The following is a 57,671-nucleotide window of genomic DNA, read 5'->3' on the forward strand; positions in this document are numbered from 1 at the left end:
GTAGCGAGTTCCTGCATTATTCAGCCACCAGATCGCTCGCGGATCCGCTTTCCCCCTTGAGCAAACCATTTTGCCGCTGGGCTGACTTGCCAAGCCAACTCATAAAGTCATTAGTCCCCATCGGCCTGGCATAAAGAAATCCCTGAACGAATCCTACCCCGTGGCTTAAGATGTAACGCAATTGGTGCTGGGTACTGACCCCTTCGGCAACCACATTGAGTCCCAGTCGCTGACTCAGCGTAATGATAGTATCCAGGACAGGAACATCATCGCTGCTGGTATCAATGGTATCGATAAACGTTCTGTCTATTTTAAGAGAGTCTACAGGTAATTGCTGGAGATAGGAGAGGGAGCAATAGCCGGTCCCAAAATCATCAATCGCTATTAACACGCCTTTTTCACGGAGCGTTGAAAGTTTTTCTGCGACCTGTGAAGGTTCTACAATCAGGCTACGTTCGGTGAGCTCCAACATAAGCGTTATCGTTCCCAAACGAGTCCTGAGCGCCTCTATATCTTGTATAAAACCGTCATCCATAAGATGCGCAGGCGATATATTTACGCTGATATAGAAATCATCCGGTACAGTCCAGTTTATCACGTCATGAGCAATCAGTTCGAACAGATGACGAGAGAGTGGAATAATCATGCCTTCATTTTCTGCGGCGGTAATAAAAATATCGGGAGTTATAAAACGGCCATCCGGTTGCGGCCAGCGCATTAGCGCCTCCACGCCGCCGCAACTACCGTGTTTAACATTAAAAACAGGTTGATAATGTACCGTAAATTCATTGTGCGTTATTCCCCTGGAAATCTCCCGGGCCAGAGATAAGCGTTTTAAATACCAGCGCCTGTAGAACAATATCATCCCTACAGAAAGACATAATGACAGCGGAATAAAAATAAAAAGGTTTTGTAACCAGTATGCCGATAACGTTGAGAAAGGGGTTCGCACCATCAGCTGGATAGTGTGATCGGTTGAGATGAACCGCTGCGTTAAAAACGCCTTACCGCGCAACGTCGCAGCGCTGGTAATCGCCTCTCCTGCGCCGAATATCAGGCTAAAGGCTGATGCTCTTTCTGCAGCCAATATCTCCATGAGCTCCTGGACATACTGCGAATCCACAATGACGAAAGCCGCTTTATCCGCTGCTACTTTTTTCACATACACCACAACAAGGCGATCGGGTCCTTCGGCCATACTACCGATAGATCGCAACCACCGTTCCGGATAAGAAGCAGGTAAAGAAAGCCCTGCCAGCCGGGAAAAATGATAGCGTTCGGTTCCTGTGACAAAGGAGCAAGTGATATCACCATTTTCCAGAAACCCAATGTCACGGACATAAGGAGTGAAGGCCCGCGTTCTGGACAGTTCTTTCAGCGTGTCAGTACAGGAACTCTCAGCCAGTCTGGCGGCTTTTCCGGCGACTTGCCAGGAGGCGGCGGATATATCCGCGCTAAACCGCAGCAGCGTATTGGCGCTGACGGCGATATCTTGTTTTAGCTGGAAGATACCCGCGAGTAACCCCACCAATATCATTACGATCAGTGGAACGGCAATAAACAACATCAGAAATAGCTTTCTTACTTTCAAATCATTGCCCTCTTACCGGCCTTCCTTTTGCCACTGTACGCTTTTATAGGATAACTAAAGTAACATTAATAGAGAAAAGAAATATTGAGAGATAGGTTATACGTTCTTAATGATAGCAAGATGGCACTCCCTGTGCCGAAAACAGACAAGAGAATATCAATACCCAACAGGTGCAGGATACTATCGTTAAAATGAGCGATAACAGATATCTAAATAAAGACGCATTCAATATGTTAGCCTGATGCCAGGTTCACTGCCTGATGAGACATAACCATCACGGAACGAATTCCCATCAATACAGGGATTATTGGTTACAACTCAACGTTACTACTGGTGGTACACACATTATACAAATGCCGATTAAGCGAAAACATGTAGGTGTTTTTCCCAATTTTGACAATTTTTAGCTCATTAATCGTACCGGGTTGTAACAACCTCAACCAGGAAAATAAATCGCCAGCAGTATCAGACTCAAAGGTCTTAACTGAATTGACTTTAAAAGTAAATGTTTTCATACCCGTTCTGCGCAGTTTGCTGATGCAGATGTCACGAAAAAAAAAGCCGTTTCTCTTTCGTATCGGTAGTAACATCGTAGTGTAGGGTAATCCTGCCGGATTTAAGATCCAGCACAAGTCCACCATCCATGTACAATTTTCGTGGTTCAATATACGCTTCTGATTTTGTCGTGCATATAAGATTATTGGTTCTATAAGAGTCACGATTTACCCACTCAAGCGCTATTACCGATCCGATTGCGACAATGGCGATAAATATTACAAATATAATCAGTAACGTTCTTTTACTGTAATACATTTTGGCACCGCCATTTCAACAGGATTCAAGCATTGCAGAAAAATATTCATATTTGGCTCCCTGATATAATAAAGATGGCGTCCATTTTGCCGGTAAATTTTAATTTTTAGAGAGTTAAAAGCAAAAACTACTTCACTTAATGTGACCTTATCCTCTTTTGTTTTATAGATTGCATAATCGTTATATTCGCCAAGATATGTAAAAAAACTATCAGGGCTGTTACGAACAGGCGTTTTATAGATAGTAAATACACCATAGAACAATGCCAGAAGAATGGCTCCTGTTAATACTACAAATACGCTGTGACGTTTAATTTTGTAAAATATTTTCTCCCGAGTCGAGGGGCCTTTAACGTTTTCATCACTCACCTTTAGGGAGGTGATTTTTTTTATAGGTTCAATGGCAACAGACAGCGACACCCCCACCCGAGGGCGAGTTACGATGCCAGATAGCTGTAGACCGATGCTACTAAAATCATTTCTCATTTGATTAATGAGTTTATAGTAACTTGATTCTGAGACGCAGCCTCCACGATTTTCCCAAACAAAATGAATAATATCTTCTTTTTTGTAAAGACCATGCCAAAAAGCAAGAAGCAGATGGGTATCAGCTTCTGATATTCTGATTATCTCATTACCATGAGATAAGGTCATCTTCGTACTATCAAATACAACACGCTTATCAAGTAAAAATATGCTTTCATTCATGACAATCCTAAAGGTAACTGCATCCATCATTCAGACGACATATTATCATGCTCAAAAAAGAATTCAGCCCCCTAATTAACCTGAGTTTAACTTATAACTCTCACTTATAGTAAACAATAATTGACACAAGTATTACCTGCACATTACAAATCAAACAGTTATAGGTAAATCTGAACACTTTTCTTTACCTTAACGCAAACTCAGGAAACTTCTGAAAGGCCAAAAGTAAGAAAAAAGTAAGACTAATTATACTGTTTCAGAAGCACATTTCAGAAAATTTACCTTAATCTCACCATCGTATTATCCATCGGGAGGTTTAACTGATACGGATTTTACATAGCAAAAATGTGCAGGTTGTATTGCAACATAGTCTATCTATTCAGCCGCGGAGAGAATTGTTATCGGATTACACTCAATTAAATGATAACACTATCAGTTGTACTAATGAGATGTATGGACGAAAGCGCTTATCGCTCTATTTCATGATGAGAGAAATAAGTCTGTTTGTTTTATATCGCATTATCAATAGTCAGGAGGGTATAGCTCACATCCAAAAATAGAGTTAATGATCGTTATTTTTACCACTCCTCCATAAGCACGAAACATTCGGGCGAATTGCACTCGTCCTGAAAAAGTAAAGATTAATACAGGAACATTATTATATGTCTATGAAAAAATATTTAGCAATGATCACAGGCTCGCTTCTTGTCTCCAGCAGCGCGATGGCTGTTTCTGATAACACCATCACCTTTCAAGGGGAAGTCTCTGATGAAACGTGCTCTGTCGTGATTAATGGTAATCAGGCTAAACCCGTCGTGTTATTGCCAACAGTAAGTACTAAAGAGTTATCAGAACAAGGGAAAACCGCGGGGCCAATAACGTTTGATATTGGGCTGTCCGGGTGTACCGGTTCTAAGGACAAAACAACAAAAATTTCCACCGTCTTTGTCGGTAATCAGGTCACCAGTAACGGTAACCTGGGTAATACTGGCAGCGCGAAAAATGTTGAAGTCCAATTACTCGACACTTCAGGGGAGCCAATCAATCTGACCGGCGGCTTTACTGGCGACGGCGACCTACAGCTGGAACCAAATGCTTCTGAAGCGAGCGCGACTTATACCGCGCGGTATTACTCTACCGGGAAAGCAGAGGCTGGGACAGTCGCTGCCACCCTACAATACGCCGTTTCGTATAAATAATTGTCGCTACGGTCTGGCATTGAAACGCCAGACCATTTTCAATCGCCAGGGAGTTGTTGAGATGAAAATGGATACCCGACATTCCGCATTATATTACTTAATAGTTTTTCTATTGCTGGCCCTACCCGCCACAGCATCGTGGGCGAGCGTTACTATTTTGGGTAGCCGAATAATTTACCCATCAACAGCCTCCTCCGTAGATGTGCAGTTAAAAAATAATGATGCAATACCTTATATCGTACAAACCTGGTTTGATGATGGCGATATGAATACCAGCCCGGAAAATAGCAGCGCGATGCCGTTTATTGCCACGCCGCCAGTATTTCGTATTCAACCCAAAGCAGGCCAGGTGGTACGCGTAATTTATAACAACACAAAAAAATTGCCGCAGGATCGTGAATCAGTATTCTGGTTTAACGTATTACAGGTGCCACCAACGAATATTGGCAGCGACAGCGGGAAAAATAAAATGTTGGTGATGCTACGCTCAAGAATAAAGCTTTTCTATCGTCCTGACGGGCTAGGTAAACCTGATAATCTGGCGAAAAAACTACAGATTAAAACGGTAAATAAGGGTTCTGGAAAAAGCGGTATTGTTATCGTTAATCCGCAGCCCTGGTTTGCCTCTTTAAGTAACCTGAATGTAAAAGTGAACGGCGCTTCGTATAACCTGGATGCAGACATGATTGCCCCTTTTTCCAGTCAAACCTGGTGGCTGCCGGGCAAACGGTCACTCAAATCCTTCTCCGGTACAGTCACCGTTACTTTGGTTAACGACCTGGGCGCAAGGATAAGCGAGAGCTACGATGTCCCCCACCATTAATTTGAACCGCAAAAGCCTTGCGCTATTGATCGCCATAGTTTGCTCAGGCTCCGCGCAGGGTGAAGAGTATTATTTTGATCCTGCGCTACTTCAGGGGGCCACTTACGGACAAAATATTGCCCGTTTTAATGAACAGCAAACGCCTTCCGGAGACTATCTTGCCGACGTTTACGTTAATGGCACGCTGGTAGCCTCGAGCACTAATATTCGATTTAATGCTGTAAAAGAGGGTCAACAGGCTGAACCCTGCCTGCCCTTATCGGTGATGAAAGCGGCACAAATAAAATCACTCCCCGAGACCGACGCTGCGACCGAGTGTCGCCCGCTCAGGGAGTGGGTACCTCATGCCGGCTGGCAATTTGATAGCGCCACGCTTCGCCTGTTGCTGACGATTCCAATGACCGAACTTACGCACAAACCGCGCGGTTATATCTCCCCTTCAGAGTGGGATAGCGGCGCGCTGGCGCTGTTTTTACGCCATAACACAAACTGGACCCACACCGAAAATACCGATAGCCATTATCGCTACCAATACTTATGGAGCGGTTTAAACATGGGCGTTAACCTCGGACTTTGGCAGGTCCGTCATCAAAGTAATCTGCGCTATGCCAATAGCAACCAGAGCGGAAGCGCCTGGCGCTATAATAGCGTTCGAACCTGGGTGCAAAGACCTGTCGCATCTATTAACAGTATCCTGTCGCTGGGCGATAGCTATACGGACTCCAGCTTATTCGGCAGTCTGTCCTTTAACGGAGTTAAGCTTGTCACCGACGAGCGGATGCGCCCTCAGGGCAAACGCGGTTATGCGCCGGAAGTTCGGGGCGTAGCGGCCAGTAGCGCGCACGTGGTAGTAAAACAACTGGGGAAAGTGATTTATGAAACCAACGTTCCGCCGGGCCCATTTTATATTGACGATCTGTACAACACCCGTTATCAAGGCGATCTGGAGGTAGAGGTTATCGAGGCCAGCGGTAAAACCTCACGTTTCACCGTGCCTTATTCTTCCGTGCCGGATTCGGTACGTCCCGGTAACTGGCACTATTCGCTGGCCTTCGGCAGGGTTCGTCAGTACTACGATATTGAAAATCGTTTCTTTGAGGGAACGTTCCAGCACGGCGTTAATAACACCATTACCCTCAACCTCGGTTCACGAATTGCGCAGCGTTACCAGGCATGGCTGGCGGGCGGCGTCTGGGCCACCGGTATGGGCGCGTTCGGCCTTAACGCCACCTGGTCGAATGCGCGCGCAGAGCATAACGAGCGCCAACAAGGCTGGCGCGCGGAACTCAGTTACAGCAAAACGTTTACCACCGGCACTAACCTGGTACTGGCGGCTTATCGTTATTCAACCAACGGCTTTCGCGATCTTCAGGACGTGCTCGGCGTACGCCGGGAAGCAAAAACGGGGATTGATTACTACTCCGACACGCTGCATCAACGCAATCGCCTGTCCGCGACGGTAAGCCAGCCGTTAGGACGGCTTGGCACGCTTAACCTCAGCGCCAGCACCGCAGACTACTACAATAACCAATCGCGTATAACACAGCTACAAATGGGGTATAGCAACCAGTGGCGGAATATAAGCTACGGGGTGAATATCGCGCGACAGCGCACCACCTGGGATTACGATCGCTTTTATCACGGCGTTAACGAACCACTGGACGTGAGTAGCCGACAAAAATATACCGAAACCACAATGTCGTTTAATGTCTCTATACCGCTGGATTGGGGCGAAAACAGAACGTCTGTCGCTATGAATTATAACCAGTCCAGTCAAAGCCGTTCCTCAACCGTATCCATGACCGGCAGTAGCGGTGAAAACAGCGACCTGTCATGGTCGGTTTATGGCGGCTACGAGCGTTATCGCAATAGTAATAGCGATAGCAGCGCGCCAACGACGTTTGGCGGTAATCTACAACAAAACACCCAGTTTGGCGCACTTCGCGCCAACTATGACCAGGGTGATAACTATCGTCAGGAAGGACTGGGCGCGTCCGGCACCCTGGTACTCCACCCTGGCGGTCTGACGGCTGGCCCCTATACCAGCGATACCTTTGCGCTTATTCATGCCGATGGCGCGCAGGGCGCGATCGTACAAAATGGCCAGGGCGCTGTGGTTGATCGCTTTGGTTACGCCATTCTGCCTTCGTTATCTCCTTACCGCATCAATAACGTTACGCTCGACACCCGTAAGATGCGCAGCGATGCCGAACTGACGGGAGGAAGTCAGCAGATTGTGCCCTATGCCGGCGCCATCGCGCGTGTCAATTTCGCCACTATCAGCGGCAAAGCGGTGCTGATCTCCGTGAAGATGCCGGATGGCGGCATACCGCCAATGGGCGCTGATGTTTTCAACGGTGAAGGCACAAACATCGGCATGGTCGGCCAGAGTGGGCAGATTTATGCCCGAATCGCCCATCCGTCGGGTTCTCTACTGGTGCGCTGGGGAACAGGGGCAAACCAGCGTTGCCGGGTTGCCTACCAACTCGATCTTCACACCAAAGAACCGTTTCTCTATCTGAACAAAATCTGCGAGAAGGAATAGCACAATGCTTTTTAGTTTCCGAACGCTCTTGTTTATCACCAGTCTGTTCGTCAGCGCCGGAACATGGTCGTCATGTATAAAAGTCACCGATAAGAGCGCGCTCTCTGACGCGGCGATAAAAGCGGGCTACACGGCGCAAAACTGGATCGGCGCACTTGACACGAATACGGGTAATATCGGTTTGCCAACGGTGATTAGCATCAGTAATAGTGAAACATTTCAACCCTCCGGCACACTATTGGCCAGTGGGATCGGTAACTTCCTGACGGCCGCCACCGGAACGCCCTATTCCAGTAAACAGGTACTTTACCGCTGCGATTCCGCCGATGCCGGGAAGCTCTATGAGATGTATTCGACAAATGGCGATAGCGCTTTTGCGGGGGCATTTTTTACTCCCGAAGTAGAAGGCGCCTATTATGATGTGGAGCGTAATGTCGCTGTCCGTATGACAAACCTCAGTACCGGCGAATATTACAGCCGCTTCTGGAAAGAACGCCAACTTACCGCAGACAGTTGGTTTCAGGATGACAAATATATTTATATTCCTGCCAGCGCGTTTAGCAACGTGTTATATGAGATGTTTAAAATTGACTCAAGAAAATATTTTGCCTACCAGAATCCAATGGACCGAGATACCTGGACGCAGCCTCGGGGTTATATCGCGTTTAAAGGCCCAGGCTTGATTACCGAGCGGATCAAAGCGGGACTGGATCATGCCAGCGATTATTATGGCTGGCCCAGCTATTGGCCCGGGGCATGGAGTACATATAATAGCGTCACCTATGTTCGCGGCGCGTTATGTAAAATCACAGATTATCCTGCGATCGTGAAAATTCCCCCTGTCGCCGTCGGCATATTAGCCGCCGGAGGCAATAGTCAGGCGCCTTTCCACGTCAGCCTAGAATGTGAGTCCGGTGCCGTGTCCAGTGCCCTCCCGTCCACCAGCGCCGCTAATGTCGCAATGGGGTTTGTCGTTAATCAACCCACCGCCGTGGCGGCGGCGCGTCGCCTGGGGCTAACCACATCTGCAGGCGGTCTGTCGTGGCTACTGGACACCCATTATGGCGAACCTGGCGTAGCTTCCGGAGTGGGTATCCGCATCTATAACGATGCCGGTACGCCGATTAACCTGTTACCCGATCGGATCAAGACAGGCACTGGCAACGCCCGAGGCTGGTATGGCTATAAAGATTTAACCACACGGGTATCATCCGGTTCAGTAGAAACCTATAGCGGTGATTTTACTGCCTCGCTTGAGGCGCTCGGCGGACAAACAGTAACGGCAGGAAGCGTGAATGCGCAATTACAGGCAGTGGTTAGTTTTCAGTAAAGTCATATTAACGCTACTTGGGTTGACGGGATGGTATGGCCCGGCACAAGCTGCCGTTAATATTGACAGAACCCGAATTATTTTTGCTTCAGATGAGGTCGCTCAATCGTTGACATTATCCAACGATAATACAACGCCGATGCTGTTACAGGTATGGACCGACGCCGGAAACATTGACGCCTCTCCGGATAACAGCAAAACGCCGCTGGTGGCGCTGCCGCCGGTATTTAAAATGCAGCCAGGAGAACTGAGAACGCTTCGCCTGCTCCTGAGTTCCCGCCAGCAGCTGGCAACGGACCGGGAGAGTCTCTTCTGGCTAAACATTTATCAGATACCGCCAGTCACCCAGGACATTAAAAACCACCCGCGAAAACTGGTGTTACCGCTTCGTTTGAGGCTAAAAATTTTAATTCGCCCGACTGGGCTAAAAGCGCCCACGGAAGCGGAGGAGAAAAAATTACGCTTTATTGCTAAAGAGAATACTATACGGATAGTTAACCCCACCTCGTGGTATATGAGTTTAACGTTAACGATGGATAACAAGAAAAGTATCGGCGATATCATGGTTGCGCCGAAAACAGCACTTGATGTGCCGCTAACACGCTCGCCAACGCCGGGAGCATCGATAAATTATGCAGTAATCAATGATTCCGGGAACTGGCGACAATATACCGCCATACTGGAAAAATATATTAGTAAGAGTAATTTTATTCCTGAGTTTTGATGGGAAATATTCAGGGATACGATCGTATCCCTGAGACAGGCCAGAATTCAGCATGTACCATTGTCAAAAATAGCATTAAGCTGATATTTTACTTTTTGCACGGCATCTTTGTTCTGTTGAGTTCCCTTCTCCTCAACAGACATATCCCATACGTTTTTATTATCTGATTCAATTAATGAGTAGAACGTATTATTATTACGCATCATATAACCACGAAAATTATTTTCGATGCCCGTTGTCACAGGCTTGGCAGCCCCTGAAATAACAGACTCCGTCTCTTTATTGAAAAGCTGGTATTGAATATTTGCGCAGTTTAAATCACAGGGGGAACATTTAAGATTTAAAACAAGCAGTATCGTGTTATTTTCAAAAACAAGGGCATAATGATTGCTGGCAGATGAACATAACGGGAATAACGCGAGAAGAAGAATTATTATCAATTTCATATTATTATATAGACTCCGTCAAAGAAAACTTTCATTTCACTTGTTCTTCTGTTAACTCACCCTTTCATTTCACGCCCCTGAGAATAGCGAAAGGCATACCATGCAGAATGAATGCTTTCCGAACTGACGTCCTCACAGACATCCATACCATGCCAAACAAGTACGCGAGAAAGAAAATGAGAAGATTGTTATGAAAGAAAAGTTTGTAACCGCTTGATTGAGATGGTGCCGATAATAGGAGTCGAACCTACGACCTTCGCATTACGAATGCGCTGCTCTACCAACTGAGCTATATCGGCCCTGAGAAGGGTGTGTTCACGCGGGTGAATCACGGGGTAGAAGGTTAAAACTAACCGGGCGGTGCGTCAATAGCCTTGCTACTCAACCGGCTATTTTTGCACCGCTCGTCATTAATTACGCACGAATCGTACCATCGCCAAAGCCTATCCACTTATAGGTGGTAAGCGCTTCAAGCCCCATCGGACCGCGGGCATGTAATTTCTGCGTGCTGACCGCCACTTCTGCGCCAAGCCCAAACTGCCCGCCATCGGTAAAACGGGTAGAGGCGTTGACATAAACCGCAGCGGAATCTACTTCGTTCACGAAACGCGCAGCATTATGCATATCGCACGTTAAAATCGCATCGGAGTGCTGAGTGCCATGTTCGCGAATGTGGGCGATAGCGCCATCCATATTTTCGACCACCACAACGTTCAGATCCAGAGACAGAAACTCGTTATCCAGCTCTTCCGGTTTCAGCGCCACCAGTTTGGCAGGGCCATGCAGTGCCTGCATGACGGTTTCATCCCCATGCAACGTTACGCCACTCTCCGCCATCTGCTTGCTCAGCGCAGGCAAAAAGCGTTCTGCGATGTCCTGATGCACCAGCAAGGTTTCCACCGTGTTACAGGTGCTCGGGCGCTGGGTTTTAGCGTTGACGATAATCTTCAGCGCTGGGGCGATGTCTGCGCTGCTATCGACAAAAATATGGCACACGCCAATCCCGCCGGTAATCACCGGAATGGTGGATTGCTCGCGGCAGAGTTTATGCAAGCCTGCGCCGCCGCGCGGGATCAGCATATCGATGTACTTATCCATACGCAGCATTTCACTGACCAGCGAACGATCCGGATTATCAATCGCCTGAACCGCCGCTTCCGGTAAATCGCAAGCTTTCAGCGCCTTCTGAATGACAAGAACGGTTGCGGCATTCGTGCGATGCGTCTCTTTCCCACCGCGTAGAATCACCGCATTACCGGTTTTCAGACACAAAGAAGCCACATCAACGGTAACATTCGGACGCGCCTCATAGATAACGCCAACCACGCCCAACGGCACGCGGCGGCGCTCCAGACGCAGGCCGCTGTCCAGCAGACCGCCGTCGATCACCTGCCCGGCCGGGTCGGCGAGATTACAGACCTGGCGCACATCGTCAGCAATCGCTTTCAGACGCGCAGGGGTCAGCGCCAGGCGGTCCAGCATCGCTTCGCTCAGGCCATTGGCTCGCGCCTGCTCAACATCTTGTACGTTCGCGCTGAGGATACTTTCCATTTGCGCTTCCAGTTCATCGGCTATTTTTTCCAGCACGCGATTTTTTTCGCAGCTGGAGAGCAGCGCCAGCTTATACGACGCCGCTTTAGCAGCAATGCCCATTTGTTCCAGCATATGCCTGTTCCTTATCGAGTAATCATGTCATCACGATGAACAGCGACCGGGCCATATTCATAGCCCAGAATCGCATCGATTTGTTGAGAGTGGTGACCGGCTATCCGCCGCAGAGCATCACTGTTATAACGGCTGACGCCATGAGCGATATCACGCCCTTGCAGGTTACAAATTCTGATGACCTCCCCCCGCGAAAAATTGCCCGTCACGCTTTTGATGCCTTTTGGCAGAAGTGAACTGCCACGTTCCAGCATTGCCGCGGTCGCGCCTTCATCAACCGTAATTTCGCCTGCCGGCGGCGCGCCGAAGATCCAACGTTTGCGGTTCTCCAGCGGCGAGGCTTGCGCATGAAAACGGGTGCCGACGGAAATCCCCTCCATCACATCGCCGATCACGCCCGGTTTACTGCCTGAGGCAATAATCGTATCAATACCCGCGCGACAGGCCACGTCTGCCGCCTGAAGCTTAGTGCTCATACCACCGGTTCCCAGCCCGGAAACGCTGTCTCCCGCGATAGAGCGCAGCGCATCGTCAACGCCATACACATCTTTGATAAGCTCCGCCTGCGGATTGCTACGCGGATCGGCGGTAAATAATCCTTGCTGATCGGTCAGCAGCAGCAGTTTATCCGCGCCTGCCAGGATCGCCGCCAGCGCGGAGAGGTTATCGTTGTCGCCCACTTTAATTTCCGCTGTCGCAACGGCATCATTTTCATTGATAACCGGCACAATATGGTTATCCAGTAACGCACGCAGCGTATCGCGGGCGTTCAGAAAGCGCTCTCTGTCTTCCATATCCGCACGCGTCAACAGCATCTGCCCGATATGGATACCGTAAATTGAAAACAACTGCTCCCACAGTTGAATCAGACGGCTTTGCCCTACCGCCGCCAGAAGCTGTTTAGAGGCAATTGTTGCCGGCAGTTCCGGGTAGCCGAGATGTTCACGTCCGGCGGCAATCGCGCCAGAGGTAACGATAACAATACGATGTCCCGCGGCGTGTAGCTGCGCGCACTGGCGGACAAGTTCTACGATATGGGCACGGTTCAGGCGGCGCGATCCGCCTGTTAGCACGCTGGTGCCGAGTTTTACGACCAGCGTCTGGCTGTCACTCATGATTCTCTGCCGTTCAAAATAAGAAATAAAGACCAAATGAACGTTTTAGCAGGACTGGCTCCGGTTGCCAACAACCTGTACGCGTAGCGTGAAATTTTGTTGCGCAGGATCAGCAAGCGTAGCGGCGGAATTTGACCATTTTATTACCGCAACAATTAAATATATTTTTTTAAAAAAACTCTCACTTTGTCATAAATCTTTCATTACCGAACGTTAAAAACCTTCCTGTTTTTTACCGGGTCTCCCGACAAATCATAGCGCGTAATTAAAACAGGAATGGAAATGAATAAGAGCACTCTGGCAATAGTGGTGAGTATCATCGCATCAGCATCTGTTCACGCCGCCGAGGTTTACAATAAAAACGGTAATAAGCTTGATGTGTATGGAAAAGTTAAAGCCATGCACTATATGAGCGATTATGACAGCAAAGATGGCGATCAAAGCTACGTTCGTTTTGGTTTTAAAGGCGAAACGCAAATTAACGATCAATTGACCGGCTACGGGCGCTGGGAAGCTGAGTTTGCCGGTAATAAAGCCGAAAGTGATTCGTCCCAGCAAAAAACCCGCCTGGCCTTTGCTGGTCTGAAATTAAAAGATATCGGTTCTTTTGACTATGGACGTAACCTGGGCGCGCTGTACGATGTTGAGGCCTGGACGGATATGTTTCCCGAATTCGGCGGCGACTCTTCCGCCCAGACCGATAATTTTATGACTAAACGCGCCAGCGGGCTGGCGACTTACCGCAATACCGATTTCTTCGGCATCGTTGATGGACTGGATCTTACCTTACAGTATCAGGGGAAAAACGAAGATCGCGATGTGAAAAAGCAAAACGGCGACGGCTTCGGCACTTCCGTGAGCTATGATTTCGGCGGCAGTGATTTTGCCGTCAGCGGCGCTTATACTCTCTCCGATCGCACCAGGGAGCAAAATCTGCAGCGCCGCGGTACGGGCGATAAAGCCGAAGCCTGGGCTACGGGTGTTAAGTATGACGCGAATGATATTTATATTGCGACTTTCTATTCAGAAACCCGCAACATGACGCCAGTTTCCGGCGGATTTGCCAATAAAACTCAAAACTTCGAAGCGGTTATCCAGTATCAGTTTGACTTTGGTCTGCGTCCGTCATTAGGCTATGTGCTGTCAAAAGGCAAAGATATTGAGGGCGTCGGCAGTGAGGATTTGGTGAATTACATTGACGTTGGCGCAATCTATTATTTCAACAAAAATATGTCCGCGTTTGTAGATTACAAAATCAATCAGCTTGATAGCGATAACACGTTAGGCATTAATGACGATGATATTGTGGCAATAGGGTTGACCTACCAGTTCTGATAAGTCGCATTGTGCCTGATGGCGCTACGCCATCAGGCATGGCAGCAGGGTTATGCCGACAGTTTTACCGGCTCGTCGTTGAAATCGTCAGACGGCTCCAGCGCCAGCTCCATAGAAATCAGCAGGTCGCGTAGCTTTTCATGAAACTCGCGTAGCGTGTATTCCAGTCGCTCCACCACTTCGGTTTCGTTAATCGGCACTACGGTCCAGTTGCCCTCTTTATCAAACAAACCAAACTGATAACGATAAGTGAAGCGTTTCTCTTGTGCTTCCAGCTCCATCCACCAGCCCCAAAATTCACGCTTCTCTGGCGCGGGCTTCACGTTGACGCAAACTGCCAGGCAATCGAAAAAAAAACGATTGTCTTCGCACTGCCCTTCCCGGATATAGGGGCCAAGCGCGGTAAATTTCTTGATCAATCTACTTTTCGGGTGTCCACTCGGTAACGTCATTGCGATCTCCTTTAATGAAGCAACTGTTTTACCAAATCAATAGAATTTATCAATCTATTAACACAATCTATGATTAATCCAGTCGGTAATTTCTTGCAGCGCGTGGTCAAAATTGCGGTACACCGGGTTAAAAGGGATCTCTATCAGCTTACCGTCTGAAGATGATGTTGTAATTAAGCGAGACTCTTCTTCCGGGCTGAAAGGATCGTTTTTCCAGAAGCCGGAAAGCATTGGCGTAGGACAACGTCTGCCCAGTAGCCCCTGTACTTTCAACGAATAGCGGTTGAGCTCCACACGCAGCGCCTCATCCGAAGCATCATGCATACCCAGACGGCTGGCCAGCACATCCAGATACATCTCCGGCACTGTGCTCTGTCGTTGCGGATCGCTAAGTAGCGCATGGACCACCGGCCCCAGGCAAGCCACCGCTTTCAAACGCGGCGCTTCCAGATAGGCCAGACGCACCGCAACGTTGGCGCCAAAACGGAAACCAAACGCCGCAACACGGGTATGATCCACCCAGGGGACATTAGGAAGCGCTTTTAACACATGCTGGTGGAGCAAGCTGGAATCCTGGGTTAATTTCCACTTTGATGAAAATCCAACCGAAGGCATATCAAGCGTTAACATCGCGATACCGCGCGGCGCGAAATAGCGTTCATACAGGGTGTAATAGTCGATTTGCATGGCGTCCAGGCCGCCGCACATGAGCACCGTCGGAAACGGACCATCCCCTTTCGGCATATGTAAAAACGCGGTGACAGGCGAACCGCCAGGAACGGCAAATTCCATTTCACGTAACGAGCCTGGCAACCGCTGCGCGGCCTCTTCATAGGCGCGATTCGCCAGCGCCTGCGCCTGCTCCGCCAGCTCATCGCCCTTCAAATGCGGGTAGGCGGCAATGTTATAGAGCGTTGAGGCATGAAGCCAGTAGCGTCCGCTGCGCATGGCGTCCTGTTCCTGACAGGCTTTCTGCTGCCAGTCCATCGCCTGCTTTGCCCACTCATAAATCCAGTTGCCGCCGCGGTAACCGATGACCGTATCGTATAAATCATCATCCGTTCGCTCTGCGTCGCTCATCACAATGCGCGCCTGCACATCAAGGATTTCTCGTGGGTCAACGCCGCGCCAAATCCACATCAGGCGGTTTATCATGCGATACCAATGCGGGACGTTCTTACCGTCCAGCGCGGATTGCATGGGCGGCTGCGACCCACGATTGAACCGACGGACAAGGGTAGACGTTTCAGTATGTTTAAAGCGGGGTTTGAACAGGGTTTCGCTGAGGTTAGCCTGTGTCATTCGTGCAGCCTCCTTGGATACTCATAGAGGCTTATTGTAACCAATAAAACAGCGCCCGGCATTGCCGGGCGCTCTGAAAAGCTGCTGATTAACGACCTGAAATCGGCGGTACAAATACCACACCCATATCCCAGGGCTGCTCAATCCAGGTGTTCTGAGGAATATCAATAACATAATCATCAACCAGCGGACGGCCCGCCGGTTTAGCGAAAATCGTGACGAAATGCGCTTTAGGGTACATTTCGCGAATCGCGACGGCGGTGCCGCCGGTATCGACCAGATCGTCGATGACGATAAAGCCTTCGCCATCGCCTTCTGCACGTTTCAGCACTTTCAGTTCGCGCTGGTTATCGTGATCGTAGCTGGAGATGCATACGGTATCGACATGACGAATGCCCAATTCACGCGCCAGTAGTGCGCCCGGTACAAGGCCGCCACGACTTACGGCAATAATGCCTTTCCATTGTTCTGAAGGCATGAGGCGGCTCGCCAGTTTGCGTGCGTGAATCTGCAACATGTCCCAGGTGACGACGTATTTTTCGCTCATGTGAAGTGTCCCAGCCTGTTTATCTACGGCTTAAAAAGTGTTCGAGGGGGAAATAGTTGCGCGAGATTATAGAGACCTGACGCGCTAAAAACCAGTGTTTAGCGGAATCCACGCCTCTTTTTGTATGCTTTATACTACCCGCAGGCGGAGAAAGTGGTATTCTCAGTCGCATCTCGTAAGAGTTATTAATTCCGCTAACCCTGTGGCCTGTAAGAACGTTTTTCAGACCACCGCCAAGGAGACTTATCGTGTCTGAACTGTCTCAGTTATCACCACAACCTTTGTGGGATATTTTTGCCAAAATCTGTTCTATTCCTCACCCGTCCTATCACGAAGAGCAACTCGCGGAACATATTGTGAGTTGGGCCAAAGAGAAAGGCCTTTACGTGGATCGCGACCAGGTCGGTAATATTCTGATCCGTAAGCCCGCCACTGCAGGTATGGAAAATCGCAAGCCGGTCGTTTTACAGGCGCATCTGGATATGGTGCCGCAAAAAAATAGCGACACCGTTCACGACTTCACTACAGATCCCATCCGGCCTTATATTGATGGCGAATGGGTTAAAGCGCGCGGTACTACGCTCGGCGCCGACAATGGTATTGGAATGGCTTCTGCGTTAGCGGTACTGGCTGACGATAATGTCGTCCATGGCCCGCTGGAAGTGCTGCTGACCATGACCGAAGAAGCGGGCATGGATGGCGCGTTCGGCCTCCAGTCCGGCTGGTTGCAGGCTGACATCCTGATCAACACCGACTCTGAAGAAGAAGGTGAGATCTATATGGGCTGCGCAGGCGGCATCGATTTTACCTCTAATCTGCCGTTGACCCGTGAAGCTGTACCCGCAGGATTTGCATGCTTTAAGCTAACCCTGAAAGGTCTGAAAGGCGGCCACTCCGGTGGTGAAATTCACCTCGGCCTTGGCAATGCCAACAAATTGCTGGCGCGTTTTCTGGCCGGGCACGCAGAAGAACTGGATCTGCGTCTGATCGATTTCAACGGCGGCACGCTGCGTAACGCGATTCCGCGCGAAGCGTTCGCTACCCTCGCCGTTGCCACAGACAACGTAGGCGCTCTGAAAACATTAGTGAACGCTTACCAGGATATTCTGAAAAACGAACTGGCGGAAAAAGAGAAAAACCTGACGCTGCAACTCAATGAGGTTGCCAGTGATAAAGCCGCATTGACCGCGCCGTCACGCGATACCTTTGTGCGCCTGCTGAACGCAACGCCGAACGGCGTGATCCGCAATTCAGACGTGGCGAAAGGCGTAGTGGAAACATCGCTGAACGTTGGCGTGGTCACAATGTCTGATGCGAATGTCGAAATTCACTGCCTGATTCGCTCTCTTATCGACAGCGGTAAAGATTATGTGGTGAGTATGCTGGATTCGCTGGGCAAGCTGGCTGGCGCGAAAACCGAAGCAAAAGGCAGCTATCCGGGCTGGCAGCCCGATGCGAACTCGCCGGTCATGCACCTGGTGCGGGAAACCTATCAGCGTCTGTTCAACAAGACACCGAACATCCAGATTATCCACGCCGGCCTGGAATGCGGTCTGTTTAAGAAACCCTATCCGGATATGGACATGGTTTCTATTGGGCCTACCATTACCGGACCTCACTCTCCGGATGAGCAGGTACATATCGAAAGCGTGGGCCACTACTGGACTCTGCTGACCGAATTGCTGAAAGCGATTCCTGCGAAGTAAGAAAGCGCTAAAATGCCCGTCTCATTTCTGGACGGGCTATCAATATGGAATATCGGGTATCCATTGCCAGATAAGCTCTCCTGGATGCGCTGAATAGCGCTGCGGCTACACGCGAATAGCCAGACAGCCCTATAACAGCGCTGGTAGCACCGAATTATTGTGGCGTAAACGCCATTCCTTTAAATATCCGTAGCGGATTGCCGCGCTCAATCTGATGATGGAACAGACGCCTTTCAGACTTCAACGCCGCACACTCATTTTGCCGTTGCTGTTCCAGCCGCCAGGCAATCAGCAGCCGGGCCAGACGCTTATTCGCATGTTGACTGCGCTCCGACTGAACCTTCACGCTAATCCCGCTCGCCAGGTGCGTGGCCCGCACTGCCGAGTCGGTTTTATTAACGTGCTGCCCACCCGGGCCGGAAGAGCGCAGAGTCTCGAAACGAATCTCATCAGACTGTATGTGCTCGTCGGCGGAAAAGCGCCCAATGCCGACGTACCAGTTTTTTCGCCCATGGTGCGGGCGATACGGGCTGGTACAAATCCACAGTAACGTGCCGCACCAACGTTCACTGAAAGCCATGGCTTTTTCGCCGTCCAGCGAGACCAGCGCAGAACGCAGCGTGTCTGGTAATCGTCCCGGCTCTGTTTCAAGCCGTGTCAGCGATACCTTTTCTCTGGCGGCTTCTTTCGTCAGACAATCCAGCGCTTTTTTTACCGCCAGACAACACTCGTCCGGTCCCTGCGCAGAAGAAAGTTGCAGTAAGATCATGCGCTTTTCTCCCCTGAGGTTTTCAGCGTCAGCACCGGACGCAGGCAGGCAACTGGCGTAATCAGTCCGGCGTCTGCCAGACAATCCACAACGCTATCGATGGATTTATACGCCTGCGGCGCTTCTTCATAAATGAGCTGGCGATCGCGGCAAATCACCCGGCTACCCATCCCAGTACGGCAGAGCTGTCGCGGGGTAAATTTTGCCGATAACCGGTCTTTACACTCGGTACGCATCCATTTGCGCCCCGCGCCGTGCGCCAGGGAGAAGAGGCTCTCCTCGCTGACGACGGGTTTCACCAGCCAGCTATAATCGCCGCGCGAGCCGGGGATAATCACCAGTCCCTGCCCATCTGGCGTAGCGCCTTTACGGTGCAGCCACCCCGCCTCACCCGCGACAGTACAGGGTTCAACGAAGTTATGCGCCACATCCAGCCGCGGTTCGCCCTCAGCCCTGAGCTGTTGCAGTATCCGGCGGGCAATCAGCGCGCGATTACTGCGGGCAAATGCCAGCGCATCGTCATGTTCTGCAAGGTAGTGGCGCGCATCGTCGCTATCTTCCGGCAAACCGTTATGCGAAAACGCCTCCACATGACGACGCAGGATAGCTTGCCCCAGACCGCGTGAACCACTGTGTACCAGCAGTAATAACTGCGCTTTTTGCAACCCCGACAAAGCGAACGAATCAGCATCGACGATGCGATCGACCTGCTGCAGCTCGGCAAAATGATTGCCGCCGCCAATGGAACCCAGCGCAGAGCGCCACGAATGATGCTGCATTACGGCGGGGACATTCTCCTCCAGCCACTGCGCGTCCGCCACGTCAGGCAGCGACGCCAGCCGCTTCTCCAGTTTATCGGCGTTATATTTACGCCCTAAAATATCCGTTTGCCATAACGCCATGCCGCAGCCGATATCGTTGCCGACCAGCGCCGGATAAAAACGTCCACGCGAGAAAAAGGCTGCGCCAATAGGATAGCCGCGCCCCGGATGCAGATCTGGCATCCCGATAACGCGTTTCATACCGGTTAACTTAGCCGTCGTATATAATTGTTGGATCGCGGAATCTTCGATCCACAGGTTATCCGATGCGATAGAAAATACCACATCTGATAAAGGACGAATATAATTGCCCATATACCATTCCATATATGAATTAAAAAATCAGGAAATGGCAGACTAATCCAGGGCAATAAAAGAAAATTAATCCTGGAAAGGTCTGCAAAGTGCGTTCAGAGAATAAAGTGTCATGATGAACCTCCTTTGCAGTTATTGAGAATGAGAAAACGCGGGTATAGTAATACTGAAATTTAGATGGCGCAATCGTAATAGTGATAAAATCTTAATAGCCTGACTTATAACCCTAACACCAACTGTCGTTCCAACTGAGGGTCGAGCAGCGTTACGTGTAGCCCCACCAACCGTACGCCGCGCTCGCCGCGACGCTCGTCCCAGGTTTTACGGGCGGTGGTAATTAAGTCTTCTTTATTTAATTGCGGCCAGACATGTTCCTGAGTGGTTTGCTGAAAATCATTAAATTTTAATTTAACGCCCTGTCGGGCAATCAGTAAATCGGGCTTTACTATAGCCAGACGACGCTCCAGTTCCGGATATAAATGTTCAATAATGGCCTCGCAGTCCGACCATTCATGAATATCCTCCGCCAGAGTACGCTCAACGCCTACCGATTTACGCAGCCTTTCGCTGTTAACATCACGCTCGTCAATACCCTGACTACGCTCCCATAATACCCGGCCAAATTTACCAAAGCGTTTGAGAAGCATCGCCAGATCGCACTGTTGAATATCCCCGCAGGTTCTTAACCCCATATTTTCCAGTTTGGCGGCGGAAACTTTCCCCACGCCTGGAATTTTGGCTAACGGCAACGTTTTAAGAAAGTCGGGTACATCGGCTGGCGTAATAACATATTGTCCGTTCGGTTTATTGAGATCGGAGGCGATCTTCGCCAGAAATTTCACTGGCGCAACGCCGGCGGAGGCGGTGAGTTGCAGTTCATTGAAAATAGTCTGACGAATCTCCCTGGCGATCAGAGTTGCCGAACCATAACAGTGCGGGCTGTCAGTCACATCCAGCCAGGCTTCATCCAGCGAGAGCGGTTCAATCAGTGAAGTGTAGCGGGAAAAGATGTCACGTACATGCCGCGAAGCCTCTTTATAGGCGTCAAAGCGGCCAGGCAGTAAGGTGAGATGGGGGCACAGCTTTAGCGCCATGGCAGTCGGCATCGCGCTGCGTACGCCAAACTGGCGCGCAGGATAGTTGGCGGTACTGATAACGCCTCTTCGCTCACGACTCCCGCCAATGGCAATGGGGATATCGCGTAACGCCGGATTATCACGCATCTCTACCGCGGCAAAAAAACAGTCCATATCAACATGTATGATTTTGCGCATCGCTCGCCCCCACAATACTGTTTAAGTGTACAGTATGTTTTATTGCGCGCAAAGAGACATTCGCGTTAAAAATGCGACATATTCGAAGGTATGACGACGAAAGCGGCGGGAAAATTGTAAACGTACACACGGGGACTTGCGAAAAACTGCCGTGGTGCTAATGTGAGCGCTCCAAATCCAGATTACTCCGATTTGGGGACTCTTTTGCCGTTCTGGCGTGTGTAACCGTTTTATCAAGGAACAAGCAGTATGCGTAAAATCGCATTTTTTCTTGCGATGCTTCTGATGCCGTGCGTCTCATTTGCCGGTTTGCTGAGCAGCAGCAGCCCCGTCACGCCGGTCAGTAAAGAGTATAAGCAGCAGTTAATGGGCTCACCGGTCTATATTCAAATTTTTAAAGAAGAGCGCACCCTTGATCTCTACGTCAAAATGGGTGAGCAATACCAGTTGCTTGATAGCTACAAAATTTGCAACTATTCCGGCGGGTTAGGCCCGAAACGCCGTCAGGGCGATTTTAAAAGTCCGGAAGGGTTTTACAGCGTTCAGCGTAATCAACTCAAGCCAGACAGCCGTTTTTATAAGGCCATCAACATTGGTTTTCCCAATGCCTACGATCGCGCGCATGGCTATGATGGTAAATATCTGATGATTCACGGTGCCTGTGTTTCCGTCGGCTGCTATGCCATGACCGACAGCGGCATTGATGAGATTTTCCAGTTTGTCACCGCCGCGCTGGTCTTTGGTCAGCCAAGCGTACAGGTGAGTATTTATCCGTTCCGGATGACCGACGCCAATATGCAGCGTCATAAATATTCATATTACAAAGATTTCTGGGCGCAGCTAAAACCCGGCTACGATTATTTTGAACAGACGCATAAGCCGCCAACTGTTTCTATCGTTGATGGACGTTACGTCGTGAGCAAACCGTTGAGTCACGAAGTCGTTCAGCCACAGCTGGCCTCAAATTATACGCTCTCCGAGGCAAAATAACGCCCATTCGCCTGGCATAATCTTTTGCCAGGTTTCATTCCCCGTTAGCGGCTGGGTAGCAATCACGGTAACCACGTCATTTGGCGTGGTCTGTGAACTGAAATCAATTTCCATATCCTGATCCACCAGCGTGGCTACGCCAAACGGCGCCCGGCGAGTGATCCAGTGCAAATGGGTTGAGCAAAACGCCATCACATATCGCCCATCTGACAGCAGCATGTTAAAAACGCCTTTTTCACGTAATACCGTCGCCAGTGTCGCAATATATTTAAATACCGCTGTCATGTTGCCCGGCGTGCGGGGATAACGCTGCGTTAATTTATGCAATAGCCAGCAAAACGCTTTTTCGCTGTCGGTTTCCCCCACCGGACGAAAATTACCGGTTTCCAGCGACTTATAACCGTTGAGCTGACCGTTATGAGCATAAGTCCAGTTGCGTCCCCATAATTCCCGGGTAAAAGGGTGTGTATTTTCCAGCGCTACTTCACCGCGATTAGCCTGACGGATATGAGCGATAACCGAGCAGGACTTGATCGGGTAATTCTGTACCAGTTTCGCAATCGGCGAATGGTAGCTCGGTTGCGGATCTTTAAACGTGCGACAGCCCTTTCCTTCGTAAAAGGTAATTCCCCAGCCGTCTTTATGCGGCCCGGTTCCGCCGCCACGCTGCACCAGTCCGGTGAAGCTAAAGCAGATATCCATCGGCACATTGGCGCTCATCCCAAGCAGTTCGCACATACATCACCTACCTTAAAACGGTTAATTGCCTGATAAGACCAGCAAAGCACAGCTCGTAGGCCGGATAAGACGCTTGCGTCGCCATCCGGCACAATGCCCGATGGCGCTTCGCTTATCGGGCCTACTCGTTCCAGGCCCGATAAGACCGGCAAAAATTATCGGCTTATTTAACCATCTCTTTTTCGATCAACTGAATCAGGATATGAATCACTTTGATATGAATTTCCTGAATACGATCGGCATAACCGAAGTGCGGTACGCGAATTTCAATATCCGCCGTTCCCGCCATTTTGCCGCCGTCTTTGCCGGTCAACGTAATCACTTTCATGCCTTTTTCACGGGCCGCGGCAATCGCTTTAATCACGTTACCAGAGTTACCCGACGTCGAGATCCCTAACAGGACATCGCCTTCGCGCCCTACCGCCTCAACGTAACGAGAGAAAATATAGTCATAGCCAAAATCATTACTGACGCAGGATATATGGCTAACATCAGAAATCGCAATTGCCGGGTAGCCCGGACGATTTTCACGATAACGACCTGTCAGCTCTTCAGCAAAGTGCATCGCATCGCAATGGGAGCCGCCGTTACCGCAGGAAAGTACCTTACCACCCGCTTTAAAACTGTCAGCCAACAGGACCGCCGCGCGCTGAATGGCGTGAATATTGGCGTCATCTTTTAAAAAATTAGCCAGCGTTTCCGCCGCTTCGTTCAGTTCGTTACGAATAAGATCCTGGTACATGAGGATATCCTTCAGCATGAATGTAAATGACAGTATGCAGTGTACCGGATAGCAGTACAGGCGAGAAGCATAAGCCGAATTAACGCCTCACGCTTTTGATTTTTCGTGCCCCCAAAAACGGCAACAATGTGAGCTTTGTTGTAATTATTTTGTAAACACATTGCTAAAAGATTTTACATCCACTACAACCTAATCATCACAAGTGGTCAGACCTCCTACAAGCAAGGGAGCTTTTCGTTATGATGATTTTGAGTATTATCGCTACGGTTGTTCTGCTCGGCGCATTGTTCTATCACCGCGTGAGTTTATTTCTCAGCAGCCTGATTCTGCTCGCCTGGACCGCCGCACTTGGCGTCGCTGGCCTGTGGTCCATCTGGCTGTTGGTTCCTCTGGCCATTATCCTCGTGCCGTTTAACCTCACACCGATGCGAAAATCAATGATTTCCGCACCGGTGTTCCGCGGCTTCCGTAAGGTCATGCCGCCGATGTCGCGCACTGAGAAAGAAGCGATTGATGCCGGTACAACCTGGTGGGAAGGCGATCTGTTCCAGGGCAAGCCTGACTGGAAAAAACTGCACAACTATCCGCAACCGCAACTCACTGCCGAAGAGCAAGCGTTTCTCGACGGCCCGGTAGAAGAAGCGTGCCGGATGGCGAACGATTTCCAGATTACCCATGAACTGGCGGATCTGCCGCCGGAACTGTGGGCTTACCTGAAAGAGCATCGTTTTTTTGCGATGATCATTAAAAAAGAGTACGGCGGGCTGGAGTTCTCCGCTTATGTGCAGTCCCGTGTACTGCAAAAACTGTCCGGCGTCTCCGGGATTCTGGCTATCACCGTCGGCGTTCCAAACTCACTCGGCCCTGGCGAGCTGTTGCAGCACTATGGTACGGAAGAGCAGAAGAATCACTATCTGCCGCGACTGGCGCGCGGCCAAGAAATCCCCTGCTTTGCGCTGACCAGCCCGGAAGCAGGTTCTGATGCAGGCGCTATTCCGGATACCGGCGTGGTTTGCATGGGCGAATGGCAGGGCCAGCAGGTGCTGGGTATGCGTCTGACCTGGAACAAGCGTTACATTACGCTGGCGCCGATAGCTACCGTGTTGGGCTTGGCGTTTAAGCTTTCCGATCCGGATAGATTGTTAGGCGGAGAAGAAGAGCTGGGTATTACCTGCGCCCTGATCCCCACCTCAACGCCGGGTGTGGAAATTGGTCGTCGTCACTTCCCGCTTAACGTTCCGTTCCAGAATGGCCCAACCCGCGGTAACGATATTTTCGTGCCTATTGATTATATTATCGGCGGCCCCAAAATGGCCGGACAGGGCTGGCGTATGCTGGTGGAATGTTTGTCGGTAGGACGCGGTATTACCCTGCCGTCCAACTCCACTGGCGGGGTGAAATCCGTCGCGCTGGCAACCGGCGCCTATGCTCACATTCGTCGTCAGTTCAAAATTTCTATCGGCAAGATGGAAGGTATTGAAGAACCGCTGGCGCGTATTGCAGGTAACGCTTATGTGATGGATGCCGCCGCATCGTTAATCACCTACGGCATTATGCTAGGCGAAAAACCGGCGGTACTGTCGGCTATCGTGAAGTACCACTGCACCCACCGCGGCCAGCAGTCCATTATCGACGCGATGGATATCACTGGGGGTAAAGGCATTATGCTGGGCGAGAGCAACTTCCTGGCGCGTGCTTACCAGGGCGCGCCTATCGCGATCACCGTGGAAGGCGCGAATATCCTGACCCGTAGCATGATGATCTTTGGTCAGGGCGCCATTCGCTGCCATCCTTATGTACTGGAAGAGATGGCCGCAGCGCAGAATAATGATGTGAATGCCTTTGATAAACTGTTGTTTAAACATATTGGCCATGTCGGCAGCAATACCGTCCGCAGTTTCTGGCTTGGCCTGACCCGCGGATTAACGAGCCATACGCCAACCGGCGACGCCACGAAGCGTTATTACCAGCATCTGAACCGACTGAGCGCAAACCTGGCCCTGCTGTCCGACGTGTCAATGGCGGTACTGGGCGGCAGCCTGAAACGCCGCGAGCGTATCTCCACGCGTCTGGGCGATGTGTTGAGTCAGCTTTATCTGGCCTCAGCCGTACTGAAGCGTTACGACGACGAAGGCCGCCACGAAGCCGACCTGCCGCTGGTGCACTGGGGCGTACAGGATGCGCTGTATCGTGCTGAACAAGCGATGGACGATCTGCTGCAGAACTTCCCGAACCGCGTCGTGGCCGGATTGCTCACCGCGATGATCTTCCCGACTGGCCGTCATTATCTGGCGCCGTCTGATAAGCTGGATCACGCCGTGGCGAAGATCCTACAGGTGCCGAACGCCACACGTTCACGTATTGGGCGCGGTCAGTATCTGACGCCCGCCGAACATAATCCGGTCGGTTTACTGGAAGAAGCGCTGCGTGATGTCATCGCTGCCGACCCTATCCACCAGCGCATCTGCAAAGAACTGGGTAAAAATCTGCCGTTTACTCGTCTGGATGAACTGGCGCGCAATGCGCTGGCGAAAGGGCTTATAGATAAAGATGAAGCCGCCATCCTGGCGAAAGCGGAAGAGAGCCGCCTGCGCAGTATCAACGTTGATGATTTTGAACCTGAAGCGCTGGCGACCAAACCGGTAAAGCTGCCGGAGAAAGTGCGTAAAGTCGAAGCCGCATAATCAGTCTCGTGTCTTTCCTGCCCCGCTTTCGCGGGGCTTTTTCTTGCCGCTTTTTTATTATTGCTCATGCTACAGTGTAAAGACGCTGTTCAATGAGGAGCTCCGATCGTGTCTGGTTTGAAAATTACTCTGTTGCAACAACCTTTAGTCTGGATGGACGGCCTGGCAAACCTGCGTCATTTTGACAGACAGCTAGAGCTCGTATCTGGCCGGGATGTGATTGTTCTGCCTGAAATGTTTACCACCGGCTTCGCGATGGAGGCCGCTAATAACTCACTTTCGCAAGATAGCGTGATTACGTGGATGCAGGCCAAAGCCCGACAAACTGACGCTCTGATTGCCGGCAGCGCGGCGCTACAAACTGAGCGCGGCGCCGTAAATCGCTTCTTACTGGTTGAACCGGAAGGCAAAGTTCATCTCTATGATAAGCGCCATCTGTTTCGTATGGCGGATGAACATCAACATTATGCCGCAGGCGATAAACGCATCATCGTGCAGTGGCGCGGTTGGCGCATCCTGCCGTTGATCTGTTACGATCTGCGCTTTCCGATATGGTCGCGCAACCGCAATGATTACGATCTGGCGCTGTATGTAGCGAACTGGCCCGCGCCGCGCTCGCTACACTGGCAAACATTACTGACGGCGCGCGCTATTGAAAATCAGGCTTATGTCGCAGGCTGCAACCGGGTTGGCACCGATGGCAACGGGTTACATTATCGCGGCGATAGCCGAATCATTAATCCCCAGGGCGACATTATCGCCACCGCCGAACCACACCAGGCGACACGTATCGATGCAGATCTTTCTCTCGTCGCCTTGCAGGACTATCGCGAAAAATTTCCAGCCTGGCGCGATGCCGATCCATTCACCTTGTAAGCAACCTGCCGCTCACCGCGGCGGGATTGTTTCACTCCGTAACTCTCCGTAAAACAAATTCGCGTGGCGTAATGTGGCAGGCAACGTATTCTGACTAAGAGCCTATCCCACCAGGCGTTATTGGCGCAGTCAGTTTGGACACGGACAGCGCGCAAAAACCGGAGCGTACACGTAGTACGTGAGGATTTTGAGCACTGCCCAGGTCCAAAATGGCAAGTAAAATAGCCCTAATGGGATAGGCTCTAAGATAATTGCTCGCCATTCGTGGGTAATAAAAACGGTTAATCACTCCCTTATCAGGATATCTTCATGAAAAACTTTGTACGCACAACTTTACTGGCAGCGACTCTGGCGGGCGTTTCTTTTGGCGCTTTCGCCACCGCTGTTCCCAATCCTCCCCTGCCCGCCCAGGATCCTATTGTCCAGCATCTGAAGCTGACAAACGATCAGATTACCCGGATCAAAAAACTTCACCAACAACTGGAAACCGACGTCAGTCAGATTTCTATGAAGGGAATTAAAGACGGTGCGCTGATAGAGGTGATTAAATCCGGTAAATGGGATGACGCCGCCGTAAAACAGCAGCTTGCAGCCTTCAGTAACATAGAACAACAGGCTCGCTATTATCGGGTTAAATATTATTTTGATTTAAGCAAAGTCTTAACACCAGAACAGCGTCAACAGGTACAACAAGATCTCGCCCAAGCACTTGAGTAAATATTTTTGCCCGTTATTCCTGGATAACGGGCTTTATCCAGGTCGGGTACAAATTCATCTTTTTCTTACAGCATCGCACCATCTCACACTACCCGTTACACAACGTAGAAGTGAAACCGTACGTGGGGCAATTTGGCGAGGAGATGGATTTCCATACCGACGATTATCGTATTGTTATTTAAAATCTTCATCTCATTTTTTACCCGCTTACAGAAAACCCAGCGTTACAATAGACCGTTTTTTGGGCTTCGTTTATGTAATCGTTATATCACACCCTATACCGTGAAACTTGTCTTTTAGCCCAATATTAAGGCAGGTTCTGAAATGAAAAACTTTTTCGCAGTCTGCATCATTCCCCTTGTGGTAACCTGGTCCGCTACTGCATCAGCAAAAGAAGGGATCTATATCACCGGGAAAGCGGGGACATCCGTAGTCAATGTCTATGGAATCAACTCAACCTTCAGCCAGGAGGAGATAGTCAATGGTCATGCAACGTTACCTGACCGTACCAAAGGCGTTTTTGGCGGCGGGGTTGCTATCGGTTATGACTTTTATGATCCATTCCAGCTTCCAGTACGTTTAGAACTGGATACCACTTTCAGAGGTGAGACGGATGCTAAAGGCGGGCAGGATATTATTGCATTTGGTCAGCCAGTACACATAAATGTAAAAAATCAGGTCCGAATGACCACTTACATAGTTAATGGTTATTATGATTTTCACAATAGTACGGCATTTACACCCTATATCAGCGCAGGCGTTGGCCTCGCTCATGTGAAGCTAAGTAATAACACCATTCCTGTTGGTTTTGGTATTAATGAAACTCTGTCTGCTTCAAAAAATAACTTTGCCTGGGGCGCAGGTATCGGTGCAAAATATGCTGTAACAGATAATATTATGATTGACGCCAGTTATAAATACATTAATGCAGGCAAAGTGAGCATTTCAAAAAATCACTATGCTGGTGATGAACATACCGCTTATGATGCAGACACAAAGGCTGCCTCCAATGACTTCATGCTCGGCATTACTTACGCCTTTTAAACACTATCGGTAAAATAGCTGGTCCTGTGGGTTCCCGAAGGCGCAATGGAGGATATCAGTAATGAATACTCCTGCGCCTTCAGAAAATCGTTGAACAGGTGCAACCTGGCGCCATTTTTCAGTACACTGCAACGTTTCTGGTATGGGCTTAACTTCCGGCTACCCAAAAACAGTCCCGTCCTGTTGTATGATCTCTAAATGTGAATGGCACGATTATGCGAGATACTTACAAGTGTCTGGTATGAAGATATACTGCGAACGCCGATGTAAACGGCGCGCGTAACATTTTAGAGCGGGACACGCCGTGCTTGCCTGTGGAAGGAGCGTGCAGTCAGGCAGCCCGTTGGAGCAGGAACCCACGCCCTTCAGGACGTGGAGGATGTCAATGCACAAGAATTGGGGAATCTTTAGCAGAATTTATTATCTCTACAGTAGCATCTCTCTTGTTCCCGTCATAAATAACCCAATGCCTCCAGATCTGAAACCGCCTTCAGCATGAGCACTGGCTGCAAATAACACCAAATAAAATAATAATATAACAACTACCGAGACAAAAAACACCTCTCTAAAGTATTTAGAATTCATACAGTCAGCTCATTTAAATTTAACGTCACATGCAACCATGCATGCGTAAAACAAGAACCACACTCATATTAATAATGATTAGTAATGTGAGTGTGCGTATAACGAGATACAGATGTATATTCCTTAATGTAACGGAACATCATCAATGCAAATAGCAACCATCGATATATTAAACTAAAATAATACATCTAGTGCATATATAAACCATTCGTATGGTGGCTGTAATAAAATTGTTGATAAACGGTCATCCCCTAAACTTCCAGCCTCCCCACCGCACGAACAATGATGTTCTTTATATTTAATCGTAATAAAAAACAAAACAATAATTAAACAAAAAATAAATAAGATATTTTTGATTCAAATTTTCACTCCTTCTGTTATATACACCAAGTTTCATTTTTTTTATGATCCCGAAAGAAAAAACCGTCATATGACGATGGCCATTGCATTCCATACATGTAATCAACTTCGTTCTGGTACACGGCCCTCTGTTCTACATCATTTATATCCCCGACAAGAATCTTTTGGAACTTATGATAATGATAAACACTACTAATAAAATTAGGATCACGAGGCACTACGCAAGCCTGAAAAAAGAATCCAAGGTTTTTAATTTCACTGGAATAAGAATGTTTACCACAAAAATCAAACCAAACTTCCATACCATAATCTCTGCGACTCCTGATGTACTCGCTCAGAAATTTGTGGTTGTTATTAAAGTCAACAGAAACAGCAAATAACCCGACGCTATTTAATTTACTGATCCTTTCCATATGTATGAGCACAAATTCCCAGGGGATCCTGAGTATATATTTATTTAACCCATATTTATGGTTGAATAAATTAAATGACTTTTGTAACTCTTCAAAAAACATCAATGACTCAATTATGTGGTTTTCGCCTTTTTTCCAGAAGGGTTCAACGAAATAAATATCAGTAACATCATCTGTTTTAATGCGGTTTTTTGTTACATGCACGGGGTGATATTTAACCATGTGATATTCCGCTGTGTTATTCTGTGCCGCTTAATTTCACCACTGCTGATTAAAATCCTTGTTCAACAGCCGCAATCTGCCGTTGTTGTTCCGTAAGAAGGATAATAATGTATTAAATCAGTAAGTACACATCACACTTTCACACTGGCAGTTCGTTTGTTTCCTTTATTTGCTCAAGAACAAAGCTCGATGCAGATCCACTAATTGAAGAATTAGTTAATATTATTTTCTCATAAAAACTATAGTAATCGTTCATATCTGTAAATACTGTATGCATTAAATAATTAAATGATCCAGAAATTCGATAAAAGGCAATAACCTCAGGCATTGACTTTATTTTCTCAGAAATACTAGCGTATTGCTCCTCAGATATGTTAATCATAATAAAGACATTAAGTGAAAGACCTAGTTTTTCTTTATCCAATAAAGCGAACTGACCAATGATAACCCCCCTGTCTTTAAGTTTTTTTAAACGTTTGAAACATGGTGTGGGCGTAAGTCCCACTTTATATGCAAGTTGCCATAAAGTTTGTGCACAATCTTTTTGGATTTCTTTCAATAATTCTTTATCTTTATCATCTAAATACACAGTCATAGGAAAGCAGAACCTCACGCATTGATTTTCATAAGTGAATAGATTCTCTTTATTAAATAAAACAAGTATATAAAGAGAACTCTGATTTAAAAAACCATATAAGAAAGATATCAATAAAATAAATAATTACTGTCAGGGGGTTTGTGTTCCCATCAGCATTGTCACTGTCAGCGTTCCCTGATACTCACCAGAACGCTTCTCTCTGATGTTAAAGGGTTGTGTTGTCAGGGTAAGGGGCACTGGCACACAACGTACCGCCTGCCGTTGCCCGGGAAGTACCACCGGACGCGTTGCTGCTTTATCCACGTTATCCAGACTGAACTCCACGCCACGGGTGACAGGAATACTTCGTCCCCCATAATTCATACTGACCGCATAATCAATCGTATCAGCAGAATCGCTCTTTATAACCTGAAATCCCGTACCTGACTTATTGCTTCCTTCTATCTTCATCTGTAATGAACGGGCTTTCACACCTCCGTCATACAGACACATATCCAGATTAGCCCTGCCCGACATTTGTGAGGCATTCATCCGGTGAAGATTCAGGTCCACCCGGGGCGTTGCTGTACCAAATTGCGGAAAGTAAATAGCCGCATTTTCAGCAAAGTGGTCTGTTACATTCAGCGTGATATCTGTAGTTGATGTGCCTAAAGGATCGTCTCCGCCCCATTGTAAATAATCCAGGACTAACGTTGCTTTCCATGTTCCGCTTGTAGGTATCTTCGCAAGCTCTTCTGAAGGTATCCTAAGTTTCAGCGACCTACCCCATTGACATGCAGCAGCGTTCATGTTGATGACACCAGTATAACAGGCATCACGAACACTGCCGAGCAGTATGAGCGTGATTTCAGCATGGCTGATTTGTTCTCTGAAACGCAGACGAATTTTTGAATAAGCTCCAAAAGCATACCACCATACCAAATGTGTTTCTTCACACGCCCCCTCATTTTCATTCCTGTTTGAACGACATACCCATCCCCCCAACACATTTGCTACACTCCATTCTTGGGACCAGACAGGAGTGATGACCGCTACATTGTTCTTGTCGTAATTCAGGTCGACGGTAATCGCATCGGCGACTTGTGGCAGTGTAGCGCCAGCCATCAGCAGGATGGCAATTATCCTTGCTGGATAAACATATTTTCGGATGAAATTAATAATTGCTGACCAATGGGCTGTCATACTCGTCCACTTCATTTTATTACTCATAGTTAACGCCTTTATCTCTACGTCAGGCTTCCTGAACGGAATGGCGCAGCAAACCTGCCACGTTCAGCAAACGGATGACCCGCGGCGATATTTGCAACGCCTGTGGCAGGGCATCCACGTCACTTAATTCACACCGCACATCACCCACTACCTGCATAACATCCCGACGTTTATGTACTGACATCGGACAACGCAGGATCCTGTTTTTAGACAGCAGCCACAGGCTGGATTCTTTATGCTCGCTCTGCAGGCTAAATCGCCCGGAAGGTCCCAACGACAAAAATGGATAGTTCAGTGGCTGTGCGTCCAGCAGCGGTCTGCCATCCTTGTCCAGTACGCGGCCAACGTACAGTCGGCTCATACTGGCGCTGATGTTGTGAACCAGCAGATGCCCGGGTGTCAGGAAGTAACACCTGCTTCCCCCTCCCGCTTTTACGCCTGCCATACCCTGTGAACTAACCCCTGCATCCTCAATGGTCACCTCCGTGGCGTTATAGCCTTCCATCAGCAACAGCGACTGCTGACCAAAACCGAGACTGAACGGCTGGCTGCTGCCACGAACGCTGACTACTTTCCCGCTACTGCCCTCGTCCCCCTCTGACTCCACGTTCACCGCCATGCCAGAGGCCGGTTCACCGTCCTGACCACCTCCCCAGAACAGTCCATTACGGGATAACGCCAGAGACGAGCTGTAGCCAGCGGTGAGTGAACTGGCGCTGCCCGCATTACGTTGATGGGAGTTACTGATAGTGGCGCTCAGTTCACCCATACGGCCGCTCATGCGTCCGCCGAGACTCCCGCTCCAGCTGTCGTCGTTATAACCGGAGAAACCCACCGACAGTTCACGATACAGATCCTGCTGCCAGGATCTCACATGGTTCACATTCCAGGACGTCTGTGTTTTTTGATTCCGGCTACTGTGAATATCGGTCCCGGCTGAGGTATACCTATTACTGCCAGTCATTGTCGGTGGTTGAGAGGCATATGACACACTGACACTCATAAACAAGCCATCATCATTCATTCCGTCATTTCGGGTTCGCCATACTCCCCCATGGGTATTAATATTCATGCCAGCCATATTAAGGCTGTACGTTGCACTAGCCTGAGCAGATTCGCGGTGAGAGGCAGGGATGTATGCCTGTCGCCAGAACACATTTTCTTTGTCACTGTTATCATCATATCCCCGGTAAACCGGCCGACCTTCTGTCCTGCTGGTACTGTATCCCAGTAGGGCATACCAGTTCCCCACCGAAACCGACAGGGAGGCGTTCATCGAAGTCTGGCAGGTCATACTGGCATGCACTGACTGTGGATGACGACCACTACAGGCATCACTTTCCGTATGGTTACGCCACAGACTCGCGGAAAATCCGTCGTTGTATGTCACCTGCTCAGTGTTACCGCTCGTGCTGTCTGTCCCATGCAGTATCCCGGCAGAAAGGTCCAGCGTGCCATCCAGCACTGCATGCTGTGAATTCAGTCGGGTTTCACTGTACCAGGCCTCATGTGCCAGAGAGATACCTTCGGTCAGACTGATATTTTTCCGCAGCCCAGTTTGGAATCCGGCAGCCATGACAGTCTCACCGTCATAATGGCTGGCTTTATCCCCGGTATCTTCCAGCCCGCCCTGAATAAACCACTGGGTCTGTGCACTGAAGCTATTGCCCCCCTTACTGAAGGGCTGGGTCTCCGTTCGCCGCAGAATCCCATCCTCATACACCCGCAACGCCAGAGGATAGCTTCCCGGTGGAAGAGAATGAGTATCCAGGGTATGCATTCCCGGGGTCAGGAACTGACTCCCCAGCAACTCGCTGCCACGATAAATATCAATACGGGCATTTCGGGTAACCTGAACCATAACCGGAGTGGCATTATGGTCCACCTCATGGTTAACATAAGCTTGGGTGGTCCCGGTTCGTAATCCATCAAACCGGCTCAGGGGAAGCAGACTGAACCCAAAATCCCCCCCCGTGGCGCTGGACAGATTCCGCTGATCCATCCGACCAGCCTGGAGATAATACTGATTGCCGAGATCCTGACGGACAAACAGATTGTCAAACCAGGCCTGACTGTTATTGTAATGTTCTGACTGATTCCAGATAGCCGCCCAGTCGCCTCCCAGATAACGACCGTCACCAAGCCCCAGGGCACCGCTACCATTCAGTGTCATATTACGACTGTGGAGATCATCACTCAGATACAGCGTCTGGCGGTGAATAAATGCGCTGACACCCTCCGGGGTCGGAGTCAGCCAGCGTTTATCACGTCGTTCTTCATCCGGCAACCAGTCCCGGTTAAGAAACAAAGATAACTGAGCGTTGTTCTCATCAAAAATAACCGCAACATCCTCTTTATCTGTTGCCACGTAACCACACTCGCTGCTGTCTTTTGCTTCTGAGACACCACAGACCAGATTGCTGTTACGTAGCAACGGACGGCTGAGTGCAGCCAGCGCTTTTTGCCGTTCTGCGGCCGGCAACGCGGCAAGCCCACTGCTTTCAAGTACCATCAATGGGGACATGAACTGCACGGTGTCCGGTTTAACCACCACCGGAAATAATCCCAGTGAATGCCCTGGTAGCAACACTTCAATTTGCTCAGTCTGTCCTTCCAGCAGAGATTCAAATCCAGGAGGGGGAATAAGAGTTGCCTGGCTGGTAAAACTGCACAATCCCAGTAAATAATACATCCAGAAATAACGACTCACGTAAAGAGACCTGAATTGCAATGAATAATAAGATCAATACCGGATCCGGTTCAGGTACGAACGGTGCCCCCCCAAAACCGGATCAGATGAAGAGCTAATAACCAGTTATTAGCCGGCAGTGACAGCCTGTGAAATCACCAGACTGACCAATCCGCTGTATTCACCGGCAGGCAGGTTTTGTAAGGCTGCTCCAGCCTTCTGACCAATATCCAGGTTCAGCAGAGCTGAAGCATCGCCAGTTTTTCCGTCCGGGAACAGGGTTTTAGCTTCCAGTACAGAATTGGTGGTGGTCAGTGACCGTCCTCCCAGAGTCACTTCCATATCAATGGTTTTGGTGGGATCCAGGACGTTGATAAGTTGTGGAGCATTCAACAGTTTTACATTAACCGACTTGGTCTGATCGTTGCTGTAAAGGCGGGTCTGGAGTGATTTATGGACCAGGCCCTTACCCGGCATGAAATCCAGCTTCATAGTCGACGGGAGGGATGAACCATCGGCCTGCAGCAGTTCAAGTGTACTGTCAATATTGGCAGTGACGGTAATATCCTTCTGAACCGCAGAAACAGAAAAAGAATAAACGGTGGCCAATGCCACAGCTGCGGCAATAAAAGATGTTTTCATGTTCATAAAAAATAACCTTGCTTTGTTGTTTATTACAGTGATATATGTACACTCGGTATACATCCGCTCCCCCTGAGAATAAATGTAGGGTATAGCGTACGCTCCGTGTGTTTTTACTTTCCGGCTGCTGTTAAATCAGCAGAGATTACCGGTGAATTTGCACCCGTACGATATTCCACACGAAATGCATTACTTTTTATTCCGGCCGGAATATCAGCACTCCCGCCGGGATAAATACTTTTGCCTATATTCTGCCAGTGGCATGTGGTGTCGCAGTTGCCAGCCCGAATAAGAGAAAGCCGTGTGTTTCCCGTATTCAGCAGGTGGTGACCGTCCGTTACCAGCGCAGGCCTGGGGTCTGACGGAGAAACACGCAGCAACACCCCCCAGACAAGATTCACACTTACGGATGAATTTTGCTTTCCGCCTGCCTGTGGATCATCTTCCAGTTCAGGAACAGCCTCGAAGTATACCCGCCAGGCTTCCTCTCTTTCCGGTGCCTGAGTACTGATAACACGTATTGTTTTTTTTGTTCCCGGGGAAAGAGCAAATTTCTCCGGGGAGACAACAAGTCCTGTCTCTATATCATTCCCTGCTGGTACCTCCTTCTCCTGTGGCATACCGGGGTGTTCAATACGCATGATTCTTGTTCGAATATATTGCACATGATCTGATTTAGAATAGACGAACAGCGAGGTGGCCTCTTCGCGGCTACTATTAATTTCTGCCGCCATGGGATAAACGAGCATATTCGCCCTGGCATGACCACATGCAAACATAGCGACACAGAGAAACACCCCGGGAAGAGTATCTTTAAAATTCATACCAGATTTTACCGTATAAAAGTCATCTAAATTTTAGTATTAGCATAGACAGAAAGTTATCAGCATAAAGAAGCAAATTACGATTCAGTGTTAATACATTTTGTGTGGAGGGCATCATACGGAATAAAATTTTTCGCTCAATACCTCTGTTTTTTTCAGGAAAGAAAAAATTAGTAAATAAAAGTCCACGGATTTCATTCACCAAAAGCGAACGACAGATCTGTAAGAATCGCTGAACAATTAATAACGCCGCAGTAAAAATTTTGGAAATTCTTCATAAGAAAGTTGTTACTGTGTACCTGACTTACTCAGATAAATGGAACTGTATTTCCCCCTCCTTCAAAGCAACAAATACGTAACATAACAACGTAGGAGACAGAGAATCTAAAGAAAGCCCTCCAGGAGGGAGATACAATTCAGACTACAAAACCAAATAAACCTTAAACAAAGCCACAAATAGACTGATCATCATGAGGTTTTACAAAACCAGGTAAAAAAAAGTAAGCAAAGTAATTAATTTAGAAAACTAAAGTTACAGTTAGATCAGATTTACTTGCTCAATATCTGTTAAAAATATGATATCAGCAAACAAAAACTTATATACATCATATGGTTACGCTTGATGTTTACACCTCTCCAGCAAAGTGTAATCAATATAATACACTATTTTTAGATTAAATATTAGCTAAATATTCCACAAACAACAATATAAAACAGAACAACTCACCATGAAAATACAATTCACCTTTTAAAACATAATGTTATAAAAAATACCATTCAAATTGATGCCAGTCCCTTACCTGTCAATGTTGTTTACGGTTCCTTTCCCCCTTTTGTGCGAGTAAGCAACATGAATATACAAGTCTTAACGACCAATGCCTCTGTCAGCCCAAAATAAGTCGACATTCCTGTGCATGGCGCTGCAGCAGGAATAGAACGGCAGACATCAGCGCGGAATGGAATCCCGGCTGAAACAGGCTCGTCTGCCATGAGTCAAAACGCTGGAGCAGTTCGACTTCAGCTTCCAGCCAGGCATCGATCGTAAGGTCGTCCGGGAGTTGGCCGGTCTGGCGTTCGTGGAGCGCTGCGAGAATGTGATCCTGCTGGGGCCCCCGGAGTGGAGAAAACCCACCTGGCCGCTGCCCCCGGTGTGAAAGCGGCAGATGTGGGCCATCGGGTGTTGTTCATGCCGCAGGACAGGTTGGTAGACGCTGATGAAAGCGAAGCTGGAAAACCGCCTGGAGCGCCAGCTACAACAACTGAGCTATGCGCGGGGGCTGATCCTGGACGAAATAGGTTACCTGCCAATGACCAGTGAGGAAGCCAGTCTGTTCTTCCGACTGCTGAACCGACGGTATGAAAAAGCGAGCATTATCCTGACGTCAAACAAAGGCTTCGCAGACTGGGGAGAGATGTTCGGTGATAACGTGCTGGCAACAGCGATCCTGGATCGGCTACTGCATCACTCAACCACACTGAATATCAAAGGAGAAAGTTACCAACTGAAGGAAAAACGCAAAGTCGGGGCGCTGACCAAAAGCGCAACGCCAATCAGTGAAGATGAAATGGCGGAAAGCGGACAGCAGAAGTGATCAAACAGCGGATATTAAAAATAGCGAAAAACGACCATAAATCCTGGCGTTGACATCCTCAAGATTTAATATCAGAAGCTTCCATGCCGCCGTATCCAGACTTCCAGTTGTCCCTGGTGGCTTCAGAAATACCGGCCTCCCGGTAGACATCTTTAACAGTCCGTCCGGATTCAACTGATCTAATCACAGCGATGATCTGGTGCGCAGTAATACGGGCTTTACGCACAGCGATCTCCTGCGTTGGCAGATTGATTATGCCGGATGATCTCTAAATGTGAATGGCTCGATTATGCGGGATACTTACAGTGCAACCTAGCGCCATTTTTCAGTACACTGCAACGTTTCTGGCATGGGCTTAACTTCCGGCTGCCCAAAAACAGCCCCGTCCTGTTTCCGGGTATTATCATTTCCGTCAGTCGGCATCATGTTTTGTATTGGGCATCGTCAAAAGACGACTGGCCGGCCAGTCGCATATCTCGATGCCTCAATTCAGTCATCATCATGTGGGTTTAAGTCAGGAACGTGTCAAAACCATTCCAAACGAGTTAATCATCATTCAGAAAATCAATTTGTGGGCGATTATTCCATTTATCTTCAATAAAAGACAGAAAGCGTTGAAATAAAGGAGAATAATACTGACGATGACGCCATACAAGATAAATGGGGAGATCTGGAACTCTCCATTCAGGAAGTATAATTTCAAGTTCATTATTTTTTAAGTATTTAGTGGCAAGCCAGGCCGGAGTCATGAGGTTGATACCCTTCCCTTCTAAAACCAAATTAAGAACACTCAAAAGATTATTGGAAGATAAATGAACATTAACAGCGCCACTAATAGTGTATGATTCCTCTTGACGGAAAAGAGTAAGAGGTCCGGAAAGACCATGGTTGTGAAGACCCACAATAATGTGATTTTCCAAATCGCCAGGATGTGAGATCCTGCCATATTTCTGATATATTTCGGACTTGCACAAAGAACCAACTTTAAAGGGCTTATCTTTCGATACACGAGATCCTCACTTTCGATTATGCCACTTTTAAAAACCAGCTCATCAAACTCCAGGGATTTACTAAAAAAATCGCTACGCTCTCGTGAATCCAGGTAGATTTTTGTATCCGGATAGCTAGCTGTAAATTCCCATATCCACTTATTGGCAAGAAACTCACAGACAATAGCCGGAGCCGAAAATTTTATACTCCCTCTGATAATTTTATCCGGATTTCGCAATTCATCCAGCAAGGACTGAAAGGAAGATGTTATCCTTTTCATGCTTGCATAGGCTGTCTGACCAGCTCCAGTCAGCTCTAAGTGATGTGAATCGCGCCGAAGTAAAGTAACCTCAATAGAATTCTCAAGGCGACTAAGCGATTTACTGACAGCAGAAATGCTAATATCTAATTCCCGCGCAGCCCGGGAAAGATTCCCTACTTCCGCCACTTTAATAAATATCATCCAATCTCGCATACCACGATTATTGATCAGTTCCATCATTATCTTCCGTTGATAAAAGAAATTCTTATATTAAAGGAGCTATCAACGACTTACTGATGCGTCATTGTGTGCCTCAATGTCCTTGATATCATCATAATAAAAAACCTATTGGCTGCAAAATAGCATCTGAATCGATCATGATTTTGCATCCATCTCCGGTTACTAATTGAACCTGTTTACCACTCAGTGTAAATACCCTATCTCAGAAGCGATCGTCAAGGTTGTCGCCGAACCAGATCTCAATAATAAAGTGGTTCATTGTCATGCGCCCGTTCTGCAAAGGCATTCTCCTTTTCTGTGACGCAGTCTGGAGCGCATTAATTGTATCGTTCACCTAACAAAGTATCCCGTGGAAACAAGCAAAACATCGCCAGATTATTCTTACTTGAGTCCCCCACCCGGCTCGACATTATTTGTGAAAGCGGAGGAAACAGAACAGACGGTTTAAATAAGACGCTTACTCAAAACATAAACCTATGTGCAGGCTCCTCTCATTTCGTCACGTCGCTGATATCCAGCTTTACTGGTGCCAGGGGAAGATATCTGCGCAAGGCAATAATTCCGGCGCAACAACAACCACTCCCGCTGGGCCTCTGTACATTCAAAATCGCCCATGACCAAAAGCCAGCGGGTAGAAGCCCTGCGCCAGTGACCTGCTGCCTCCAGATTCTGCGCAACCGGGTCTATCACGGCTTCCGGTGTTATCTTATTTCTGCTCAAAATCAGCACCATCATTTGGGATATAGCCTACAACCCCTGCCCGCCGATGATGGGGGAGGATTCGGTATGCAGCACTTTCATCCTGGTCTCCGGCTCAGTCAGCTATCCGACGTGCCCCCTTATGCCGGGCCAGCAGCGAAGAAAATCCGGGCGTGGTGTGATAAAACAGGCGACGTTTCAGCCAGCCCACATTCTTTCGCTCCTTTGTGTTGATACGACCAATACGCTGTGAACCGATGACTGGATTGTTCATACGCCTTTCTGTGGTATACAGGTATGTGAACCCCAGCTCTTCAGCCACATGAATATAATCAGAACAATACCAGCCCTCAGGCCAGCACAGATGCTGACTGCAGTAACCCAGCATCTCCCTCATCCGCTTACGACTAAGAAGAATATCGACACGAAGCAAATCCGACGGATTACGGGACACAGGCTTCTGGTCCCAGCGTCGGTGGGTGTGCGTGTGCGAATGAAACTCAACAAGGCCACTGAGGTGCATCTCCCGGACCTCTGACCAGCGCAGCATGACCTCATCAACCCGGCCTTGTTTAACCAGCATCTGACACTCATCATGAGAGTACACCGGTTCGCCTGCAGGAATACGAACCGGTCCGTCACTGATCAAACTGGTCACAAGAAAGAGATGCGCATGCAGATTAAACTCCTGCAGCACCGGAAAAACCTGCAACCAGTTATCCAGCCAGCCGCCATCAAAAGTCAGCATGACGCTTTTACGAGGCAATCTTGCACCATGATAAAAAGCTTCCACCGCTGCAGCAGTAACGGTTTTCCAGCCAGATTCAGCCAGCCATTTCATCTGCGCCCGGAACGTACGGGGAGATAAGGTTATCTGTCCGGGTTTATCACTGACATGGTGATACATTAATACCGGTAAATGTCGTGCATAAGACATATGCTTTATTCCTTTATGTAAAAAATAAATTATTTTTACGCCTGAGGGGACAAGAAAAAGCCCCCTAAACATAAAATCTTAAATATCACATATGAATACCTGACAGATAAACAAACCTTATACTAAGGGCTTATAAAGCCCCGCTCACAAAAGAGTGAATCAAACAAATCCACAAAACAGAAAATAATAAAGGCATCAGTGTCCGTTAAATTATTTTACGAAACATAATATTCCTCTCCCTACAAAAAAAGATGAATTTCAGATTTTAAAATCAATCAGCAATTGATTTTTCTGCAATGAAGATTGCTAACCATATTTGCCTTGAGTAAATTTTCAATACATCCTCGAACCTGATATACAGTATTCGCCTTATTCACTGATACAGGAAGTATGAGTGGAACAGACGGCTACGTATCCTCCTGCGCCAATGCACAGGCCTTAAAATCCAGCGTCCAGGTGTCCGCAGGCACTTCCTGATTGCCATCAACGACCACACTGAAACTGGCGTTATCTGCAGCGGTTCTTAAAATGGCGCCACGACCACTCACCGTATCTGGTTGCCACCCCTCGCCCTCCAGGCGAACCTGAATGTGATGGCGAGGATCCTGTTGCCCGCTCAGCAGCAATACGGTAGGCGTGTTACCCGCCTTTTGCTCATCGCTCCATACCCGAAACCCGCTGTGACTGCCGTGATAAGTCACCCAGCCTTGCGCAAGCACCATCCCATCTGGCACATGCCCGGCCCGAAAGTAAGTACCTACACGTAGCGTTGTCTGAAGTTTTTCTGCGGCGTTCGCTATCGGCACCAAGCTACTGGCAGCGACCAGTAAGCTTACGCTATAGATAACCGTTTTCACTCGCTGTATTTTCATCCACATTATTCTCTCCTTCAGAATCGGCTATCTGCAGAGACCGCTCATTTGATACAAGCCCGCGATTCCCTTGTGGGCAGGTAGGTGGTAGTTAACCCGACATTGCTGTGCTCCCCATTTCACCGTCAGTTCGCCCTTATCCGCCAGACCAGTGAGATAAACCTGGCTATCAGTATCCACCAGATCAGCGCTGCCATCCTGCCCATTGACTATAACCTGCGCCCCGAAAGGAATGGCGCTACCATCTTCCCGTTTCAGCGTCATCAGTGCCCTGGCCCCGATGCGAGTGTGAAACTTCGCTTCCACCACCGCCCCTTCGGTTGGCACCACGCGCACATCGGTTTGTGTGACCTCTGCGTCATCCGGTAGTTGCGACGGATCGAGGCTGACTGTATTCTCCTGATAGACGCTCAGGTTGCCCACTGTGGTGTCGCCACGAAAATCCGTCTTAACGCCAGGCCAGGGGCCAACTGGCACCCCCGAGGCCCCTGGCGCTTCAACCAGCGCCACTGAGCCTTGCAAAGGTTGCCCCAGCGTCACACCATGATGGTGGATAACTATACCTCCCGCGATATTGACTCCCATCTGGCGCATCGCCCGGCTGTAGCTATAGTCACCACCTAACAGGCCGTAAGCCCCATTCCATGCCAAGTGCAATGCGCTGTTATTACCACCACCTGGCGGGGCATCGGCACGGTAACTCTGACGCACCTCCCAATCCAGTTGCTGACTGAATGCCTCTCCGTTGACCCCCACTTGTTGCGTCTGACCACCGTGTGATGGTGAAGTCATCTGCCAACTAGCACTTACATTATTCCCCGTCCAGCGGCTTAATGGCATACTGAACCACAGGCTGGTTATGTTCTCTTTACGGTGCCCGCCATTGCGCCACAGCGTTCTGTTTTGATTCCAGTTCAATGACAGCGAGCCCCCTCCGATAGAGGTTCCCCAACTCAGTCCGTAGCTGTCATCATGACCGGGGCGATTACGCCAGTCGGTACGGGAACCGATTAAACTCAGATTGCCCAAATGCCTCCCCCATGACTGACTCAACATCAGGGTGGTACGTGAGCTCGGCTGCAAATTTTCCCGCCACGACCATAGACGGTTGCCATTATGTCGATAACTGTCGAGCACATCGGATAGGGTGTTATAGCCCTGCGAGGCATATTGCCATCTCGTCAGAAACAAATTTGTCCCCGTCGCAGTCAGCTGGTTGCTGTAACGCAGTCGCCAGGAGGCTCCTTGCTGTACCGCTTCCCCCTGACGCTGACTGTGTGTGTCGCTTCCATCGACAGATAAACTCCCCCACCGCCCGAGAGATCCTCCCAAACCAAGCGATGCAGCTTGATAGTGCGTTGCACTCTGTATACCGCCATATGCAGTGAGATTCCACGGCAGACCATACATCAACGTAGCCTGCGCGATCTGCGCCTTATCCGTTGCAGAGTCTGACGATCGGTATCGGCCCGCCAACAGGCTGTACTTCAAATATCCCTGGTGCAGTGCTATCGCCGGGGTCTGATACGGCACCACAAACATTTGTGTACTGCCATCGGCCTCCCACACGGTGACATGCAGATCACCACTACTGTCTGTTACCGACAGATCCCGCAGTGCAAACGGTCCGGGCGCCACGGTGGTGTTGTAAATGGTGTAACCATTCTGTTTGACCTCCACCCGAGCCTGCGTGCGGGCAATCCCACGCACTACCGGAGCAAACTGCCGCTCACTGTAGGGCACCATGTTGTCATCCGATGCCAACATCACACCGGTAAATGGCACACTATCAAATATCTCCCCCTGCGAAGTCTTTTGCCCCAGAGTCAGACGACTTTTTAGTGAGTACAGTCCACGCTCAGCATAGGTATATGCTGCCTGCCACTTCCCCGACAGTTGACTACTCCGCTGCCAGCTGGTCGCATTGCGGACACGCCACGCACCTATATTGATTCCCGGTTGCAGTTGTACCCAGGAAGAGTTGTCACGCCCCACCATATCCATTTTGTAATCCGTCTGCGTTGTCCTCGCACTGTAGTTCATCAGAAACGCCGGAATACCATCATCCCAAAGATCTTCTGGAGCGATCCCCTTAAATTCCGGACGCAACGCCAACTGCGGAATACTCAGTTGCAGTTGCTGATTATTGATATCCAGTACCGCTTTAGCCTGTGGAATGGCGGTCAGATCCGCACACTCATCTGGGGTCTTTGCTGCTTTCCACAACTGAGGGTAATCTTCCGTTTTTACGCCGTAGCGTGAAAGCTGACTGACCGTCAAACAAGAAGCCAGAAAAGGCGTTCCTTGCCCATCCTTTTCTAATTTGAACACCACATCACGGGTGTCGACACGTTTACCATTCACCATTACGTCCACTCGATAAGTCCCTGGCTGTTGTACCCCCTGGTTAAAGAGCGACATATCAACCCCTTTCGCTGCATCGCCCAACATTGATGCATCGAATGTGTAAGTGTGCGCATTTGCGCAGTGAACCACTCCCGCGATAAACAGTAGCAAGGCAGGTTGTTTGAACTTCATATTCTGCCGCTAAGCCCCTGGATTTATTTAAGGACGTAGTGGAACGGATGACTTTCACCACCAAAGTCAGTAATAACTCTCCACTCGACATCACCATGGGCACTACCTGGCATATTTAGTGTTTTGTCAGCAAAAGGGGGGATATACTCAAGCCCTGTAATGGGCTTTCCCCCTACTGTGACGGAGGCTAAATTCATGTAAAACGGGGTGGGGTTCTCCACCTTAAGTTTGTTGCCCGCCTCCACCCATCTTAAATTTCCTGCAACATCTTCCGGCGTCCCCTTCACGGCATCCGGGCGGAAAATCAGCTTATCACAGACGTTGATGGACAAATTGAGGTCAAGGGTCGCGCCCTTAGCCTGTGTATCCGACGGTTCATTTTCGGGTGGTACCGCCTTTACACAGACCCACTGTAAAGTCTCACGATCCGTTGGCATGTCACCACCAGTACGGACAATACGCAGTTGACTCTGCTGGTTCGCTTCTAAACGAAATAGAGGCGGCATCACCAAAAAAGGAGCAGGCGAACTTTTGTCTGCTGCTTTGACTGAAGACTGAACCAAAATAGGGTAATTCTGCGGGTTGCTCACCGAGAGCGTGGCTCCAACTGTACCAGCGTGATAAATCACCCGTGTAGCCCCCAGCTTCACGCTGAATGATTTAGTGTTTAAACTTAATTTCTGCTCAGCGGCATACACTGGAGGAGTTATAGAATTAGAGACGAATAAAACAGCCGCCATTACACCAAAACTAATAATTTTCATATTACAAGTTATAAAAAAATGTATGACTTGATATTTATTGCGCTTTAATAAAGCGCAATAAAAGTTGTTTACTATTAAGCTTGATACTCCGCTATGTGTATCGTCACTGGATAAGTATCAGCCTTTACCGTTTGTGATCCAGACAATTTCACAGCGACTTTGTCTGTCATGTTATATATCCACCACTTATGCGAAGCACCATCCACTAATGAACCTTTTGAGCCACAGGCTACCCCCCCAAAGGTAATTTTAATGGTATTACCACTTTTACCAATTACCGTCCACACATCGCTGTCGTTGCCCACTGTTTTCAGGTTTAGAATAATCTCCCGTTACCACGTATTGTTTGCTCGAACCGCTTGCCGAAAGTATAGCAATAGCCTCATCACCCTTATGAGGCCCTGCCACCAAGCCAGACACTGGAGTAAGCTGTGCTTGTAGTTGTCCAGGATTGCTGAAGTTTACATCCGCCGACACGCCAGTGCTTGTATTCGGCACGAGCGAGCCAGCATAACAACTAGCAGCCATAATGCTCAATGCGCTTGCGATAATTAAATCTTTTATGTTTTTCATCGGAAATCCACCTTTTCAAAATCCCCCAGCACATCAAGAATGAATAATGTCATACCAAAATTCACCGTACAGAAAAGCCTGTGGCTGGGAATACTTTAAGACTTAATAATACTTAATAGAAGTTGCTTACTATTAAGCTTGATATGCCGCTATGTTTACAGTCATTGGGAAGACATCAGCTGGGACATTCTGATCTCCAGCTAGTTTAACACCAAGTTTGTCGTTAATATCATATATGATCCACTGATGCCCATTGTAATTTACATTCCCCTTTGGTGAGGTTGTCTCACCATAGAAGTACACTTTGATTCCTTTGCCAGTATTTTTACCATATAAAGTCCATGTATCGCCATTCATGACATTCTTTGCCTTAAAATCCGCTGCGATCGCGAATTGTTTAGCAGCAACAGAACTAACTGCAATAGTCGCAATCTCCGTATTAGACTTAATCACCCCAGCCTTTAAGCCCGCCACTGGAGCAAATGTTACGCTCAACTGCTGGGGAGAGGCAAAGCCAATATCCACTGAACTTTGTTGCTCTGAGCCCACCACGATTGAACCAGCATAACAACTAGCAGTTATCATGCTCAACACGCTTGCGATAATTAATTTTTTTATGTTTTTCATTGAAAAAATACCTCTTTAAAACTAAGTTAAAATCGCACGTCCAGAATGTTATGATGTCATAACAAATTTTACCATATGGGAAAATCCCTGGCTGGTAATAACAACTTGTACTTATTGGTATTTGTTACCAATTCAAACAAGTAATGTCATAAAAATCTATATATCAGAGCACCTCTTAATCTGAAAAAAATTGCGTTATTGCCAATATAACCAGCATTGATGTTAACATCGTATTGTCAGGGTGGAATAGAATGCCAGTCAAAAAGCAATTATACCTTCCATTTACATTCAAGTGATAACATTACAATGAAACCCACCACACTGGGTGTGGGAAACTTATCTTCGAAGAGAGGATAATTATCAGGCATCGTTGCAACATTGTTTATATTTAAACATACATCTCCTAACTCGACGGTAAGATTATTAGTTAACTTTTCCTCGCAGGGAAGATCTTTAATGGAAAATCTTGTTTTCCGAAACGGAAAAGCAATTATAACGCTCCAACGAGAGTCTCAACACTAAGAGCTGACTGACACAGGCCAGACTGATTATACAGGCATGAAAAAGCTCTCCCCTTCCTTTCAGTTCTTGCTGGATTATGCAAACGTCGCACCACCTCCCCGTGAACATGGCACATTAATTTGAAGCAACTCTCATCCGGTATCGCTTTTCAGTGCAGCGAAATTCATCGCAGGTGCCCCTGTAAATAGACCCGTTTTAGTTCCATGCATTTTTAAGATTCCGGCCAGATAACGTTATTGGCGGTATTCCTCCGGTATCATATTGTTCCGCGATTCATGTGGACGTTCGCAGTTATATTCTGATAACCCTTTATCCGTAATTTCCCGCACCTCATTCAGCGTTCTGAACAGATAAGAATTGAGTATTTCTGTACGGTATGTCCGGTTAAAACGCTCGATGAAAACGTTTTTCTTCGGCTTACCCGGCTGGATAAACGCCAGCTTTACTACATGTTTCTTTGCCCATTCAGCCAGTGCCAGCGAGATAAATTCCGGTCCCTTATCCATACGCAGCATGGCCGGATAACCGAGGTTGCTGTAATCCTGTCGAGTACACGGACCACTCGCAGAGCTGGCAGATTCAGATCGATTTCAATCGACAACGCTTCACGATTACAGTCATCAACAACATTGAACGTGCGAAAACGACGCCCATAAACCAGCTCTGGTTCAGCGCTTCCGGCGTGACCAGTGGCGAGGGATTGCGTACCGGCAGCCGTTGTTTACCCTTACGGCGAAAATTCAGCTTGAGCAGACAGTAAATACGGTGGAGCCTTTTGTGATTCCACGCGTATCCCTGCCGCCGTATCCAGACCTCCAGTTATCCCTGGTGGCTTCAGAAATACCGGCCTCCCGGTAGACATCTTTAACAGTCCGTCCGGATTCGACTGATCTAATCACAACGATGATCTGGTGCGCAGTAATACGGGCTTTACGCATAGCGATCTCCTGCGTTGGCAGATTGATTATGTCGGATGATCTCTAAATGTGAATGGCTCGATTATGCGGGATACTTACATACTCACGCGTTGAGAGACTTTCAGTTCGTTTGTACGGTGAATGGATGCCGCAGGCGGGGTTTATTAACGGGATGCCCGTCAAGGTGCGGGTAATGAGGGATTGCATCGTGATCACGCCGCAGCATACCCGCGGACTCTTTGTCTGTATTGAAGGGATGGGCGTGACTTTTATTAATCAAAAGAAGGTGAAAGCGTGGCTAAAAACCTTTCCGGGGGCGCTGAACGATACCGGGGATATTCCGGTGATTAAGCGGAGCAGGCTCGAAGGCGGGATTTGACAGGGGGTTAAATAATAAAAAAGCCGGGAAGAGTTAATTTCTTTCCCGGCTTTATTAACACCTAATGTATTACTGGTATCTATTATACAATTCTATTTCAGCCAGAACATATTCACTGAAAACATATTTAGTTTTCTTTATCTCCTTCCCTTCTGTATAGCAATATACAGAAGGGTCATCATCTCTTTCAATAAAAAACAACGCAGAATATCCTTGATGCAATAAAAAAGAATACATTCCATCTGGAATGCTTATATTATTTTCTTGCATCAACTCAACTGTATACTTATTTATATCATTTATATCTTTAAAAAGAAGATCAGTCCCTTCCTTAAAGTCACCAGATTCGACACCCAAAAGAGATAAAAATAATTTATAAGACTTTGGTAATTCTCCATAGTTTTCTTCCAGATACAGTATATCCTCTGTAGAACACCCCTTGACAGTCATGTTTTTTGACGTTATCGATGCAATTAACTTCTTAATTTCAATCAAAAAAGCTCGCTGTTCCATATTACCCTCCCCATGTCACATTAACTTCAATATTAGGATACATTGCTTTGAATTGAGTTATAACCTCTGAACATGAGGGGCATACTTTTAATTCCGAGTATAGATCAATACGACCTTTTGCCGTTGTTGGAAATTTATTGGCTATATGTTCAAATATTTTAACTTCAGAATCGAAAGCCCTGTCATGCCCCACTTCGAAGGTAGTGAACTTTCGACTTCCGTCTGCTGGAGTATGTAAAAATGGTGAATTATTCGTATTCATGCCACTAAGTGCATCAGCCGTTCCTGTTTGACCATTAATATTATAATTGGATGTTGCAATATTTCGTTTTCCACCTACCTAGCCAGTGCTTCTATAATTCCTGGCCCTTTCTGCCGGAGAACCTTTACCAGCAAATTTTTTACATAAACCTAGCGGATCTATATAACTTAGCGGATTAGGCGCATATTGGTAGAGGTTTATTCCACCCGCTAACCCTATCGGATCGCCCGATATAAACTTCCCGATATCCGGATCATAAAATCTGTACAAATTGTAATGCAGCCCCGTTTCCCTGTCCAGATATTGCCCCTGGAAACGCAGGTTCTGCTGTACGGGCCGGGTTTCTTTTTCATGCGTCAGGTTCCCCCATACCTGATAGCCCGCTTCCCAGACAATATTGCCCCCGCCGTCCGTCATCTCCTCCGGCGCGCCGTTTACGTCCGTATGGTAATACAGCACCTCATCCGCTTCGCCCGGCGCCGCCCTGTCCACCCGCGCCAGCGGCTCGTGGCTCCCCCGGTCGCTGTAGATATACAGGCTGCTGCTTCTTCCCAGCCTGCACTCCTGTGCCAGCCGCATTCCGTCCCATAAAAACGTCGTCCGGTTATACGGCTTTCCTTCCGCGTCCAGCTCGTGCTTCTCCACCCGCCTGCCCGGCGCGTCGTACACGTACCCGTAACGCCGTACGGTGCCCCCCCGGGTGACCGCCACTTCCGTCAGCCGGTGCTCCGCGTCCCAGCGGTAGTGCTGCGTGCCGTTGCGGCCCCGCTTTTCCACCACCCGGCCATATTCATCGTAACGGTAATGCAGCCCGCGATATGACGTTATCCGGTTGAACGGCACCACGCTGCCTGCACCCGCCTGCGCGGTCTCTCCCTGCCGCCTGTCCAGCAGGTTCGCCGCCGCGTCGTACTGCCAGCTGTCCAGGTATGCCTCATTCCGGCACGCCGTGATGCGCCCCGTCGTGTCGTAAAAATAATCCGTCACCCCCTGCCGGCTGTGCCGCTTTTTCAGCAGCTCATCCTGGCCGCTGTACGCATATTCCCGGTCAATAAACGTCTCCGGCACCACACCGCGCATTCCTTTACAGGTCAGTTTCCGCGTTAACCGGCCCGTCCGGTCGTACATCCGCCGCATGTCCAGCCGCCCCTGGCTCCGCTGCACCTCACGGTGCAGGTGGTCGCGCGTGAACTCGCTGATGACATCACGCCCCAGGTTGATTTGCTGGAGATGTCCGCTCCCGTAGTACAGGTACCGCAGCGTCCGCCCGTCCGGCATCTGCGTTTCTGTGCGGTTGCCCTGAACATCGTACCGGTGCTGCAGCACGCCCTGCGCCGTCTCCTCGCTCAGCAGGTTACCCGCACTGTCGTAGCTGAACCGGATAACTTCCGGCTCTCCGCCTTCCGCCGCATCATGCCGCCTGCGGCGGATTTCCAGCAGACGGTCCGCCGCGTCGTACCGGTATTCCGTGCGCGTCTCCGGCGTGATTTTCGCCGTCAGCCTCCCCGCCGCATCACGCTCCAGACCGTGGCGGATTTCTCCCCCGCGCTCCCCGCCGTATATCACTGCCGTCACCGCATTCAGCGCGTTATACCCGTATGCCCGGCGGCTGCCGCCGGGGTCCGTCTGTTCCGTCACCCGGTCCAGAACATCGTACCGGAACCGGTAGCTTTCCCCGTTCTCGTTCGTGAGCGTGGTCAGCCGCCCGTAAGCGTCGTACTCATACGCCGTCCTGCGACCCGTCGCATCCGTCTGCCTGCGCACCCGCCCCTGGCCGTCCCGCTGCCAGCGTGTTATTTGCCCCGCCGGGCTCGTATATTTCACCAGCCGTCCCGCCGCATCCGGCTGGTAACGCTCCGTACGCCCGTCCGCGAACATGACCTCCGTCAGATGTCCGTTGCCGTCATAGCTGTAACGCGTACTGTTACTCTCCGCGTCCGTCACCCTTTCCAGCCGCGTGCGTTCATCATAAAACCATGCCGTCTGCGAGCCAGAACAGTCCGTGTGGCGCATAAGCTGTCCGTCTTCGTTCCACTGCAGGTATTTATCTCCGCCCCGCGCGTCGGTTATCCGCACCACCTGGCCGTGCCGGTCATACCCGTATACCGTGCGCTGGTGCAGCGGGTCGCTGACCGCCTGCAGGTTGCCCCGCTCATCATACTCATAACGCCACGCCACCCCCGCGGCATCCACCTCCGTTTCCGGCTGGTGCCACACCGGGTGCCACTGCGTCTGCTCAACCCGGCCCAGCGGGTCATGCGTCTCCGTCAGGTGGCCGAGACGGTCATAGACATAACGCCATTTGCCACCCTGCGCGTCCGTCATCCCCAGCAGTAACCGCTCTTCATCGCTCCAGCGGAAAGTGGTCATCTGCCCGGCCTCGTCCCGGTACGCCGTCACCAGGCCCTGCGCATCCCACCAGTGGCAGCGCGTACGCCCCATGCTATCCGTCACGCACAGCGAACGTTCTGCCAGATTCCAGTCCAGACGGTACTGCTCGCCGCTGTCCGTATGATGGCCCGTCACCCGCCACGCCGCATCGTCCGGGCCTTCAAACCACGCCCAGGTGTAGTAATACCGTTCGCCGCCCGGCTCCCGGTGCATCGTCATGCAGTCGTTGTCGTCGTACGCAAACTCGCGCTGATACTGTGCCGGATTTTACCCACTGTGAGTTCTATTCACGGGTTGAGGGACGTTCAGTTCGTTTATGCGGTGAATGGATGCCGCAGGCCGGGTTTATTAACGGAGTGCCCGTTAAAATTCGGGTGATGAAAGACTGCATCGTGATCACGCTGCAAAATACCCGTGAACTGTTGGGCTGTATTGAAGGGATGGGCGTGACCTATATCAACCAGCGAAACGTTAAAGCATGGCTGAAAGATTTTCCCGGTGCGCTGAATGACACCGGGGATATTCCGGTGATGAGTCGGGATCTTCAGTGTATTACTACCAATTGCCGGTTTGCTCACTAACAACAGAAAAAACAACATCGCGGTCATCAAATATCCCGTGTCAGTCTATGGATTCATTTCCATTTCAGTGTCATCAACATGCAGCCCGACAATCCCGGCGTCCTGTATTGCATCGATCAGTCTGTCAGAAAAAAATAGCCCTTTCCCCTGAAAACCGATAGTATCAACATCGTAAAATACATCTGGATATATTTTTCTGGGTTTAACAGAAAAATCTGTATTTATAAATGCGTCGTATGATTTTAAATTAAATTCGCTTCTTTTTTTTGTATCAAAAAATATGGATTTATTTAAATCAATTCTTTCTTGTGGTATCATTGGAAAACCAATCAAAAAATATTCTGTATTGAATGTGTTGATTCTGGTTGGTATTTTATTAACTGGAGGCAGGTTAAAGTTATTCATGATATCAAATAATTTTTTAGATATCAGAAAATCGAGTCCAAGTTTGAATGGACAAAAATCAATCATATCTATTTCTTTTATTTTTTTCCTTACAGGGAAAAAACATATTTCTTGAATTTTATTAACATCAATGCATTTAAAGTCATCAATCATCACTCTATTATAATCCTTGCTATTTTTCAAAAAAAAGCCTTCGAAATATTTTTTATCTTCTTTACTTTTAAAGGAAAGACTATCTTTTATCTCTACCGAGTAGACTCCATTAACATTTCCAGTAACTTCGGTATCATAAGATACTCTTATTTTTTTATATTTCATTATTAGCAACCTCCTTTAAAATAGTCATTCAGATTTTTACCAGATGCTTTTGCAGCATTAATTTTAGACCTCAACTCATCCTGCAAATTTCTTAGCTCAGTTAAACTTAATTTTTTATTTTTTATAAGTTCACTAATTTTATCTTTTACATAAGCACTATAGGCAGGATGATTACCATGGAAAGGTTTATCCAGATCAATTAAGTTTGTTACATCCATTGCTTTCTTCGTGACGTTTTGCACATATCCGGTGACTTTTTTTAAATCCGTTTTAAAAGTTTTCCAAACCTCTTGCGGAATTATATGGTGTAAATCCAGTCCCAGAGGATCTATCCATGTCAGTGGATTAGGGCAGTACGCATACAGGTTTAACCCGCCCCTTAACCCAATCGGATCCTGACTGACGAACCGTCCACACTCCGGTGCATAATATCTGAACAGATTGTAATGCAGCCCCGTCTCGTCGTCAAAATACTGCCCCGGCAGCCGCAGCGGCTGGTGAAAGTACGCCCCGCTGTTGCTGATGTCCGCCGCATTCTCTCCAAACCCCCTGATATACCCCGCCCACACCAGCGTTCCGTCCGCCGCCGTCACCTCCTGCGGCGTGCCCGTCACGTCCGTGTGGTAATACCACACCTGCCTGCTTTCTCCCCGCCCCGTCACGCTCGCCACCGGCGTGTACGGCTGTTCCGCATCGTACACATATGTCCGCCAGCCCTGCTGCTGCACGTTCTCCTGCAACAGCCTGAACCCCTCCCACACAAAGTCCGTCCGGCTCCGCGCCGTATGGCCCGTGTGCCGCCCGTACGTCGCCTTGCGGATTCGCCTCCCCAGCGCATCGTAGCCGTAGTGCGTCTCCGTGTTGCCGCTGATGACCCGCGTCAGCTGCCCCTGCGCGTTCCACTCCAGTTGCTGGTCGCGCCGCGTGGTCAGCTCGCCCCACTCGTTATAACCGTAACGGTCACGACCACAGCCCGGCAGCCGGTTGTTCATCACCGGACCCTGCCCTTCGTTATCCAGCAGGTTGCCCGCCTTATCGTAATAATAACGGTCATGGTCATACATCTGACCTGAGCGCCCGGTCAGGTAACCGCTTCTGTCATAGCTGTACACCACGCTGCCACGCAGGCCGTCGTCAATCGTGCCCACCTCGCCGTGGTTGTTCCAGTAATAGTCCCTCGACGTCACGCAGCCCTGCCGCGCCGGGCGCTGGCCGGGAAGAACAGGGGCACTGCCGGGCGCCAGGCTGCGCTGCCAGCTCAGCAGCCCGTCGTCGTCATAGCCGCTGTACGTCGCAAGCTGCCCCTGCGTGCGCATTATCTGACGGTGCAGGCTGTCGCGCTCATACTCGCTCACCGTCAGGCCGTCCAGCGCCGTCTGTAACAGATGCCCGCTCCCGTAATACAGATGCGTCAGGTGCTGCCCGTCCGGCAGCGTGATGTCCGTCGGGTTGCCCAGCGCGTCGCGCTGATAACATATGCTACCGTTCCCCGCGTGCTCCGCCGTCAGCCAGCCGCTGCGGTCATACTCAAAACGCACCGTGTCGGCCTGCATCCGGTGCTGCTGTTGCCCCGCCTCCGTGGGCGTGAGCGTCACTGCCGTTATCTGGTCCAGCCGGTTGTAGCTGAACGTCCGCTGGCCGTGTTCATTCTCCGTCCGTAACAGACGGCCCAGCGCATCCCGCTGCTGCGTCTCCCGCCGCACGCCGCCCTGCGTACCCGTGGTCTGTATCGCCGTCAGATAACCGCTGTCGTCCAGGATAAAAGTACGGCTCAGTCCGTCCGGGCGCACCTCACGCATCAGCCTGCCGTCCGCATCGTGACTGAACCGGTACTGCGCCCCGTTGCCGTTGGTCAGCGCGGTCACCCGGCCTTCCGGCGTGTACTGCCAGCGCGTCTCGCGCTTCTCCTCATCCGTGTGCGCCGCCAGCAGACCGCGCGGCGTATACCGCCAGCTCTCCACGCTCCCCGTGATGCGCCGGTGGCTGCTCATCAGCCCCAGCGCATTCCAGGTATACCTGTCCTGCTGTTTCCCCGGTGAGTTCACCGTCTCCGGCAACCCAAGTCGGTTGTAGCTGATGCGTACCACCTTCCCTTCCGCGTCCGTCACCCGCGTCAGGTTGCCGTCCTCATCGTGGTCATATCCTGTGCTACGCCCTGAACAGTCGGTGTACCGCGTCATCTGCCCCCGGCTGTCGAACGCCGTCACCACCGTGCCGCCCGCCGCATCCGTCCGGCTGCACATCTGCCCCTGTTCATCGTAAGCGTACTGCGTCACCCGCCCTTCCGGGTCCGTCTCCTGCACTGGCTGGCCGTGGGCGTTGTACTGCGTTTTCCAGACAGCGTCATCGTCCAGCGCCGTGCGCGTGATTTCGTCGAACTCGCCGTTCCACTGCGTCTGCGTCACCCGGCCTTCCGGATCTGTCGTCTTCACCACCCGGTTCTGGATGTCATATTCATACGCCACCGTGCGACCGCCGGGCAGCCCAATGTTGACAGGGAAGTGGTCTTCGTTGTACGTGAAGCGGTACATTCCACCGCCCGGCGTCCGGTGCGCGGTGATATACGTCTCCCTGTCGTACCACCACTGCCATGACTCCCCCTGCCTGCCGGTGACGGTGGTGGTGCCTGCGGCAAAATCATAGTCAAAGCGGTAATGTTCACCGTCACTGGTGTCGTGCTCCGTCACGCGCGGCGCGCCGTCGAGTTCCTGCCAGCGGTAGCGGCAGGTGAACCCCGCCGCATTGCTGTGCGCCGTCATCAGCCCGTTTTCATAAGCAAACTGCCGCACCTGCGTTCCCGCCCGGTTCACCACGCCGGTCAGTTGACCGTTATCGTCATACCGGTACTCCACCAGATTGCCACAGGTGCCGCCCTGCACCAGTTCAATTCGCGACAGCCGCTCCCCTGCCGGGGTCTGTGTGCGGTGCAGTAACAGGTGATGCCCGCTGCTGGAGGCTATCCGTACCAGTCTGCCTCCTTCGTGCCCGAAGACAATGCGCTGGCGGTGCGGCGTCTCCATAAACAGCAGGTATGCCATGCCGTCACTGTCAAAATCACCAAATACGTAATAGCTGCGATCGGTGTAATGCAGCACGTAACGCCCGTCATGCAGGCGGCTGAGGTATAACTGTTCTTTCGGGCCAAATATCTGGTGGCCGGGCGTCAGCATCATTTTCGGGTAACGCAGTTCCCGCCCCTGTACGCCGGTCAGCGTGATGTGTTCATCGTCCTCGCGCAGGCTGGTTTCCCAGTTCAGCCGCCAGCCCTGTCCCAACAGTCCCACGGTTTCCAGGTGGCTGGCGTAAAAACGCGAGCAGGTGACCGGCAGGCGACCGGGCAGGGTGAAGTCCGTTTCCGGCAGCAGGATTTTCTGCCCGGTGGTCACATCCACCGGATTGCTGAACAGCCCGCTGATAGCCTCACTCACGGCCATCCCGGTAAGCTCCCCGCCGATAAACTTAGCGGCACATTTAGTGCCAAATTTCGTCCCCAGCTTTGCCGCCTGCCGCCACGCCCCGGCCAGCCCGCCGAGCAGACTCGCCACGACAAACAATACATCCACCACCTTGCGCAGCCAGTCCGGAATTTCAGAACTGATTTCCAGTACCGTCTGTGTGCCGCCGCCGAGAAACACATTCGGCGAACCGTCTTCAACCACCGCATCGCATTCGGTATGGTCATCCTTACGGGCGGCAGGCTGGCTGTTGATGTAAATATTGCCGGAACCCTGGGCGATGCGTTTTTCTGCGATATGGTTATCGCATTTCACCGTACTCAGTACCGCGCGCGCCGCCGGGCGACTGTTGGTGCTGACATTCTCCGAACCGGTGAGGATTTTTCCTGCCGTGTGGTGGATGGAGCGCCCGATGGCCTCGCCCAGTTGCAATACCCCGGAGGCTATTTGATCGGCCATAAAACCCAGAATCAGCCCGGCAAGAAAACCGCAGCTAAAGAAGGCAAAGGCGGCAAGCGCGATAATGGCGATGCCGATGATAGCGCCGATAAGAAACCCGGCGAGCGCACTGGTGTGGTAGATAGGGTCATCCACACGGGCTGCTTCATACATGGTCACACCTCCGTGTGATTATTCGTTTTTATCCGGCTGAAAGCCTGCCAGCCAGGTGTTCCAGAGTAGGTCTGCTTTATCATCAAAAGGACGGGGACTGGTCAGGGTGAAGACTAGTACCTTGCCAGGGGTTGCAATAAACCCGGCCTGACGCTGGTACACTTCCGTTTTCCCGGATTTATGGGTGGCGGCAATTTGTTCCCCCATCAGGGCATCATTGCCCGTTCCTGCCTGTGCAGGCGCTCGCGACAATACCCGGTGCTGACCGAGATTTTTTTTCATCAGCGCAATCTGGCGGTCAATATAGGCGGGCAGGTCTTCATCAGGTTTTAGCGTATCGCGGGAAATATTCAGGCTGGGCGATGTTCGTTCATTGCCCTCCAGGATAAAAATATTGACGCTGCGATCCG

General features: G+C 49.6%; 44 protein-coding genes, 1 tRNA gene and 10 pseudogenes (1 of these 55 only partly in view). 16 read left to right on the forward strand and 39 right to left on the reverse strand.

The genetic code is table 11. The features are described 5' to 3' along the window. Positions 1-16: 16 nt before the first annotated feature. The 3 genes and pseudogenes from AAYN39_RS02935 to AAYN39_RS02945 form a co-directional block, all read right to left on the reverse strand. Entirely contained in the window at positions 17-1,591 is a 1,575-nt protein-coding gene (locus AAYN39_RS02935; protein WP_000868280.1) for a cyclic diguanylate phosphodiesterase, read from the reverse strand. Between the two features lie 511 nt (positions 1,592-2,102). Then, positions 2,103-2,404 (reverse strand): annotated as a pseudogene (locus AAYN39_RS02940) (hypothetical protein). Then, on the reverse strand, positions 2,377-3,111 hold the full coding sequence (locus tag AAYN39_RS02945) for a membrane protein (RefSeq protein WP_001005856.1): 735 nt from the start codon (positions 3,109-3,111) through the stop codon (positions 2,377-2,379). The pseudogene AAYN39_RS02940 and the gene AAYN39_RS02945 overlap by 28 nt, the downstream one beginning before the upstream one ends. Before the next feature lie 662 nt (positions 3,112-3,773). Here AAYN39_RS02945 and AAYN39_RS02950 point away from each other — a divergent pair. The 5 genes from AAYN39_RS02950 (at position 3,774) to stbE (ending at position 9,732) form a co-directional block, all read left to right on the forward strand. Next, entirely contained in the window at positions 3,774-4,310 is a 537-nt protein-coding gene (locus tag AAYN39_RS02950) for a fimbrial protein (RefSeq protein ID WP_000062036.1), read from the forward strand. A gap of 61 nt (positions 4,311-4,371) precedes the next feature. Then, positions 4,372-5,133 carry a fimbrial biogenesis chaperone StbB gene (stbB, locus tag AAYN39_RS02955; protein WP_000781490.1) on the forward strand — a complete coding sequence of 254 codons (762 nt, stop codon included), beginning with the start codon at positions 4,372-4,374 and terminating at the stop codon, positions 5,131-5,133. Beyond that, positions 5,117-7,678: a fimbrial outer membrane usher protein gene (locus AAYN39_RS02960; protein ID WP_000075317.1), complete on the forward strand. Its 2,562-nt coding sequence runs from the start codon at positions 5,117-5,119 to the stop codon at positions 7,676-7,678. The genes stbB and AAYN39_RS02960 overlap by 17 nt, the downstream gene beginning before the upstream one ends. Positions 7,679-7,682: 4 nt before the next feature. Further along, positions 7,683-9,008 (forward strand): fimbrial usher protein StbD, encoded by a 1,326-nt coding sequence (gene stbD, locus AAYN39_RS02965; RefSeq protein WP_000899085.1) that lies wholly within the window; start codon positions 7,683-7,685, stop codon positions 9,006-9,008. Then, a complete protein-coding gene (gene stbE / locus AAYN39_RS02970; protein WP_001247037.1) occupies positions 8,974-9,732 on the forward strand; it encodes a fimbrial biogenesis chaperone StbE in 759 nt (252 codons plus the stop codon). The genes stbD and stbE overlap by 35 nt, the downstream gene beginning before the upstream one ends. A gap of 47 nt (positions 9,733-9,779) precedes the next feature. Here the strand turns inward: stbE and AAYN39_RS02975 are convergent, their stop codons facing one another. From AAYN39_RS02975 to proB, 4 genes are all read right to left on the reverse strand, one after another. Beyond that, on the reverse strand, positions 9,780-10,178 hold the full coding sequence (locus tag AAYN39_RS02975; protein ID WP_000766839.1) for a hypothetical protein: 399 nt from the start codon (positions 10,176-10,178) through the stop codon (positions 9,780-9,782). A 223-nt stretch (positions 10,179-10,401) separates the two neighbouring features. Next, positions 10,402-10,477, reverse strand: a tRNA-Thr gene (locus AAYN39_RS02980). Between the two features lie 115 nt (positions 10,478-10,592). After that, positions 10,593-11,843, reverse strand: coding sequence for a glutamate-5-semialdehyde dehydrogenase (gene proA, locus AAYN39_RS02985; RefSeq protein ID WP_000893213.1), 1,251 nt, complete (start codon positions 11,841-11,843; stop codon positions 10,593-10,595). A gap of 11 nt (positions 11,844-11,854) precedes the next feature. Continuing rightward, entirely contained in the window at positions 11,855-12,958 is a 1,104-nt protein-coding gene (proB, locus tag AAYN39_RS02990; RefSeq protein WP_001285275.1) for a glutamate 5-kinase, read from the reverse strand. Positions 12,959-13,240: 282 nt separating this feature from the next. On the opposite strand from proB, the gene phoE reads away from it, so the two are divergent. After that, entirely contained in the window at positions 13,241-14,293 is a 1,053-nt protein-coding gene (phoE, locus tag AAYN39_RS02995; RefSeq protein ID WP_001043666.1) for a phosphoporin PhoE, read from the forward strand. 50 nt (positions 14,294-14,343) lie between these two features. Here the strand turns inward: phoE and crl are convergent, their stop codons facing one another. The 3 genes from crl to gpt all read right to left on the reverse strand — a co-directional run bounded on the left by crl (position 14,344) and on the right by gpt (position 16,594). Then, positions 14,344-14,745, reverse strand: coding sequence for a sigma factor-binding protein Crl (gene crl, locus AAYN39_RS03000; protein WP_000174696.1), 402 nt, complete (start codon positions 14,743-14,745; stop codon positions 14,344-14,346). Positions 14,746-14,802: 57 nt separating this feature from the next. Next, positions 14,803-16,047 (reverse strand): esterase FrsA, encoded by a 1,245-nt coding sequence (gene frsA / locus AAYN39_RS03005; protein WP_000189584.1) that lies wholly within the window; start codon positions 16,045-16,047, stop codon positions 14,803-14,805. An 88-nt stretch (positions 16,048-16,135) separates the two neighbouring features. Next, entirely contained in the window at positions 16,136-16,594 is a 459-nt protein-coding gene (gene gpt, locus AAYN39_RS03010; RefSeq protein ID WP_001292018.1) for a xanthine phosphoribosyltransferase, read from the reverse strand. Positions 16,595-16,842: 248 nt separating this feature from the next. Between gpt and pepD the strand changes: the two genes are divergently transcribed. Continuing rightward, a complete protein-coding gene (gene pepD / locus AAYN39_RS03015) occupies positions 16,843-18,300 on the forward strand; it encodes a cytosol nonspecific dipeptidase (RefSeq protein ID WP_001292984.1) in 1,458 nt (485 codons plus the stop codon). A gap of 154 nt (positions 18,301-18,454) precedes the next feature. On the opposite strand, the gene prfH is transcribed toward pepD, so the two are convergent. From prfH to dinB, 3 genes are all read right to left on the reverse strand, one after another. After that, on the reverse strand, positions 18,455-19,069 hold the full coding sequence (gene prfH, locus AAYN39_RS03020; RefSeq protein ID WP_000602086.1) for a peptide chain release factor H: 615 nt from the start codon (positions 19,067-19,069) through the stop codon (positions 18,455-18,457). Next, positions 19,066-20,205 (reverse strand): RNA ligase RtcB family protein, encoded by a 1,140-nt coding sequence (locus AAYN39_RS03025; protein ID WP_000528894.1) that lies wholly within the window; start codon positions 20,203-20,205, stop codon positions 19,066-19,068. The genes prfH and AAYN39_RS03025 overlap by 4 nt, the downstream gene beginning before the upstream one ends. A gap of 218 nt (positions 20,206-20,423) precedes the next feature. Then, the gene (dinB, locus tag AAYN39_RS03030) at positions 20,424-21,479 is read right to left on the reverse strand and encodes a DNA polymerase IV (RefSeq protein ID WP_001226198.1); all 1,056 of its coding nucleotides are present in this window, start codon (positions 21,477-21,479) and stop codon (positions 20,424-20,426) included. A 249-nt stretch (positions 21,480-21,728) separates the two neighbouring features. On the opposite strand from dinB, the gene dpaA reads away from it, so the two are divergent. After that, positions 21,729-22,469, forward strand: a complete 741-nt coding sequence (dpaA, locus tag AAYN39_RS03035) for a peptidoglycan meso-diaminopimelic acid protein amidase (protein WP_001225658.1) — start codon at positions 21,729-21,731, stop codon at positions 22,467-22,469. On the opposite strand, the gene AAYN39_RS03040 is transcribed toward dpaA, so the two are convergent. Together AAYN39_RS03040 and lpcA are read right to left on the reverse strand one after the other, a co-directional pair. Continuing rightward, positions 22,440-23,207 (reverse strand): class II glutamine amidotransferase, encoded by a 768-nt coding sequence (locus AAYN39_RS03040; RefSeq protein ID WP_000333360.1) that lies wholly within the window; start codon positions 23,205-23,207, stop codon positions 22,440-22,442. The genes dpaA and AAYN39_RS03040 overlap by 30 nt on opposite strands. A gap of 163 nt (positions 23,208-23,370) precedes the next feature. Continuing rightward, positions 23,371-23,949, reverse strand: coding sequence for a D-sedoheptulose 7-phosphate isomerase (lpcA, locus tag AAYN39_RS03045; protein WP_000284051.1), 579 nt, complete (start codon positions 23,947-23,949; stop codon positions 23,371-23,373). Between the two features lie 239 nt (positions 23,950-24,188). On the opposite strand from lpcA, the gene fadE reads away from it, so the two are divergent. From fadE to pagN, 4 genes are all read left to right on the forward strand, one after another. Next, the gene (fadE, locus tag AAYN39_RS03050) at positions 24,189-26,633 is read left to right on the forward strand and encodes an acyl-CoA dehydrogenase FadE (protein WP_000973055.1); all 2,445 of its coding nucleotides are present in this window, start codon (positions 24,189-24,191) and stop codon (positions 26,631-26,633) included. A gap of 108 nt (positions 26,634-26,741) precedes the next feature. Continuing rightward, the gene (locus AAYN39_RS03055) at positions 26,742-27,509 is read left to right on the forward strand and encodes an amidohydrolase (RefSeq protein WP_000015775.1); all 768 of its coding nucleotides are present in this window, start codon (positions 26,742-26,744) and stop codon (positions 27,507-27,509) included. Between the two features lie 309 nt (positions 27,510-27,818). Next, positions 27,819-28,226 (forward strand): Spy/CpxP family protein refolding chaperone, encoded by a 408-nt coding sequence (locus tag AAYN39_RS03060; protein WP_000788200.1) that lies wholly within the window; start codon positions 27,819-27,821, stop codon positions 28,224-28,226. A 324-nt stretch (positions 28,227-28,550) separates the two neighbouring features. Further along, entirely contained in the window at positions 28,551-29,270 is a 720-nt protein-coding gene (gene pagN, locus AAYN39_RS03065; protein WP_000787614.1) for an adhesin/invasin protein PagN, read from the forward strand. Between the two features lie 3 nt (positions 29,271-29,273). Here the strand turns inward: pagN and AAYN39_RS03070 are convergent. Next, positions 29,274-29,462: pseudogene (locus tag AAYN39_RS03070) on the reverse strand (hypothetical protein). 35 nt (positions 29,463-29,497) lie between these two features. Here AAYN39_RS03070 and AAYN39_RS03075 point away from each other — a divergent pair. Next, positions 29,498-29,631 (forward strand): annotated as a pseudogene (locus AAYN39_RS03075) (RNA-guided endonuclease TnpB family protein); the annotation flags it as partial. A gap of 601 nt (positions 29,632-30,232) precedes the next feature. Here AAYN39_RS03075 and tioA read toward each other — a convergent pair. The 6 genes from tioA to tcfA form a co-directional block, all read right to left on the reverse strand. Beyond that, complete coding sequence (tioA, locus tag AAYN39_RS03080; RefSeq protein ID WP_000241754.1) at positions 30,233-30,850, reverse strand: protein TioA; 618 nt, start codon at positions 30,848-30,850, stop codon at positions 30,233-30,235. Between the two features lie 139 nt (positions 30,851-30,989). Continuing rightward, a complete protein-coding gene (locus AAYN39_RS03085) occupies positions 30,990-31,445 on the reverse strand; it encodes an Lrp/AsnC family transcriptional regulator (RefSeq protein WP_000219490.1) in 456 nt (151 codons plus the stop codon). A gap of 132 nt (positions 31,446-31,577) precedes the next feature. Continuing rightward, positions 31,578-32,657: a fimbrial protein TcfD gene (gene tcfD / locus AAYN39_RS03090; protein ID WP_000066477.1), complete on the reverse strand. Its 1,080-nt coding sequence runs from the start codon at positions 32,655-32,657 to the stop codon at positions 31,578-31,580. Positions 32,658-32,679: 22 nt separating this feature from the next. Then, the gene (gene tcfC / locus AAYN39_RS03095) at positions 32,680-35,367 is read right to left on the reverse strand and encodes a fimbrial outer membrane usher protein TcfC (RefSeq protein WP_000092509.1); all 2,688 of its coding nucleotides are present in this window, start codon (positions 35,365-35,367) and stop codon (positions 32,680-32,682) included. Positions 35,368-35,475: 108 nt separating this feature from the next. Next, on the reverse strand, positions 35,476-36,051 hold the full coding sequence (gene tcfB, locus AAYN39_RS03100; protein WP_000287810.1) for a fimbrial protein TcfB: 576 nt from the start codon (positions 36,049-36,051) through the stop codon (positions 35,476-35,478). Between the two features lie 50 nt (positions 36,052-36,101). Continuing rightward, positions 36,102-36,812, reverse strand: coding sequence for a fimbrial chaperone TcfA (gene tcfA / locus AAYN39_RS03105; protein WP_001009503.1), 711 nt, complete (start codon positions 36,810-36,812; stop codon positions 36,102-36,104). Positions 36,813-37,846: 1,034 nt separating this feature from the next. Here tcfA and AAYN39_RS03110 point away from each other — a divergent pair. After that, positions 37,847-38,404: pseudogene (locus AAYN39_RS03110) on the forward strand (ATP-binding protein). Positions 38,405-38,443: 39 nt separating this feature from the next. On the opposite strand, the pseudogene AAYN39_RS03115 reads toward AAYN39_RS03110, so the two are convergent. From AAYN39_RS03115 to AAYN39_RS03165, 11 genes and pseudogenes are all read right to left on the reverse strand, one after another. Then, positions 38,444-38,630 (reverse strand): annotated as a pseudogene (locus tag AAYN39_RS03115) (transposase); the annotation flags it as partial. Positions 38,631-38,719: 89 nt separating this feature from the next. Next, a pseudogene (locus tag AAYN39_RS03120) lies at positions 38,720-38,830 on the reverse strand (hypothetical protein); the annotation flags it as partial. Between the two features lie 119 nt (positions 38,831-38,949). Beyond that, positions 38,950-39,896: pseudogene (locus AAYN39_RS03125) on the reverse strand (LysR family transcriptional regulator). A gap of 491 nt (positions 39,897-40,387) precedes the next feature. Then, a pseudogene (locus tag AAYN39_RS03130) lies at positions 40,388-40,628 on the reverse strand (PerC family transcriptional regulator). An 82-nt stretch (positions 40,629-40,710) separates the two neighbouring features. Continuing rightward, a complete protein-coding gene (locus tag AAYN39_RS03135; protein ID WP_000119384.1) occupies positions 40,711-41,532 on the reverse strand; it encodes a polysaccharide deacetylase family protein in 822 nt (273 codons plus the stop codon). 407 nt (positions 41,533-41,939) lie between these two features. Continuing rightward, entirely contained in the window at positions 41,940-42,410 is a 471-nt protein-coding gene (afaD, locus tag AAYN39_RS03140; protein WP_000266939.1) for an AfaD family invasin, read from the reverse strand. A gap of 21 nt (positions 42,411-42,431) precedes the next feature. Then, the gene (locus tag AAYN39_RS03145) at positions 42,432-44,942 is read right to left on the reverse strand and encodes a fimbrial biogenesis outer membrane usher protein (RefSeq protein ID WP_000669630.1); all 2,511 of its coding nucleotides are present in this window, start codon (positions 44,940-44,942) and stop codon (positions 42,432-42,434) included. A 23-nt stretch (positions 44,943-44,965) separates the two neighbouring features. Next, positions 44,966-45,706 carry a pili assembly chaperone SafB gene (safB, locus tag AAYN39_RS03150; RefSeq protein WP_000691915.1) on the reverse strand — a complete coding sequence of 247 codons (741 nt, stop codon included), beginning with the start codon at positions 45,704-45,706 and terminating at the stop codon, positions 44,966-44,968. A gap of 267 nt (positions 45,707-45,973) precedes the next feature. After that, positions 45,974-46,279: a hypothetical protein gene (locus AAYN39_RS03155; protein WP_001766340.1), complete on the reverse strand. Its 306-nt coding sequence runs from the start codon at positions 46,277-46,279 to the stop codon at positions 45,974-45,976. Positions 46,280-46,411: 132 nt separating this feature from the next. After that, positions 46,412-46,906, reverse strand: a complete 495-nt coding sequence (locus AAYN39_RS03160; protein ID WP_000789625.1) for a lipoprotein — start codon at positions 46,904-46,906, stop codon at positions 46,412-46,414. A gap of 755 nt (positions 46,907-47,661) precedes the next feature. Next, positions 47,662-48,366 (reverse strand): annotated as a pseudogene (locus AAYN39_RS03165) (integrase core domain-containing protein). A gap of 52 nt (positions 48,367-48,418) precedes the next feature. On the opposite strand from AAYN39_RS03165, the gene AAYN39_RS03170 reads away from it, so the two are divergent. After that, positions 48,419-48,724 carry a SymE family type I addiction module toxin gene (locus tag AAYN39_RS03170; protein ID WP_010989118.1) on the forward strand — a complete coding sequence of 102 codons (306 nt, stop codon included), beginning with the start codon at positions 48,419-48,421 and terminating at the stop codon, positions 48,722-48,724. 69 nt (positions 48,725-48,793) lie between these two features. Here AAYN39_RS03170 and AAYN39_RS03175 read toward each other — a convergent pair whose 3' ends face one another. The 3 genes and pseudogenes from AAYN39_RS03175 to AAYN39_RS03185 all read right to left on the reverse strand — a co-directional run. Then, positions 48,794-49,237, reverse strand: coding sequence for an SMI1/KNR4 family protein (locus tag AAYN39_RS03175; RefSeq protein ID WP_000437847.1), 444 nt, complete (start codon positions 49,235-49,237; stop codon positions 48,794-48,796). 1 nt (position 49,238) lies between these two features. Then, positions 49,239-49,499 carry a deaminase domain-containing protein gene (locus AAYN39_RS03180; protein ID WP_010989117.1) on the reverse strand — a complete coding sequence of 87 codons (261 nt, stop codon included), beginning with the start codon at positions 49,497-49,499 and terminating at the stop codon, positions 49,239-49,241. Positions 49,500-49,643: 144 nt separating this feature from the next. Then, a pseudogene (locus tag AAYN39_RS03185) lies at positions 49,644-52,148 on the reverse strand (RHS repeat-associated core domain-containing protein); the annotation flags it as partial. Between AAYN39_RS03185 and AAYN39_RS03190 the strand changes: the two are divergent. Continuing rightward, positions 52,148-52,471, forward strand: a complete 324-nt coding sequence (locus tag AAYN39_RS03190) for a SymE family type I addiction module toxin (protein WP_072073180.1) — start codon at positions 52,148-52,150, stop codon at positions 52,469-52,471. The pseudogene AAYN39_RS03185 and the gene AAYN39_RS03190 overlap by 1 nt on opposite strands. Before the next feature lie 45 nt (positions 52,472-52,516). On the opposite strand, the gene AAYN39_RS03195 is transcribed toward AAYN39_RS03190, so the two are convergent. The 3 genes in view from AAYN39_RS03195 to AAYN39_RS03205 are tightly spaced (at most 18 nt apart) and all read right to left on the reverse strand, a layout consistent with a single transcriptional unit that may run on beyond the window. Then, positions 52,517-53,194: a hypothetical protein gene (locus AAYN39_RS03195; protein WP_000875616.1), complete on the reverse strand. Its 678-nt coding sequence runs from the start codon at positions 53,192-53,194 to the stop codon at positions 52,517-52,519. A gap of 2 nt (positions 53,195-53,196) precedes the next feature. Beyond that, complete coding sequence (locus tag AAYN39_RS03200; RefSeq protein ID WP_000272669.1) at positions 53,197-57,261, reverse strand: RHS repeat-associated core domain-containing protein; 4,065 nt, start codon at positions 57,259-57,261, stop codon at positions 53,197-53,199. Between the two features lie 18 nt (positions 57,262-57,279). Beyond that, positions 57,280-57,671 carry the 3' portion of a DcrB-related protein gene (locus AAYN39_RS03205; RefSeq protein ID WP_000375832.1) on the reverse strand. 55 nt of this gene lie beyond the right edge of the window, so the window shows 392 of its 447 coding nt (coding positions 56-447); its start codon lies off the right edge, out of view — the gene reads right to left on this strand; its stop codon occupies positions 57,280-57,282.

The sequence above is a fragment of the Salmonella sp. K21076 genome (assembly GCF_039650795.1).
GTDB classification, from domain to species: Bacteria; Pseudomonadota; Gammaproteobacteria; order Enterobacterales; family Enterobacteriaceae; genus Salmonella; species Salmonella enterica.

Excerpts from the sequence above, each read along its gene's own strand:
- stbE (WP_001247037.1), top strand. The coding sequence starts at position 8,974 with ATGCGCAATTACAGGCAGTGGTTAGTTTTCAGTAAAGTCATATTAACG.
- AAYN39_RS03180 (WP_010989117.1), bottom strand. The coding sequence starts at position 49,499 with ATGAATACGAATAATTCACCATTTTTACATACTCCAGCAGACGGAAGT.
- prfH (WP_000602086.1), bottom strand. The coding sequence starts at position 19,069 with ATGATCTTACTGCAACTTTCTTCTGCGCAGGGACCGGACGAGTGTTGT.
- crl (WP_000174696.1), bottom strand. The coding sequence starts at position 14,745 with ATGACGTTACCGAGTGGACACCCGAAAAGTAGATTGATCAAGAAATTT.
- AAYN39_RS03155 (WP_001766340.1), bottom strand. The coding sequence starts at position 46,279 with ATGAAAAACATAAAAGATTTAATTATCGCAAGCGCATTGAGCATTATG.
- AAYN39_RS03160 (WP_000789625.1), bottom strand. The coding sequence starts at position 46,906 with ATGAAAAACATAAAAAAATTAATTATCGCAAGCGTGTTGAGCATGATA.
- AAYN39_RS02975 (WP_000766839.1), bottom strand. The coding sequence starts at position 10,178 with ATGAAATTGATAATAATTCTTCTTCTCGCGTTATTCCCGTTATGTTCA.
- AAYN39_RS03085 (WP_000219490.1), bottom strand. The coding sequence starts at position 31,445 with ATGACTGTGTATTTAGATGATAAAGATAAAGAATTATTGAAAGAAATC.
- stbD (WP_000899085.1), top strand. The coding sequence starts at position 7,683 with ATGCTTTTTAGTTTCCGAACGCTCTTGTTTATCACCAGTCTGTTCGTC.
- AAYN39_RS02950 (WP_000062036.1), top strand. The coding sequence starts at position 3,774 with ATGTCTATGAAAAAATATTTAGCAATGATCACAGGCTCGCTTCTTGTC.
- lpcA (WP_000284051.1), bottom strand. The coding sequence starts at position 23,949 with ATGTACCAGGATCTTATTCGTAACGAACTGAACGAAGCGGCGGAAACG.
- afaD (WP_000266939.1), bottom strand. The coding sequence starts at position 42,410 with ATGTGGATGAAAATACAGCGAGTGAAAACGGTTATCTATAGCGTAAGC.
- safB (WP_000691915.1), bottom strand. The coding sequence starts at position 45,706 with ATGAAAATTATTAGTTTTGGTGTAATGGCGGCTGTTTTATTCGTCTCT.
- fadE (WP_000973055.1), top strand. The coding sequence starts at position 24,189 with ATGATGATTTTGAGTATTATCGCTACGGTTGTTCTGCTCGGCGCATTG.
- AAYN39_RS03200 (WP_000272669.1), bottom strand. The coding sequence starts at position 57,261 with ATGTATGAAGCAGCCCGTGTGGATGACCCTATCTACCACACCAGTGCG.
- dpaA (WP_001225658.1), top strand. The coding sequence starts at position 21,729 with ATGCGTAAAATCGCATTTTTTCTTGCGATGCTTCTGATGCCGTGCGTC.
- pagN (WP_000787614.1), top strand. The coding sequence starts at position 28,551 with ATGAAAAACTTTTTCGCAGTCTGCATCATTCCCCTTGTGGTAACCTGG.
- AAYN39_RS02960 (WP_000075317.1), top strand. The coding sequence starts at position 5,117 with ATGTCCCCCACCATTAATTTGAACCGCAAAAGCCTTGCGCTATTGATC.
- proB (WP_001285275.1), bottom strand. The coding sequence starts at position 12,958 with ATGAGTGACAGCCAGACGCTGGTCGTAAAACTCGGCACCAGCGTGCTA.
- tcfD (WP_000066477.1), bottom strand. The coding sequence starts at position 32,657 with ATGAGTAATAAAATGAAGTGGACGAGTATGACAGCCCATTGGTCAGCA.
- AAYN39_RS03060 (WP_000788200.1), top strand. The coding sequence starts at position 27,819 with ATGAAAAACTTTGTACGCACAACTTTACTGGCAGCGACTCTGGCGGGC.
- AAYN39_RS03025 (WP_000528894.1), bottom strand. The coding sequence starts at position 20,205 with ATGGGCAATTATATTCGTCCTTTATCAGATGTGGTATTTTCTATCGCA.
- AAYN39_RS03145 (WP_000669630.1), bottom strand. The coding sequence starts at position 44,942 with ATGAAGTTCAAACAACCTGCCTTGCTACTGTTTATCGCGGGAGTGGTT.
- tcfB (WP_000287810.1), bottom strand. The coding sequence starts at position 36,051 with ATGTATACCGAGTGTACATATATCACTGTAATAAACAACAAAGCAAGG.
- stbB (WP_000781490.1), top strand. The coding sequence starts at position 4,372 with ATGAAAATGGATACCCGACATTCCGCATTATATTACTTAATAGTTTTT.
- AAYN39_RS03175 (WP_000437847.1), bottom strand. The coding sequence starts at position 49,237 with ATGGAACAGCGAGCTTTTTTGATTGAAATTAAGAAGTTAATTGCATCG.
- AAYN39_RS03040 (WP_000333360.1), bottom strand. The coding sequence starts at position 23,207 with ATGTGCGAACTGCTTGGGATGAGCGCCAATGTGCCGATGGATATCTGC.
- tioA (WP_000241754.1), bottom strand. The coding sequence starts at position 30,850 with ATGGTTAAATATCACCCCGTGCATGTAACAAAAAACCGCATTAAAACA.
- phoE (WP_001043666.1), top strand. The coding sequence starts at position 13,241 with ATGAATAAGAGCACTCTGGCAATAGTGGTGAGTATCATCGCATCAGCA.
- AAYN39_RS03135 (WP_000119384.1), bottom strand. The coding sequence starts at position 41,532 with ATGTCTTATGCACGACATTTACCGGTATTAATGTATCACCATGTCAGT.
- tcfA (WP_001009503.1), bottom strand. The coding sequence starts at position 36,812 with ATGAATTTTAAAGATACTCTTCCCGGGGTGTTTCTCTGTGTCGCTATG.
- gpt (WP_001292018.1), bottom strand. The coding sequence starts at position 16,594 with ATGAGCGAAAAATACGTCGTCACCTGGGACATGTTGCAGATTCACGCA.
- AAYN39_RS02945 (WP_001005856.1), bottom strand. The coding sequence starts at position 3,111 with ATGAATGAAAGCATATTTTTACTTGATAAGCGTGTTGTATTTGATAGT.
- proA (WP_000893213.1), bottom strand. The coding sequence starts at position 11,843 with ATGCTGGAACAAATGGGCATTGCTGCTAAAGCGGCGTCGTATAAGCTG.
- AAYN39_RS03195 (WP_000875616.1), bottom strand. The coding sequence starts at position 53,194 with ATGAAATATAAAAAAATAAGAGTATCTTATGATACCGAAGTTACTGGA.
- dinB (WP_001226198.1), bottom strand. The coding sequence starts at position 21,479 with ATGCGCAAAATCATACATGTTGATATGGACTGTTTTTTTGCCGCGGTA.
- AAYN39_RS03170 (WP_010989118.1), top strand. The coding sequence starts at position 48,419 with ATGGCTCGATTATGCGGGATACTTACATACTCACGCGTTGAGAGACTT.
- frsA (WP_000189584.1), bottom strand. The coding sequence starts at position 16,047 with ATGACACAGGCTAACCTCAGCGAAACCCTGTTCAAACCCCGCTTTAAA.